The organism is Bacillus sp. m3-13, from assembly GCF_000175075.1.
Taxonomy (GTDB): Bacteria; Bacillota; Bacilli; order Bacillales; family Bacillaceae_I; genus Sutcliffiella_A; species Sutcliffiella_A horikoshii_C.
In genome coordinates, this window is record NZ_ACPC01000012.1 from 115,343 (window position 1) to 156,539 (window position 41,197).

Below are 41,197 nucleotides of genomic sequence, written 5' to 3' on the forward strand. Positions count from 1 at the left end.
TTAAAGATACGTTCCTATCTTTTAACGAAGATGAGGACATGATCAAAATCATGAACGAAGTTTACAGCTGGGATGAAATCAGTGAAGCTACTGATGAAGAATACAAAGTTGTAAAAGAAACTTATGAGAAATTCAAAGATTCCATTTCTTTCTAATAATTTTATATGATTTGCAATCTAGGGGGAGGTTGCTTCCCCTATTTTGTTTTGTATGTTAAGAATTGAGGGGGTTTGCAACATGATACAGTTCAAAGATGTTTCCTTGGTTTATCCAAATGGAACACAAGGGTTGAAGAATATTAATGTAACCATTAATGAGGGCGAATTTGTGGTAATTGTCGGCTTGTCCGGTGCAGGTAAATCAACATTTATTAGAAGTATTAATAGATTGGTTACTCCCACTGATGGAGAGCTAAATGTAGACAATGAAAATATACTAACCTACCGTAACAATGACTTACGAAAATTACGAACTAAAGTGGGAATGATTTTTCAGAACTATAATCTTGTAAAAAGATCGAATGTTTTGAAAAATGTACTTGCTGGTCGTTTAGGATATACAGGAACACTACGTTCAACCTTGAATTTATTTAAGAAAGAAGATCTCGCCCTTGCTTATGAAAGCTTGAAGCGTGTAAATATAGAAGAAAAACTATATAACCGTGCGGATGAATTGAGTGGAGGACAACAGCAACGTGTAAGCATTGCCCGTGTTCTGACGCAAAAGCCTAAATACATTCTAGCAGATGAGCCGGTTGCCTCACTTGACCCACCCACCTCTCATCAGGTAATGACGTACCTGAAAAAGATCAATAAAGAAGATAAAATTACAACCATTGTAAATCTTCATTTTATTGATATGGCAATGGAGTATGCAGACCGAATTATTGGCATGAGAGCAGGCGAGGTAGTATTCGACGGTCCGGTATCAGAAGTGTCCGAGAAAACGTTCGAACAAATTTATGGGCGTGCAATTCGTGAAGACGATTTGCGCGGAGGTGTAGAACAGTGAAGCTAGAGGAACAAAAATCCGCACCTTCACTCCTGCCTGCCAAAACGAAAGCCAGAATATCCGTCATATTTGCTGCAGTAATAGGTTTCTATATTCTTAGTACTGTCAAGACCGGAGCTACTATTGGAGATCTGCTGGATGGGATCCCAAATATGGGAAGAGTAATCGTAAAGTTCTTTCCGCCGAATTTCAACGTTTTTGTTCATATAATTGAACCCTTGGCTGTTACCATTCAAATGGCTATTATTGCAACCACTGTTGCAGCCTTTCTTTGTATCCCTTTAAGTTTATTGGCTGCACAAAACGTAATATCTAATAAATTTGTATATACATTTGTTCGTTCTCTATTGAATATTTTGCGTACTATCCCAGACTTAGTGCTTGCAGTTATTTTCGTTGGTTTATTTGGAATTGGGGTTCTCCCTGGTATTCTAGCACTCATTATCTTTTCATTAGGAATTTTAGCAAAGTTAATCAGTGAAACGATTGAGTCCGTTGATATGAATCCAATGGAAGCAATGAGCGCATCGGGAGCAAATACATTGCAAAAGATATCATTTGCTCTGATACCGCAAGTGTTGCCTCAATTTGTTTCATTTGTACTTTATGTATTTGAGATCAATATTCGTGCCTCTGTTGTCTTAGGTTTAGTAGGAGCGGGGGGGAATTGGTATTGTATTGAGTCAACAGCTTAAGTTTTACAATTACCCGAACGCGATGTTAATTATACTTGTAATATTTGTTCTGGTCGTAGTTATTGAATACATCTCAACTAAAATCAGGGAGGCGATCGTATAATGGAACTAGTATTACCTCCCAAAAAGAAGAGATCTGGATTAAAAACGCTGAGAAATTGGGGGATTTTCCTTTTTCTTATCGTGATGTATATTTGGACTTTTACAGGAATCGATATTGACTGGGGACGCGCTTTTGAAAGAATGATCAATAACTTCCAACGAGTTATTCCGAAATTGTTCAATCCTGAATGGGCATCTATTGGGAAAGTATGGACCGCAATGGTAGAAACATTATATATTGCGTTTGCAGGTTCCTTAATGGCAGCAATCATTGCTATTCCTTTAGGGTTTATGGCTGCTCAAAATATGACAAAGAGTAAGGTTCTTACTACATTTGGCAAATGGGTCCTTAGTGGAATTCGTGCATTTCCAGACTTGATTCTGGCTATTCTGTTTGTTGTAGCAGTAGGTCCGAATCCTTTTGCTGGTGTACTTGCCATTGCCATCGGATCTACAGGAATGCTTGGGAAATTATATTCGGAAGTATTGGAATCCATTGATATGAACATAGTGGAAGCAATGGAAGCGAGCGGAGCTAATAAAGTTCAGATCCTGTTTCATGGTGTGATACCGCAAATCATCCCTGAATTCTTATCCTATGCTATATATCGTTTTGAGATTGACGTACGTGCTTCAACTATCCTTGGTATCGTAGGTGCTGGGGGTATCGGTACACTTATTCAATTTGCGCAAATGAACCGCAATTGGGAAGAGATGGGACTGATCCTTTTGGTCATCGTAGTGGTCGTTACAATCATTGACTTCCTTTCTGCATCAATCCGTAAAAGAATTGTATAGTCTCAATTACTGTAGGGTTGATCATTATGATCGACCCTATCTTTCGTTCTAAAAATTATGAGGTAAAGGAGGCATCCGTTTTGAAGCTTAATTTGACTATATTAGAAACAAGCGATGTCCATGGCTCCATCATGTCTTTAAACTATGGGAATAATGAATATACACCACTAGGCCTTGCAAAGGTGTCCACCATCTTAAAAGAAGAGAGAGCAAATGGTGGGCATGTATTAGTTATAGACAATGGAGACCTTATCCAAGGAACGCCATTAACCTATCACTATGTAAAAAAACAAGATAATGAAGAAAATCCTATGATACGTGTGTTAAACCATCTTAAGTATGACGCGGCCGTAGTAGGGAACCATGAGTTTAATTATGGCATGGATGTGTTGAAACAAGCTGTCGAGTCTTCTGATTTTCCGTGGTTGTGTGCCAATATTTTAAATGAACAAAATGGAAAACCTTTTTTAGGAAAGCCATATATCATTAAACAATATGATCCTGTTAAAGTTGCCGTCTTGGGAGTGACAACCCATTATATTCCTAATTGGGAGGACCCATCTCATATAAAAGGCTTAACGTTTGAAGAAGCGTTAAAATCCACGGAAAAATGGGTCAATTTAATTCAGGAAAAAGAAAATCCAGATCTACTTATAGTCAGCTACCATGGTGGGTTCGAAAAAGATCCTTTTACTGGAGAAGTAACGGAAAACCTGACCGGAGAGAATCAAGGCTATGAGATCTGTGAAAAAATTGCAGGTATTGATATCCTCCTCACAGGTCACCAGCACCGTACAATTGCCACAACGATAAATAATGTTCTTGTCCTCCAACCCAGCGTTAATGGTCAAATGGTTGGAAAAGCAACCATTTCCTTTGAAAAGACAGATGGTAAGTGGGAGATTGCGGATAAGAAAGCGGAGTTAATACCAGTAGAACACGTGGAACCAGATAAAAAAGTAATAGAATTAATTCAAGATGATGAAACAGCCACACAAAAATGGCTTGATACACCGATGGGAAAAATAAAAGGCAATATGTTGGTCGAAGATGCACATCAAATTCGCTTAGGCGATAACCCACTAATCGAATTCATCAATAAGGTTCAAATGAAGGTGTCCGGTGCAGATATTTCTAATACTGCTCTATTTCATAATAACTCTCCAGGATTTCCACCCAATGTCACAATGAGAGATATTGTTTCTAATTATATTTATCCAAATACGTTGAAGGTGATTTTGATTACAGGTCAAGATATAAAAGATGCCCTAGAACGATCTGCCTCCTATTTTATGATTGGAACAAACGGCGAGTTAGAGGTGAACCCTACCTTTACCACCCCAAAACCCCAACATTATAATTACGACATGTGGGAAGGAATTGAGTATATATTGGACATTAGGAAGCCAATTGGAGAGAGGGTAGTGAAATTAGCAAGAGATGGGCGTGATATCGACAGGAATCAAGAATTCGAAGTGGTTATGAACAACTACCGTGCAGGCGGTGGCGGTGACTATACTATGTATCGTGACAAGAGGGTAGTAAAGGATATCCCTATGGACATGTCCGAATTAATTGCTAACTATATTCTTGAAGAAAAGATAATTGAAGCGACAGTAGATCGGAATTGGAAGGTAATATGGAAAGATGAAAACATTTAATAGAAATAGGATTTTACATTTTCTTGAATTTTAATTGACGAATCAAGCCAAGTACTATACCATTAGTCTTAATTCAAGATATTTTTTAAAAAAGGAATGACTATTATGGCAGAAAGACACGAGCTCGACACTTCACTAAAGTTATTTATTGTTCTTTCCAGAGCGTTTCGTGCATTGAATGACAAAGCAAACCAATCTATCCAAAGCTTTAAATTGAATCCAACTGAATTTGCAGTGCTAGAACTTCTCTATCACAAAGGCGAGCAACCATTACAGCAAATCGGCGGGAAAATATTATTGGCAAGCGGCAGCATCACATATGTGGTCGATAAGTTGGAAAACAAAGGACTCCTAGTCCGAAAAGCTTGTCCAAAAGACAGAAGGGTAACCTACGCCCAAATAACGGACGAAGGAAAGCAACTACTGAATGAAATATTCCCAAAACACGAACAGCACATCCACACCCTAGTGGACGGCCTTACCCAACAAGAAAAAGAACAAGCCATCCAACTCATCAAAAAACTCGGCCTAAACGCCCAACAAAAGACTGACCATTAATGGTTGGTTTTTTTTTGTGGTTTTTTGTTGTGAAAAAAATTCCTTGTGGGGTCAGACCCCACAAGGAATTTCTTCTTTCATGTCGAATACATATAAGGTTAAGTCTGTTTGTAAAGGGGATAAATACATATGAGATTTGAAGAGTTTGGGTATACGCGTCCTAATATGGATGAGGTGGAGAAGAGGTTTATGGCTGCTGTAGAGAGGTTTGAGGCGGCAGATTCTGTTGGATTGCAGGAGGAAGCGATTAGGGAGATAAATGATGTGCGGAATCAATTAAGTACAGATTTTAACTTAGTCTATATTCGTCACTCCATTGATACGAACGATGAATTTTATAAAGAAGAGCAAGATTTCCTCGATGAAATCGAACCTCTTACGAAATCTTTAGAAACAAAGTTTTATAAAGCGCTGGTCAAGTCACCGTTCAGAAACGAGCTTGAAAAAAAATGGGGGACACAGCTTTTTGCTTTGGCAGAATGTGAACTAAAGACATTCGATGATGCGATTATCGAAGACCTTCAACTTGAAAATAAACTTTCAACCAAATACTCAAAGCTGGTTGCTTCTGCAAAGATTAATTTTAATGGAGAAGAGCTGACACTGGCTCAATTAGATCCATACACGGAGTCCGAGGATCGTGCCATCCGCAAGCAAGCAAGTGAAGCGAAATTTGGTTTCTTTCAAGAGAACCAAGAAGAGTTCGACGAAATCTTTGACCAACTTGTTAAAGTCCGTACGAAAATGGCCAAGAAGCTTGGCTACGAAAGTTTTGTGGAGCTTGGATATGCCCGTATGACCCGTACGGATTATAATGCGGAAATGGTTGCTAAATTCCGAGATCAAGTAAAAGATTCCATCGTTCCTTTAGTAGAAAAGCTTGCTGAAAGGCAGCAGGAACGTATCGGTATAGATTCCATGAAGTATTATGATGAAGGCTTTAAATTCCAAACAGGTAATGCTAAGCCAAAAGGAACACCTGAATGGATCATAGAAAATGGTAAACAAATGTATGAAGAACTGTCTGAAGAGACAAAAGAGTTTTTCCAATTTATGATTGATAAAAACTTGATGGATCTTGTTGCGAAAAAAGGGAAGGAAGCAGGCGGGTACTGCACCTATATCCCAACCTATAAGGCACCGTATATCTTCTCGAATTTTAACGGAACGAGTGGAGACATTGATGTTCTCACACATGAAGCGGGACATGCATTCCAAGTCTATATGAGCCGTGATTTTGATGTGCCTGAGTATAACTGGCCAACTTATGAAGCATGTGAAATTCACTCTATGAGCATGGAATTCTTCACTTGGCCTTGGATGAACCTATTTTTCAAAGAGGATACAGACAAATATAAGTTCTCTCATCTAAGTGGAGCGATTTCCTTCTTGCCATATGGTGTCGCAGTTGATGAATTCCAACATTATGTATATCAAAACCCAGAAGCAACTCCTGCAGAAAGAAATCAAGCATGGAGAGAGATTGAAAAGAAATACCTGCCGGGCCGTGACTATGATGGAAATTCCTATCTAGAAGCAGGTGGTTTCTGGCAGCGTCAAGGCCATATATATCGTACACCTTTCTATTACATTGATTACACATTAGCCCAAATATGCGCCCTGCAATATTGGAAGCTTTCACAAGAAAATCCTGAATCTGCATGGACCTCCTATTTGGAACTTTGCAAACAAGGTGGTAGCAAATCATTTGTGGACTTAGTTAAATTTGCAGGTCTCCGATCTCCGTTTGAGGATGGTTGTGTAGAGTCGGTTGTCGGCGAGATTGAAAATTATTTAAATGAAGTGAATGATAAAGCATTATAATAGATGAAGCTGTCGTACTCTCCGGCAGCTTTTTCTTTCACTTTTATCGCAAATTTTGTAGAATAAAGGGTATACTTTAACCAAAATAGAATTAAATACTCTTAAAATTATTAGTAAAAATCGGTAAGCTACATAAAGATTTTTATGAAGATACTACTATTAACATTTTTAGTATCAGAAAAGGAAGTGACTGTTATGAAAACGAATGTATTATTTTCCAATGTTTCCACATTAAAAGTATACGGTGATTTCCCATTATCCGTTTCTAATATTTTTTCTGATTCTAGACAAGTAACGACAGATTCAGTATTTGTTTGTATAAAAGGCTACACAGTGGATGGTCACCGCTACATATCTTCAGCAATAGAAAAAGGTGCGAGTGTCATTGTAGTTCAGGATATGCCGGAACAATTGGTGGAAGGAATCTGTTATGTGCATGTTCGAGACACAGAGCGTGCATTAGGTCAGTTGGCAAATGCATTTTTTGATTTTCCATCCACAAAACTTCGCATTGTCGGGGTTACAGGGACAAATGGAAAAACGACGGTTTCAAGTGTCATCAATAATGTAATGAGAAAAGAAGGATATAAAACTGGGCTAAGCGGTACTATTGAGATTGATATTGATGGTGAAAAATTTGAAAGTAAAAATACAACAAGTGACGTTTTAACGATGCAGCGAATGCTTAAAGATATGGTAGAAGCCGGAGTGACCGATGTGGTAATGGAAGTATCATCGCATGGTCTTGTACTTGGACGTCTTGCAGGAGTGGAATTCCAAAACGGGGTATTCACTAACCTAACACAAGATCACCTCGACTTTCATGGAACGATGGAAAATTATAAAAATGCCAAAGGACTGCTTTTTGCACAATTAGGTCAAGACATGCGCAAAGACAAAGCAGCCATATTAAATGTAGACGACGCTGCAACCAAGGACTATGTTCAAATGACAGGTGCTAGAATCATCACCTACGGAATTAAAAATGAAGCCGATTTTAAAGCGAGAGAGATACAATTTTTTGAAAATAAGACAAGCTTCGTACTTGAAACAAATTTTGGTGAATTCGAGTTGGAGATCCCATTTGTTGGAGAGTTTAATGTGTATAACATTTTGTCTGTCATTTGCGTTCTATGGGACAAGGGCATGCCGTTTGAGCGAATCTTGAACCATTTAAGAGAGACTACACCACCAAGCGGAAGAATGCAGACACTTGAGACTGGTGACAAGCGAAATGTCATCATCGATTATGCCCATACGGAGGATGCAATTGGCAAAGCGTTGGACAGTATCCGCATGTTTTCTAAACACAAAATTATTTCCATTATCGGCACAGGTGGTGGAAGAGACAAAGATAAACGTCCTAAGATGGGCAGAATAGCAACAGAAAAGTCGGAATATGTCATCTTTACTACAGATAATCCGCTGGATGAACCTGGGGAAGAAATAGTCCAGGGAATGGCTGAAGGGGCCGTACATGAGAACTTTGAATGTATTCCTGATCGCGAACAAGCAATCATCCGAGCAGTTGAGATTGCAGGTGAAGGGGACGTCATCCTCATTGCCGGTAAAGGTCATGAAAATTATCAGCTGATTGGAAACGAATCCGTTCCATTTGATGAAAAAGAAATTACGCTTAAAGCAGTAAAAGCCTTTCCACTAACAGAAACCATTCCTACAACATAGAAAAAGGATATAGGCTGACTAGAAGATAGGCTCACTTAACTACAAAGTGAGTCTCTCATCTGGTCATCTTTTTTTGGGAGATTATCGTTATTTCTTTGGAAGTATAAAGTCGAAATATACAGGGGATGGAAGATATATGGGGAAAAAGTTAGTGGTTTTCATGTCTCTTCTTTTGGTTACAATGGGGTGTGCATCAAACGCAAATACAAGTGTAACTGAACAGAATAATCATGAGAGCAACGTGGTTCAAGAAGAACCACAAGAAGAAGTTTCAGCAGAAGAAATAACTGAAAATACAGATAGTGAAAGACTAGAAGTAGACAAACAAAAACAGGAGCTAGAGAATCTCGCATTAGAAGTAAATGGAAAAGTGTATGGTGAATCGTCGCAATTTTCCGAGTATGTAACAGGAGTTAAAACACGGCTTAATACAGAGGAAAAAGTCATAGCCCTCACTTTGGATGCATGCGGCGGTGAAAATGGAAGCGGATATGATGAAGAGTTAATAACCTTCCTAATCGAAAACGACATTAAAGCAGATCTTTTTGTCAATGCTAGGTGGATTGATGAACAGTATGAGGCCTTTGTGGAGCTTGCAGCAAACCCCCTTTTCACCATCCAAAATCATGGTACAGAACATAAACCGCTTTCTGTAACTCCCCGGAGTGCATGGGGAATTTCAAGTACTTCTTCTCAAGAAGAAATAGTGGAAGAAATAATGGAAAATCAAATGAAAATATTTGGGATTACAGGAGAAATCCCGCAATATTTTCGCTCGGGAACGGCATTTTATGATGACACAGCCGTCCAAATTGCAGAAGACTTAGGGGTTCAAGTGGTAAACTTTAATGTCATTGGGGATGGTGGCGCAACTTTTACAAATGAGGAAGTATCGCAGGAAATGCTAAAAGCACAACCAGGTTCCATCGTTATTTTACATATGAACCAACCACAAAGTGAGACTGCAGAAGGAGTTAAAGATGCAGTGCTGGCATTATTGGAACAGGGTTTTAGTTTTGTTCATTTTAAATGAATTTGATTTAGAGTAGATTACAGTTTTGTAACAAATGGGTTGGAAATCACATATTGAGAAGACAGAGGGTCACGATAAGGGTGGGAGGTTAGTATCGTGGCTTGTATGTTTCATGTGGTTATTTTCCATTGTGTTTCTTTTTAATGTTTCGGCGTGTCAATCGAAAAACCAAGGTGGAGAACGCCAATTCCATCATGAATGAAAAAAATTATCCAAAAGGAAATAGTGGATGGCATTATAGATCCGGATAATGAATGGAGGGAAACGTTTAGTTTGTTGACCCTTCAAGGCTTCGCAAGGTACAATTTGATATTTATCGGGAACGCAGGGCATTCAAAAATGAAGTTTTATATTCCTGAATTCAAAAGCAGGGGTTTTCGTTTTTACAGAAGAGGCCTGGGACTGGACCTGAACAGAGAGCTTGATATATAGGTATAGGTAAAACACAAAAAGAAATATTAGTTAGTAGCCGCTGTTCCTTTCCGCAAATGGCTGCGCTTTCCACGGGGCGACCTTGAGCCTCCTCACTTCGTTGCGGGGTCTCAACATTGCCGCTACTCCCCCGTAGGAGTCTCCGCCATTTGCTCCAATCCACAGCTAGAAATTACGTTAAAGAAACGTTATTGGTACATCAGTAACCGTCGGATAGGTTGCTTATTTGACTAAGGTGAATGAAGTAACCTTGTTGATTGGAGTGGAAGGCGCGCAGACGCCCGCAGGCAAGCGAAGCGCCTGGAACGGAAATCAACAGTATAATATACTTTCATATTATTAAAAAAGACTGCCCGGATTTGGACAGTCTTTTTTAGGTTATTTACCGTTTACGACAATTTGGTCATCTGTTACATCTACTTTGATATTCGTAAAAGTATCGCCATCCAATAGTAGGTCTGTGATTGGATCTTCGATATGCTCTTGGATAATTCTGCGTAATGGTCTTGCACCGAATGCAGGGTTATATCCAAGCTCTATCAATTTCTCTTTTGCTGCATCTGAAATAATTAGTTTGCAATCACGTTCTTGTCTCAGCATTTCAGCTAATTCGTCGATCATAATATCCACAATCGCCAATAAGTGATCTTTTTGTAACTGGGAGAACTCGATGATACTATCAAAACGGTTTAAAAATTCAGGTTTGAAGTAATTGGATAAGCTTTCGATAACGGATCCCGTTTGAGGCAAGTTCTGTTTTTCAAAGCCTACGGAGATTTTCTTATCCATCACACCTGCATTACTTGTCATGATGATAACCGTATCTTTGAAACTTACGGTTCTTCCTTGACTGTCCGTAAGCCTTCCATCTTCCATCACTTGCAAGAACAGATGGAGAACGTCCGGATGAGCTTTTTCCATCTCATCCAGCAAAATAATGCTGTAAGGGTTTCTTCTCACTTTTTCTGTTAGTTGTCCCGCTTCTTCGTGCCCGACATAGCCAGGAGGGGAACCGATTAGCTTGGAAACTGCGTGCTTCTCCATATATTCACTCATATCAAAGCGGATATAAGCATCTTTCGTTCCAAAGAGCTCTTCAGCCAGTGATTTGGTCAATTCGGTTTTTCCTACCCCTGTAGGACCAACGAATAAGAAAGCACCGATTGGACGCTCTTTTCTTTTCAAGCCAGCACGGCTTCTACGGATTGCTTTTGTAATTTTGTTAACAGCTTCTTCTTGACCAATGACTTTTTGGTTCAGGTTTGTTGCAAGGTTTTTAAGCTTTGCCTGTTCATCCGCCTGCAGTTTACCAACTGGTATTCCTGACATCTCTTCCATGATGAGTTGAATGTCTTCCAATGTCACCTGACCACGCACAGCATCCGTTTGATCGTTGGAATTTCTTTTTTCTTCAAGCTCTTCCTCTTCGTCTCTTAATTTGGCAGCAGTTTCGTAATCCTCCTTCGATAATGCGGCCTTTTTTTCTTCCTCAATTTGAGTCAGACGAGCATCAATCTGCTCCAAGTCAATCGTATTTAGCGTTAGATTTTTTCTAGAACCTGCTTCATCTAAAAGATCGATTGCTTTGTCTGGTAGGAAACGATCTTGAATGTAGCGGTGTGATAATTCTACGCATGCCTTAATGGCATCTTCAGAATAAGAAACTTGGTGATATTCCTCATATTTTGATTGAATACCTTTGATGATTTTTAATGCCTCATCCGTAGAAGGCTCTTTCACGGTTACCGGCTGAAAACGGCGTTCAAGTGCGGCATCCTTTTCAATTTGACGGTATTCTTTTAAAGTCGTTGCCCCGACCAATTGGAGTTCGCCACGTGCCAATGCAGGTTTTAAAATGTTACCAGCATCCATAGAACCTTCTGCAGATCCGGCACCAACTATAAGGTGAAGTTCATCTACGAATAATATGACGTTCTTTCTTTTTTGTAGTTCTGCAATTACTAGTTTAAGGCGTTCTTCAAATTGACCGCGAATACCTGTGTTTGCGACAAGGGAGGCTACATCAAGCAAATAAATTTCCTTGTTTTTTAATTTGGAAGGGACATCGCCTTCAACAATTTTCAAAGCTAGTCCTTCCACGATGGCAGTTTTACCTACACCTGGTTCCCCGATCAAAACAGGGTTGTTTTTATTTCTTCTATTTAGAATTTCAATTACACGTTTAATTTCTTTATCACGGCCAATAACAGGATCAATAAGCCCTGTTTTGGCAATGTTGGTTATATTTTTACCTAGCTCTTCAAGAATGCTTCCACCTTTTTTGCTTCCTATTGGTGGGTTTTGCGCTTTCCCGTTTATGTGGCCTTCCTCATTAGGGGAGCCATTTCCAAAAGGGAAGTCAGAGAAAAAACCGTTTGGAGTCGGTGATGTCATTTGTGCTCTTACTTCCTCAAAGCAGGAAGAGCATAAGACAAGTTGTGTCTGCTCGTTATTAGAGCGAAATTTAAATTGAATGGTTGCGTTATTTACTTCACATTTTTGACATTTCATCATTCTGCTACCTCCTCATATTGGTGTGAGATGCTCCATTGTTTTGAAAGGGAAACATGTCACCTTTGATAAAAGTTTGACTTATTTTGACCTTTGTAGGTTGTATGGATATTATACTTTGACCTTTTTTGACTTTCAAGTAGTTTGCTTTCAGGAATTTAGTGGAAGCAGAAAGTTATGTTGAAAAGTTCAGAATATTGTATTGACTTTTGTGCTTTCCAGTTGCTATAATTGCAAAAAGTTTTAGTAATAATTATTTCTCCTTAGAAATATCGTAGATTATATAACTATTATGTTTTAACGTATTAACCAACTAAATAACTCTTATCCAGAGTGACTGAGGGATCAGGCCCGATGAAGTCCGGCAACCTTCAAGAATTTAATTTCTTGAGTTGGTGCTAATTCCTGCAGGCGAAGTAGCCTGAGAGATAAGAGGAGGATTTTTAAACCTCTTCTTAGGAAGGGGTTTTTATTTTGTTGAAAATAGAAAATTGGAGGAATGTAGGATGACAAAACCAAATTATGATGTGGAAACAGTATTATTGCACGGAGGACAAACGCCAGACCCGACAACAGGTTCAAGGGCAGTCCCTATTTATCAAACAACCTCCTATGTTTTTGACAACACGGATCACGCTCAAAATCTTTTCGCGTTAAATGAATTTGGCAATATATATACAAGAATCATGAATCCGACTGTAGATGTGTTAGAAAAAAGACTGGCTCTTTTAGAAGGAGGGGCAGCTGCTGTTGCGACAAGCTCTGGAATGTCAGCAATAGCGTTTGCCATTTTAAATATTGCGCATGCTGGAGATGAAATTGTTGCAGCGGAAAATTTATATGGGGGCACCTATAATCTTTTTGCTGTAACACTGCCTAAGTATGGAATTAAGGTGAAATTCGTAGATGCAACAGACCCTGAGAATTTCCGCAATGCCATTACACCGAAAACGAAAGCGATATTCGGTGAGATTATTGGAAACCCGAGCTTACGCGTACTGGATGTAGAGGCAGTAGCAAAGGTCGCTCATGATAACTATATTCCGTTGATCATTGACAACACCTTTGCTTCCCCTTACCTTTGCAATCCTATCAAGTGGGGAGCAGACATCGTTGTTCACTCTGCCACTAAATGGATTGGCGGACATGGAACAACCATTGGCGGTGTAGTGGTGGATGGGGGGAACTTTAACTGGGACCATCCAAACTTCCCTGGATTCACAGAGCCGGATGAGAGCTACAACGGAATCAAGTATGCACAGACTTTTGGGAATCTTGCATTCGCTGTTAAGCTAAGAGTCCAACTATTAAGAGACTTTGGAGCGTGCTTAAGTCCTCAGAATGCATTCTTACTTTTACAGGGACTTGAAACCTTGCATTTACGAGTGGAAAAGCATAACGAGAATGCCTTGGAATTAGCAAAGTACCTAGAAGACCACCCTGCAGTAGAGTGGGTATCATATCCTGGACTACCAAATCACCCGGCACATACACTTGCCAGAAAATATTTGGGTAAAGGTAATGGATCCATTGTAAACTTCGGAATTGAAGGTGGGAGAGATGCAGGGAGAAAGGCGATTGACAGCATTAAACTTTGGTCCCATGTGGCAAATGTAGGGGATGCAAAATCTTTGATTATTCACCCGGCTTCCACCACACATCAGCAGCTATCTGGTGACGACTTAATCAAGTCCGGTGTAACGGAAGATCTGATTCGCTTATCTGTCGGAATTGAATCACTAAAGGATCTGAAACATGATTTAGATCAAGCACTTTTCGTTGCTACCGGAAAATCCAAACAAGCTGCAGTCAGTCAAAACATATAGAAATGAGTGGGCATTTGTGAGCTGTCAAACGGAACATACCAATAAGGTATCGATCGGAACGCTGCTTTTAGAAAACGGAAAAAAACTCCCTGATGTGGAGATAGCATATGAAAGAAAAGGAAATCCAACGGGTGAAGTGATTGTCATATGCCATGCTCTATCAGGAAATCAGGTTTCTGTCGGTTCAAAAGAAAACCCTGGTTGGTGGAATGAATTTATCGGACCTGATTTATATATCGACACGAACAGGTACCACGTTATTACGTTGAATGTTCTTGGCGGTTGTAGTGGCAGTACAGGGCCGATAAGCATAAACCCTGAGACAAATAGAAAGTACGGCGCAGCCTTTCCTGCCGTGACAATCAGAGATATAGTGCATTCTCAGTTTAAAGCTTTGCGAAAGTTAGGAATTGACCGTGTTAAGGCTATTATCGGGGGATCACTCGGTGGAATGCAGGTGCTTGAATGGGGACATTTGTATCCTAACTTCACAGAAATTCTCATTCCAATGGCGGTGACCCCTTACTTTACAGACTATGCCCTGGCATACAATTCAATTGGCCGGCATGCGATAAAATCAGATCCTCTGTGGGATAACGGAAACTATCCTGATGGGACTCTTATTAAAGGGATGGAGATAGCGAGAATGGTAGGGTTGGTCACATACCGGTCGGAAGGCTTATTTAATGACCGGTTTAACAGGGAAAGGAAAGAAGGAGTTGATATAGAATATCAGGTTGACTCCTATTTAAAATACCAAGGCCGGAAATTTTCTAAACGTTTTGATGCAAACAGCTATCTTATTCTTCTTCAGGCAATGGATCAATTTGATCTAGGGTTTGAAAGAGGAGGATGGGAAAAAGCGCTTGAGAAAGTGAAAGCAAAAGTTTGTATGCTCAGTTTTTCCGGGGATCTTCTTTACCCACCAACTTTAGCAGAGGCATTTTTTAAAGAACTAAAAAAACGCAATAAAAATGCGGCCTATGTACAAGTTGAGACTAGGTTCGGGCATGACGGGTTTCTTGTGGAATTTGAAAAATGGGGACATCATGTCAAAAACATATTAGAGAAAAAGGAAGTGACAGAATGTCTCATTTAAATATTGCCATCCTAGGGTTTGGTACAGTAGGCAAAGGCGTTCATTATTCCATTAAATCTCACCAAGCAAGGTTAGAACAGGTATTGGGGAAAAGTGTGAATGTGGTGGCAATCCTTGTGAAGAATCTAGAGAAACATGAACAATCTCGTGAGGATGGAGTTTTACTTACGACAAACTTCGAAGAAATTTTGAATATTGGGGAACTGGATGTAATAGTAGATGCTATTGTGGGCTGTGAGCCGGGACACACCTATTTAACACAGGCATTGGAAAAAGGAATTCACGTGGTGACTGCGAACAAGGAAATGTTTGCTCATCATGGAGAGGAACTTCTTGCCCTAGCCAAAAAGAATGATGTTACGGTAGGGTTTGAGGCAACAGTAGCTGGTGGTATACCTGTAATACAAACCTTGAGGCAACTTTTGCAGGTGAATCGCGTTCGAAAAGTTGAAGGGATCTTAAATGGAACGTCCAACTTTATCTTATCAAGCATGAGAAAAGATGGTCATACTTTTGAAAAAACCTTACGAGCAGCACAAGAAAACGGTTATGCAGAAGCTGATCCATCTAATGATATTGAGGGGTATGATGCCTATTACAAGGGTGTTGTATTGAGTCAGCTTATCTTTGGGGAAAAACCAGAAGAGCAGTCAACCATACGCAAGGGTATTACAGACATTACTGCAGACTATGTGGAAAGTGCGGATGAACTTGGATTACGCTTCAGGCATATTGTTACGTTATTTAAAGGACAAAAAGGGGTTCAGTGTAAGGTGGAGCCGGTGTTGATTTCTACTGAACACCCATTTTATCAGGTCGATGGAGTGCAAAATGCGGTTTCCATAGAGACTGATCTTGTTGGTAATGTTCAACTGCAAGGACCTGGAGCGGGTATGTACCCAACAGCTAGTGCTATTTTAGAAGACATTATCCAGATTAGTCGCCCTGTTAACTCAGAGCCAGCTTACGTAGTGTATCAGGAGGAAGCTGCAAACTCTTCTAAGTGGGTACTTTTTAATAAGAATAAAAAATTAGAAGTTCCTTATGATATCAAAGTTTTAGCTCGTCTATCTGATAGAGCGGCTGTCGTTGAAACAGAAGAAGTGGAAAGGATTCTTTTAGAAAACCCATTGCTGGCCTACTTTGAACTTAAAGGTAATTATCAACATAGGGTTGAAAAAGTTAACGTATAATCTAATAGCTCGTACAATTCTCTCTTCTTTCTTTCCAGCTTGTCTCATATATATGTGACAAGCTGGTTTTATTTTGGTGGAATGCTTAAGGGAGAAGAGGGTGTGGCAATCGTGAAACGCAGCTGGCTTAGTGCTTGTCAAATAGGGGCGGTGTATGTAGGCACCATTGTAGGTGCGGGTTTTGCTACAGGGAAAGAAATTGTTCAGTTTTTTACGCAATACGGGTGGATCGGATTAATTACGATACTTATGAGTGGGTTTTTATTTATTTGGCTTGGGACAAAAATGATGCTGATTTCCAAGAGGATCAAGGCAAATTCCTATAAAGAGTTTAATGAATATTTATTTGGTTTGTCTGCGGGAACGGTTGTCAATCTCTTTATGTTGGTCATTTTGATTTGTGTGGGAGCAGTCATGCTTTCGGGGGCTGGTGCAGTTTTTGAGGAACAACTCGGATGGTCATTTCAGCTCGGTTTGCTCCTAACGGTTGTACTTTCTGTCTGTGTGGTTCTTTTTGGTGTAAAAGGATTGGTTGGGGTTAATGTTATTGTGGTTCCGGTTATGATTATTTTCAGTTTTATCATTGCTGGAAACTCCATTGCAGAAAATGGGATATCTTTTTTGAGCCTGGAGCCTGTAAAGGACAGTTTAAAGGGTTGGTTGGCACCGTTTATGTATGTGTCATTCAATCTAGCAATGGCACAGCCGGTTCTTGTTCCGCTGGCAACGGAAGCAAAGGATGATTGGGTCATTAAACGTGGCGGGTTCATTGGGGGACTTGTCTTGTGTTTTATTTTATTGACGTGTCATATATCAATTGCTTCGCTTCCAGAGTTTCATACGTTTGAGATCCCGATGGCGGAAGTGGTGAAGTTGAGTATGCTTTCGTTTTTTGGCATTTATGTTTTTGTGATTTATGGGGAGATATTTACATCGGTTGTTAGTGATATTTTTGGGTTGCAGCGGCAGTTGGAGAGTATGTTGAATGTGTCGCGGTATGTGGTGACGGTTGTGTTGGTGAGTATTATTTATATGATTAGTCAGATTGGATATGGCAGTTTGATTGAGCATTTGTATCCGTTTTTTGGGTATGTGAGTATGGCGTTTTTGGTGTTGTTGGTGGTGAGGAAGTGAGGGGGATATGGATAAACTCCCTGTTGATTTCCGCAGTTGGCTTCGCTTTCCGCGGGGCGACCTTGAGCCTCCTCACTTCGTTGCGGGGTCTCAACAATGTCGCTTCTTCCCCCGCAGGAGTCTACGCCATTTGCTCCAATCAACAGGGTGGTTAGGTATCTTCAACGGATATTTTACTAACCCGCTCACTTCCTCAAAAAACTCTTATCGTACGAATGTAGCGACGATGGCAACGATTGGGATGGCGGTCATTAGGACGTTGCCGATTAGGAAGAATGTCATAAGTTTTTCTTGCAGTGCGGGTGCACCGCTGACAAGTTCATTCTTTTTTATTAAGTTTAGAATAAAGTTCACTAGTACACTCACTGCCACAATTGTAATTGGGATGAATAAGTTAACAGTGGAATCCATCAATGTCATAAAGCCGAAGACAATAAGGATAATTGGAAGTGCTTCAATGACAGCTACATAAATGAAGAATCTAGATTGGATTTGTCCAAAGGTTTCTGGCTCTAACACAAGTTTCTCCATACTGGAGCGTAAAACAATCGAGATCCCAAAGCTTGCAATTACAGCGGCTATAACAAATAAATACAAAGCATCCATGATATTTCCCCTCCTGAAATACATAATAAATATTTATTTTACCTTATAATTTCCAAAAGGGATATCAAAAGTTTAATGGGAAAATAACAAGTAACCATAAATCAAATACAAGGTGGGAAATGATGACAAGAGTAAGGGAGTTCTTCCATACATATAAGGCACCCCAAACAACACCTGCCGTTGCTGCTGCGGCGACCAACATGGGATTGCCTGTCCACGTGTGAGCCAATGCGTACAAACATGCCCCTGCTATAACCCCTACTAACATGCCGTATCTATTTACTAGTTTAGATTGAAGATATCTTCTCCAGAAAATTTCCTCTCCTGGAATAATAATTAGAACCAACATTAAGTAATGCCACCAACTACGTGGGCCTACAATCAAATATAATTCTTCCACAAAAGTAATGAGTGGAAAGGGAAGTACTTTCAGTATTAAGTAAGCAACTAAAAATACCCCATATAAGATCGTCCCTGTTAAGATTCCATACGAAATATCTTGTAAAGAAAAAAGTCTGTTATTAAGACGAGTAAATCTCTTATCTTTCATACTTACTAAAATAAGGATGAATAGCGAGACAGGAAACAGCATCCAAAAATAATCTGTTAGCAAAAAGCTAATAGCAAGTAAGAAGTTTGCTAAAACTAAAAACGAAAGAGTCTTTTTCATATTATTTACTCCTAATTATGTGCTTGACCTTATTTTAACAGGAAAGCTTCTTATGATAAACGAACATACTATCAAAGAAACACTTAAATTATGTAAGGAGATGGAAGCATGACACAATCAAAAAGCCAACAAGAAAGACAAAGAAAAGTGAGAAAGCAATCGCAAAATGAACACGGTAAAGTGAAGAGTTTTGAACAACTAGCAGATGAAGCGGGGAAAAATAAATAATTTATTGTTGCCGGTCATTCCTTCCTATAGGGATGACCTCTATTGTTATATGAGCTAGGGGTATATTGTAGGGGTTATAAAAGCATACTATTGGAAGATATTACAGAAATGAGGCTTAGAGTATGGGGATTCAGCATGAAAAAAAGAGATATGTTGCCATCTTAAGTCCTTATACTACAAGTATTTTGCATTATCGCAAGCCCTTTGTCGTGGCTTGGTGGGGTGCGGTATTTCCAGGCTTTGGACACTTTATGTTATCGAAATATTTAACAGCATTTATTTTAATTACATGGGAAGTCGTAATTAATTCATTGGCTCATTTAAATGAAGCTATATACCTCTCTATGACAGGGAGGTTTGAAGAAGGAATTGCTGTGTTAGACCAACATTGGATCATTTTATATGTGTGCATGTATGTATTTTCTATTTGGGACAGTTACCGCCTTACCATAGAAATGAATAAACATTATACGTTAGCTTATCATGAAGGTTTTCCGTTACTCATCAAGAATACATCTTCTATTGAGATTAACGTCCTTGATAAAAAGAACCCATTGCTTGCGATTATTTGGTCTTTATTGACTCCTGGGTTAGGAAATCTTTATGTAACAAGAGTCTTGTCTGTTATTTTTGTTTTAACATGGTGGTTGATTATTACATATCAAGCAAACGTATTTCCAGCCATTCACATGACACTGGTCGGAAATTTCCAAGGAGCTACCGATGTTTTAGTACCGCAATGGTTTTTATTCGTCCCGTCAATTTATTGTTTTGCCGGTTATGATTCCTATGTGAGTGCAATGGAGCTCAATAAATTTATTGATAAATATATATCAAGAGAATTAAAAGAAAAATACCAGGATATTCAGTTTAAAATGCCGATATAGAAAAGAGCTGGAAAGTAATGTACATTTTCGCGACATTTAAATACAACATGGAAATGGAACTTACATTACGTGAATTAGAAGAGCTGGGACTAACGAAAGAGCATATCTTAGTTGTTCCGCTCGATAAGATTAAATATCAAACGAAAGCGATTGACTCCATGCATCGTTCAGATGGGAGGAGTTTAATCGATCTAGCTGCTATCTTTGGAATCATCTTTATGCTTTTAGGGGTTATTTATGGGTATATATTTTATCTCGGTCCCATTCTCTGGGGACTTTTCGGACTAGTATTCGGTGGTGTGTTCGGTTTTTTAGTTGATTATTATTTTACTAAAAAAAGTGAAAAAGCACTTAGGAAGCGTGGATCAGATGCGGACATTATCGTTATGATTCAATGTCCAAAAGATCGTCAGGAAAGAATTGAGGATATATTGTGGAATAACATGGTGCTGGGTGTCGGAATTTTAGAAAGGTAAAACATTATATAGTTAAAAAGCCAATCCCAGGAGAGAGGGATTGGTTTTTCGCTTTTATTGCTTTAGAAACTTTATATCCAAACACGTTCAAACTCTTTTCCATGTCCGAGGGAAAAACAGAGTTCTTTCAAACATCTATTCAAGCGTTCTTTTTCCAGTTCAAAATATATTTCGTCTTTAATTGATTCTATTGTATGTTTTGTATATTTCCAAATGGACTCTTTTCGAAATTCAGGTGAATGATCTGAGATAATCTTTAGTACGTGAATAATAGAAGTAATAACATCTATATCTGTTTTCCCATAACGAATGATAGGGGAGAACGCAATATCAAGATAATCAAAAAATTCCGGTGTTTTGACAATCACTCGCAAGTTTCTATACTTATCGTTGAAATAGGGTTGTGGCCCTTGCATAGATGCCAGTTTTGAAAGTAGAGTCCCAAGTTGCTCGATACAGTGAACTGCTGTGCTCGGATCGTTGATGCCAGACGAAAGCGCCCTTACTCCGATTTCATTTACTTTTCTAATACCAAATTCCACATCTTCTAATGGTGCTCGGGCAATGGAGACAGTTATTAAAGCTCTGAGGGAATCTTTATCAATCTTCTTTCCTGACCAGACGGAAAGAAGCGGTGTGTGTTCATTGATATAATCCCCTTGTTGCCGTTCAACTCGGACAATGCAGTCTGAATCATAAGCTTCTTTAACCAACGCATCGACATCAATGTACTGAACATAACCAGGCTCTTTGCTCATGATAGTGACTGGTTCCTTTGTAGAAATCTCCTGACTTTCCCAGTCATCCCATGGCGCGTCGTGGATGGAGGCATCACTTTCTTCGAACAATTCTTCCATACAGTCCATCGTTTCCACGGTGATGTTATGGAGTAAATTGCTCACTTGGATCCACGTAGTGACATGCTGGATGAAGAAGACGAATACAATTAAGCAAAGAATAGCAATTGCAACTGCAAATGTAGGCACAAGGAAATAGCTGTTCTTCTGTCGTTTCTTTTAAAAAAAGGAGTAAAATAATGCAATAAAATAAATCCTGCCGTAAAAATCCCGAGTACCCTTTGGGTGGAGTGGTCCGTAATAAAGTTTTGCAATGCCCGTGGAGAAAATTCAGACAGGTAGGTGGTCAGCACCACTAAGATGGTAGAGAATGTAATGGTAGTCATCGTTAATAATGACGACGCAATGGAGCTGAGAATGGTTTGAGACAAATTGATGTCTGAAAGAAAAATGGCTGGTATTTGATTCTCTGCATCCATAGATGAAAGTAAGTAATTATCAAGTAATAATGTGCCGATTGCAAGGAAGAATGCAAATGCTCCATAAAAAGAGGGCAAATACCAAAAGCTTGTTCTCAAACGTAATAGACTAGCTGAACGTGCCATGCTTAACACTCCTTAAAATAAAAGTACTCTAGAAGAAAATGTAGATACTTTATTGAAAATATGTTATAGTAACAAAGTTAAATTGAATAAAGTCTTACGCCGATAATGGTGTCAGGAGAGGTTCTAGCAAATACCCTCTATAAAAAACTAAGGACAGATACCAAACTATATTCCTTAGGATATAGTTTTTTTATTTTTTCTGATGTTATGCGCTAGCCTCCATTATTTTTGGTTAGCGTTTTTTGTATGACTATAGATATAGATGATTAAAGGAGTGAAGACACGATGAAGCAAAAGGAAAAAGCGATGGTCGTGTTCAGTGGCGGGCAGGACAGCACTACTTGCCTAATTTGGGCAATGAAAGAATTTGATGAAGTGGAAGCTGTCACATTCCATTACGGACAGCGACATGAACTAGAGATTGATTGTGCAACAAGTATTGCAAAAGAACTTGGAGTAAAACACCGCATTCTTGATATGTCCCTTTTAGGACAATTAACACCAAATGCCCTTACTAGAGATAATATCGAAATAGAAGAAAAAGAAGGGGAATTGCCAAGCACGTTTGTAGACGGAAGAAATCTGCTATTCCTTTCCTTTGCAGCTGTAGCAGCAAAGCAGATTGGTGCGAGACATATTGTGACAGGCGTTTGCGAAACAGACTTCAGCGGGTACCCGGATTGTCGTGATGTTTTTATTAAATCCATGAATGTGACGTTAAACCTTTCTATGGATTACCCATTTGTCATTCATACTCCTTTGATGTGGTTGAACAAGGAAGAAACATGGGAATTGGCAGATGACCTTGACGCATTAGACTTTGTAAGAACAAAAACATTGACTTGCTATAATGGTGTTATCGCGGACGGATGTGGCGAGTGCCCTGCGTGTAAACTGAGAAAACGTGGATTGGATGACTACCTTGTTAAAAAAAATAAAGGGGTTGTGTCCTCATGATGCAACAAATTTACCCACAAGTACAACATGATTTCTGCTATGAGCTAAACAAGGATATGCAAATAGCAGCAGCACACTTTGTTCCAACAGATGCAGCAGGGAAATGCAGACAGCTACATGGACATACTTACTTTGTCAATGTGACAGTGGCAGGAGACGCCTTGGACGAGGCAGGCTTTCTTGTTAACTTTCAAATATTAAAAAAACTTTTGCACGATAAATTTGATCACACAGTCTTAAATGATCATAAAGACGTCTTCAATGACGAGGATCCGAATTTTTTCCCTACAACAGAAGTGGTGGCAAGAGTCATGTGGGAAACGATAGAAAAGCATTTAGAGACTCTTCCTTCCAAACCTACCTGTCTTCAAGTATATGTAAGGGAAACACCGACAAGTTATTGTATTTACCGTCCTAAGAAGGGGAAAAAGTAATGAGCAGTCTAATTCCAGTTCTAGAAATATTCGGCCCTACCATCCAAGGAGAAGGGATGGTCATTGGCCAGAAAACGATGTTCGTCCGAACGGCTGGTTGTGATTACCGATGTTCATGGTGCGATTCTGCTTTCACATGGGATGGCAGCGCAAAGGATGACATAGTGATGATGTCACATGAAGAGATATATGAGCAGTTGGTTGAAATAGGTGGGAAAGCCTTTAATCACGTTACTATCTCTGGAGGAAACCCAGCTCTTTTAAAGAATATCGGGAAACTTGTACAACTCCTTCATGAGAACGATATAAAGGTGGCGCTTGAAACGCAAGGAAGCAAATGGCAGGATTGGCTAATGGAAATAGATGATCTAACCATTTCTCCAAAACCGCCAAGCTCCGGGATGGATACCAACTTTTCCATACTTAGAGATCTGCTAGAAAGAGTTAAAAACAGTAGTGTTTCTCTAAAAGTAGTGGTATTTGATGAGGACGATTTGGCTTACTCGAAAAAGGTCCATAAGCTATATCCGGATATAGCTTTTTATGTACAAGTAGGAAATGATGATACAACCACAGAAGATGATCAAAAGTTAATCAGTAATTTGTTGGCTAAGTATGAGTGGCTGATTGATCAGGTAATGAATGATGATGAAATGAATAATGTTCGCGTGTTGCCACAATTGCACACACTAGTATGGGGCAATAAGCGCGGAGTTTAATAAAGGAGAGAGTGAGTATGTCAGGAAGAAAAGATTCAGAATTGGAAGGTGTAACATTACTAGGGAATCAAGGAACAAGTTATTTGTTCAACTATTCCCCGGATGTGTTGGAAACCTTTGAAAATAAACATCCAAACAGAGATTATTTTGTAAAATTCAATTGTCCGGAGTTTACAAGTTTATGTCCCAAAACGAATCAGCCGGATTTTGCCACTATTTACATCAGCTATATCCCGGGTGAACTAATGGTGGAGAGCAAATCATTGAAGCTGTACCTATTCAGCTTCCGTAACCATGGAGATTTCCACGAGGATTGCATGAATATCATCATGAACGATTTAATTGAACTAATGGACCCGCGTTATATCGAAGTATGGGGTAAATTCACTCCACGCGGCGGAATTTCCATCGACCCTTACACCAACTATGGAAAACCTGGCACGAAATACGAAGAAATGGCTGAGTACCGTCTTATGAACCACGACCTATACCCAGAAAAAATCGATAACAGATAATCCATCCAAGAAAACACAGCTCCCATTGTGTTTTCTTTTTTTAGAGATAAGTTTATAAGACCGTTGATTTCCGTTCCATGCGCTTCGCTTGCCTGCGGGCGGTCCGTGAGCCTCCTCGGCTTACAGCCTGTGGGGTCTCACCTGTCCCTTCCTCCCGCGGGCGTCTGCGCGCCTTCCACTCCAATCAACTAGGTGACTTCATTTAACTTATGGCTAAAAAAAGATACCTAACGAGTTAATGATACCCAACAACAATACTTTTACTAAATCTCTAGCTGTGGATTGGAGCAAATGGTGAAGACTCCAGCGGGGGAGTAACGGTAGCTTGAGACCCCACAGCGCAGCGAGGAGGCTCAAGCACCGTCCCGCGGAAAGCGAAGCCATTTGCGGAAAGGAACAGCGGTATCAACCGAACAACTATATTTTTTAGATTAAAAAGGACCAGAAACTTTATACTAAAATCCCTCCCAATTGAAAATAATAGCAATAAACAGGAGGGGACAAAAATGACAAACCATACAACAGAATGGTCCTGCGCAGAAACTAGCACACTTTGGACACTTTACCTAAACAACTCCATGTCAGCATGTGTCTTAAGATACTTCCTCGAAACTGTAGAGGATAAGCAAATTCGAACAATCATTGCAAAAGCTTATGATGTAGCATCTTCCAATGAGAATGAACTGAAGGCCGTTTTTTGGAAGGAAAAATACCCACTTCCGTTAGCTTTTTCTGAAAATGACATAAATCTTAAAGCTCCAAGACTCTTTTCGGATACATTCCAACTAGCTTACGTTTTACAAATGGCCAAAATCGGAATGGTTACATATGGGGCAAGTCTTAGTGCCATATCAAGGAAAGATATCAGAACGCTTTATACGACATTCATGCAGCGAACAATCGAGATATTTGATATTACAACGGATCTGCTATTAGAAAGAGGATTATATATTAAGAAACCTAGTACGGTTATTCCTGATAGAGCGTATTTAGTGGAAGATAAAAAATATTTTAGCGGTTTAAACCCTTTAGTGAACAAGCGTACATTAAATACAATTGAAGTGACCCACCTTAGTATGAATATTGAAACTAATCAAATTGGGATGCTTCTTTGTACGGCATTTTCCCAGACAGCTGTAAGCAAGGAAGTACGTGAATTCATGGTAAAGGCAAAGCAAATGGCCACTACTCACATAAAAACTTTTGTTGATATATTGTTAAAGGATGATATTCAAGCACCGATGGCAGCAGATTATTCTGTAACCGCATCTCACATCCCTCCTTTTTCTGATAAGTTGATGATGTTTCATAATAGCTTAATGGTGGCAGCTGGCATTGGAAATTATGCGACCGCATCCTCTGCCAGTCAGCGGACGGATATTGCGCTGAAATATGAAAAGCTATCTTCGGAGTCGGCATTACTTGCAAAATCTGGTGCAGACATCATGGTTACTAATCGTTGGATGGAAAAACCCCCTTCCACTGCTGATAGGGAAGAACTGTCTAAAGAGCGTGAATAGTTGTAGGAAAGCACTAATTCTGTTATAAAGTAAGTAACAAAGGCAGAGGAGAACCATTCATGAACTCAAAAAGAAGCGCCATTTTAATTGGAGCAACAGGTTTGGTAGGAGCGTACGTAAAGGAAGAGATTTTGCAAAATTCTTACTACACCCACCTTACGACATTTGTAAGGAACCATACGAATAAGGTTCACCCTAAGCTAACGGAAGTGAAGATCGACTTCGAGAATATGTCTGACTATAAGGAACATTTCAAAGTGGATGATCTATTTATTTGCTTAGGGACAACGAAGAAAAAAGCAGGTACAAAAGAGAGATTTCGTAAAGTGGACTATGATTATGTAGTGGAAGCAGCACGTCTCGCAAAAGAAAACGGTGTAACCAAAATTGCCGTAGTTTCAGCAATTGGGGCAGATGAAAATTCTAGATTTTTTTACAACCAGGTAAAAGGGGAGATGGAACAGGCAGTATCAGCTGTAGGGATTACGTCTACGTATTTCTTTAGGCCTTCCTTACTTCTTGGAGATCGAAATGAATTTAGATTAGGAGAAAGAGTAGGAGAAGTGTTAGGTACTGCCATTCAACCCTTATTGCGCGGAAAGTTACAAAAATATCGTTCTGTTCATGGACAAACAGTTGCAAAAGCAATGGTTAGGTTTTTAAATGACGGCAGAGATGGTGTTCATATTGTGGAATCAGACCTAATCGCTAAAATCGGTGACCTTTGACCCTAATTCTACCTTTTTAGGAAAAGTTCGTTTTCACTTCAGCGTAGTAGGGAATAAGAAATAAAAAATAGGAGTGTCCACTATGAGCCAAACGAAAGAGCTAAGAAGAATTCGTAAATCTGGCCATTTAACCATTCCCAAGTCAATTAGAGAACAACTTGAAATTTCCGATGGCGATGTACTGATGATAATGGAACAACCTTTAGGATTAGTAATGAAACCGATAAATGAAGAACACATTTATAATGAATCCATTGTTTCCAATAACGGGAAGGTAAACATTCCTATTGAAATTAGGCGTAATCTGAATATTAATGAAGAGACACATTTTTCTGTTCGACTTGATAAAGAAAGAACTGCCGTTATACTGGAAATTTTAGAAGAGGAAATAGGCTAGCAACAAAAAAGACTTCCCCTGTGTGAATTGGAGAAGTCTTTTTTTAGGTTTCGTTCTATAATGACTTTACAATTTTATAGTTTTTTATGATTAACCACGGTTCGTTGTTCCAATTCTAAATCACGATAATTGTTCATATAAGTAAGGTCCACTATGACAGAGTTTTCATTTACTTTCTCTACCCACCCCTTGAAGACCTTCACGAAATTCTATGATGTTTCCCACTTCTGCTTTTTTCAACGATATCTCCCCCTAAATAGAGTTCACCGACAGATGATCTCTCTCTGTCTGGCTTTTTTATTTTTGTGAAATAGTGGATTTAAAAAGTGTTACATACAGTTTGCATTATTTTTGCAGAAACGTAAATAGTTTCATGCTATTTTTTCTAAATTTTCTTTTAATTTATTTTATTTTTACTTTGTGACCGTTACCCGGTAGGGTGCATATATAATAATAGGGCTACCTAATTGCCCCATTCATTTTATTCCTTATCCCCCATGGAATCCCTTCATTAGAAGGGGTTTTTTTATGCTTTAGGAAATTATAAAATAATTGAATTGTGGAAAATCTGCAAAGTAATTCTTGATCGTCGGGATGAAGACCTCGGTGGTGACAAAAAATTGGAAAGGGAGAGGTCCTCATCGCCGTATGAAGACCTGGGTGACGAGAAAACAGGAGGAGAGAAGTCCTCATCGCCCGTATGAAGACCCCAGTGACGAAAAATCAGGAGGAGAGAAGTCCTCATCGCCCGTATGAAGACCTCAGTGACGAAAAATCAGGAGGAGAGAAGTCCTCATCGCCCGTATGAAGACCTCAGTGACGAAAAATCAGGAGGAGAGAAGTCCTCATCGCTCGTCTGAAGACCTCAGTGACGAGAAATCGGGAAGAGAGAGGTCCTCATCGCCAATATAAAGCCCTTGGTGACAAGGGATTTTATTGAAATAGTCAAAGGTGAACGCAAAGGAAAGATCCGGCCAAGGTCAATATTTCAAAGCTGTGCGAAAACCGAGAAAACGTTCCAAGAGATTATGATCTTGGGACGTGGTTTTAGCTCGCGTTAGCGATTTTTTTCTGTTTATTTTCACATTAGGCTGTTAGTGATAAAATAAGAGTAGTATTTCGAAAGATGGAGTGATAATTGTGAATGAAAATTTAGCAGCAGAAATATTAGACAAGCTTAAAAATGGAGAGCTTCATGAATATAGAATTACAAAAGAGGATTTTATGATTTTTCGTAAAGTGCTGGTTGCCCGTGAAGACTTCAAACACTACAGAGGCATTGCCAAACACAAAGGCGAAGTAGTATACCAATACATGCAAGAAGCAAGAAGCTAGGTGGATACAAAAACCAAGTTGATCGCAGTGGAAGGCACGAAGACTCCTTGAAAATGCTAGCGCATTTTCTTCGTGCGATGAATCGCTGCCGGAGCCTTCCTTGTCCTATGGGAGGAAGGGACAGGGGAGACCCCTGAAGCGTTGTGAGGAGGCTCCCGGACCGCCCATGGAAAGCGAAGTGCCTGAAACGAAGATCAACTGTTAAGTGTTACCTTATTAATTTCCCTCCTAAGTTTCTTAAGCGCCTCTGCCCGCCAAGACTTAACAGCACTTACCGTAACCTCCTCCTGCCTAGCGACTTCATCCAACTTCTTTCCTTTAATAATGCACTCTTCCACCCATTTCCGCTGCTTATCCGTTAAATGGCGAGTATACTCCTCCAATCCCACATCTACAGAGTCCCCAGTAAAATCAATCCCCTCTTCCGGCATCGCCTCCATAAACATGTGTGTATCTTCCCATCTCACCTCTTTTTTTAAGTGATTAAGCAATTTTCCGCGTATTGATGAATAAGCATAAGAAGTAAATGAACCTTTTCTGCAGTTCTGTGAACAGAAGGCTTCCCATAAAGCAATGGTTGCCTCATGAACGTAACGATCTTTCTCTTTGTATATATTCAAAGTCTTAATGATATGGTGTATCATGGGAGTGTACTGATTTAATACCTCTTCAAAAGTTGGTTTCATTAGGAGTTCCTAACGAAAAGCTAGCTTTTCTCTATTACCGGTATCTTTACTATAGTGGCCGTTTATTTAGTTGACATGTCAAGATATGAGGAATAAACTGTGAAGTAGCAGTGGCATATGGCTTGTACAGTTATATGTTATGAAGAGTATGGAGGTTACCTGTAAGAGAGTATCAACGATAATGTTAAAAAAGGGGTAATTGCCATGGAACATAAAAAAGAGGATAAACTAGCGAATCAATCAATGTATCTTTGGAAAAATGACGCCGACCGGACAGTACAAGGATTTTTACTATACCCGGAAAACATTCCGGATATTCAATATATAAAAAAGTTATTACGTCATATGTATATGGCAAAGGAAATCTTCAAGATGTCGATCTGGTTTGAAGGAGACGTCATCCAAGTTACTGGTCGTATACAATCTTTCCGCTATAAAGCGAATAAACTTACCATTAAAGATGTGGATAAGAACATCTATCATATTCGTATATTCGATGTGGTTGAGATTATTAGAAAACCACAAAAATAGCAGTACTCAAGAGTCCAAATAGGGCTCTTTTTTTATGCCCTTCATTATAGCCTCCATTTAACTACTGGTATATTACATAACTTTATAGGAAAAATAAAAGGAGAATTGTGACGTCCATTGTTTCCATAGAAAGGGGGGAGTTCAATGAAAAACCTACTGAAAAAACTGTTTACACCTAAAAGCAGCCAAACATCGAACAAGGTAGAGGATATGTCTGTTACACAATTATTATTACAAATGGAGAAATCTGTTGATTTTTTGAGGTTTACTAATCAGACCAATGATGGAAGCAGGAAGGTTTGGATTAACTATTACTATACATTAGTGGATACTGATTTCCTGCATCGTGACATATTACATAGGATTTCTACTAGCCCATGGAGCAATTTACAAGAATTAAAAAATATTTTACCAATAGAAGTAGTGACCATTAGCTCCGATCCGAAGGAAATAAGAGAAAAGTTATTAACAGGCTTTATTTTTGTACAGATTGGTGAGAAGGACAAAAAAGGCTTGTTAGTCCGATCGGAATTTGTCCAAACCCGTGCAGTTTCTTTGCCAGAGGTTGAGTTCAGCGTTATAGGACCGAAAGAATCGTTTGTTGAAAATATAGATTCTAACATAAACCTTATTAGAAGGCGTTTAAGCAGTCCGATGTTAACGGTTGAACAGAAAATGTTAGGCACCATTTCCAGGACGAGAGTGGGTGTCATGTATTTAGATGGAATTGTAGATAATGAAAATGTGCAAACAGTCATCCAAAGACTTGATGAGGTGGAATTCGATCATATAAATGACAGTTCCTATATAACACAATTAATATCTGATAACGGTAACACAATATTTCCGCTGCTTCTGGATACAGAGAGGCCTGACCGGATTGTGTCGGCTTTGACGGAGGGGAAAGTAGTGATCATGGTGGATGGATCTCCTCATGGACTCATTGGACCTACAACGCTTGTGGAATTTTTCTCTTCATTCGAAGATTATTATTTAAGTTATTGGCTTTCTTCCTTTTTTCGGCTTATCAGGCTGTTCGGTGTTGCCTTTTCCATCTTGGTAACCCCAGTCTATGTTGCAGTTTTGACCTATCATTATGAATTGATTCCCAAAGATCTACTGAGCACGTTGATTTCTTCTAGACGTGAGGTTCCATTGCCACCTATATTAGAAGCGATTTTTCTCGAACTGACTATTGAATTACTTAGGGAAGCTGGAGCAAGACTTCCTACAAAAGTTGGCCAGACAATCGGTATCGTGGGTGGGATAGTTATTGGGACCGCATCTGTTGAAGCTGGTTTGACGAGTAACGTCCTGTTAATTATCGTAGCACTTGCTGCACTAGCATCCTTTACTACCCCTGTTTATAAAATGGGTAATACAATCCGACTGTTGAGGTTCCCCTTCCTATTGTTTGCAGAATTATGGGGATTGCTAGGGATTGTGTTTTGCTTCTGTATTTTGGCAGCGCATTTGTTAAGGCTGACATCTCTCGGAAGGCCTTACTTGGAACCGATTTACCCTCCTAGAGTGAAAGATATGAAGGATGCTTTGTTAAGGCTACCATTTTCGATGCAAACAGAAAGGCCTGGCCAATTAAGAACCAATAAACCTCAAAGAATGGCGAAAATACGAAAAAAACCCAAAAAGGATATTGATGAATATTGAAATAAGAAGGGAGGCATGACATTGCAAAAAATTCCAAAGCAGTTCCAAGTTTCATCCTTTTTAGTGTTTTACTTAATTCATAGCACACAGTTTGGAGTAGGAGCACTTGGCTATCAACGGGTTATTGCAATGTCTGCCGGCTACGATGCTTGGATGGGTATTATCCTCTTTGGTGGTTTTACACACATCATTGTTTACATGATTTACAAAATTTGTGAAAAAAGTAACGGAGATTTGGCGAGTGCTCATCGAATGGCTTTTGGTAAATGGATAGGTAACCTATTTAACCTCTTTTTTGTTTTCTACTATATCATGACGGCTGTAACCGTGCTACGAACATATATTGAGGTGGTACAAGTTTGGCTATTTCCAGATTTAAGCACGTGGTTTTTTTCATTATTATTTCTTCTCCTAGTGTTTTACATAATAACAGGCGGATTTCGAGTCATCACGGGGATAGCCTTTTTGGGTGTTATGCTACCCGCTTATCTGTTAATAACTATTGTCCTCCCGCTTGAATATGCAGATTTTCGAAATTTGCTACCAATATTCGATCATTCACTTAAAGACATCTTTCTGTCAGGCAGGGATATGACTTTAAGTATGCTTGGATTTGAGACACTATTGATGTTCTATCCATTTATAAGCAAACCGCAACAATCCAAAAAGTGGGCTCATTTAGGAGTTTTTGTCACTTCATCCATCTATCTAATATTTGCACTAATCACGTTTGCCTATTTCAGTGAAGGGAAGCTGCAAAAAAATATATGGGCAACGCTCTCTATTTGGAAAATCATTGAGCTTCCTTTTGTAGAACGTGTAGAATATATCGGAATTGCCAATTGGTGTCTTATTATCCTTCCAAATGTGTGTCTGTTTTTATGGTGTGCTAGCAGGCTTGCCAAAAGAATGACCAAACTGAAACATAGGACCAGCTTAATTATAATAACAACTATCGTTTTTATAATCATGAATCAATTTGAAGATAGGAAATTGATTAATGATTTAAACTCCTATATGGGACAAGTCGGATTTTATATGGGCTATGTGTATATTCCGTTGTTATTTCTAGTTATTACTTTTGTGCATTGGAGAAGGGGGAAAAAAGAAGTTGAGAAAACATAATATTAACTGGGTTATTTCAATCTCAATGTGTCTCTTTCTTACAGGATGCCTGGAAAAAGAAATCGTAGATGACATTAATATTGAATCAGTAGAAGGCTTTGATTTGATTGGAGAGAAAGAAGTGTTGGGTACTTTCGTAGTACCAGTATATCAAGCTGATAAAAAGATCGAAACTGAAACATTTACTGCGGTTTCCCAATTAAATAAGGATATATTAAGGAGTGCACAGAAAGAATCGTCTGCACCGATTGTCAACGGTAGCTTAGAACTAGTTTTGTTCAACAAAGCGATGGCAGAAAAGGGGATCATCCAACTTGTCGATGGCTTACAAAGAGATGCAAGTATCGGAACAGGTTTATACTTGGCAATTGTGGATGGCGAGACAAAGGAATTATTAGAGCAAAACCTTGGTACAAGAGGAACAGGTGATCATCTGTTTAATCTTGTTAAACACAATATTGACAGAAGGGACGTTCCGAAAACGAACATGCACATTTTCCTGTCAGATTATTTTCAAAAAGGGAAAGACCCTAACTTACCTATTTTAAAGAAAACAGAAGATAGTGCAAAAATTGTTGGAGTGGCAGTAATGAAAGAAGATAAATATGAAATGACCATTCCAAATGAAAGATTATTTTATTTTAAAACACTTGTGGACAAACATTCCGATGGTACCGTTTCCTTGGGAGTGGACGGAAAAGAAGAATTCGTTTCTATACGAAGTATTAAGACAGATAGAAAAATTAAAGTGAAATGGGAAGGTGACACTCCTTCTATTAAAATAATAGTAAGAATGGATGGAGCGGTTAGAGAATATACCGGTAATAAAGTCACTCCTAAGGAACTAAAGGAGTTCCAAAAGTTGTTGGAAGATAAAATCATCAAAGAAACAGAATCCATGATAAAAGAGTTTCAGGAAAAAGGTGTAGACCCGATTGGCTTAGGATATGAAGCGAAATCTCGAAAAAGGGGATTTGACTATAAAAAATGGAAAGAAGAGACCTATCCAACTTTAACGGTACAAGTGGATGCAGATGTGAGACTTATCAGCACAGGTACTACCGAATAGGTCAGATATCCAAGTGTGTTGAATATACTATGGTAACATCTAATAAGGGGGGCTATATATGCCTCAGAAGATTCTTTTGTATTGTGACCCTGGTATTGATGATTCATTGGCAATTATTTATGCATTGTTGAACCCTGAACTTGAATTGGTTGGTATTGTAACTAGCTATGGCAATGTCGATCAAGAACAAGCAACTCAAAATGTCGCCTATCTCCTGGAACTTGGAGGCAAGAAGGATATTGTATTGATTGGCGGGGCGAAAACACCACTATCTGGTGAGTTTACTCCCTATTATCCAGAGATACATGGGGAAGAGGGATTAGGGCCAATTAATCCACCTGATACGATAAAAGGAGAATTATTAAATTTTGATGCAATCTTTAAATTAATTGAGGAATATGGAGAGGAATTGATAATTGTAGATGTCGGGAGGTCCACTTCGCTTGCCATTTCTTTTAATCTAGCTGGTGCAGAAACAATGAATGCAATTAAGGGCTTTTATTTAATGGGAGGTGCCTTTCTCACTCCAGGAAATGTAACCGCAGGAGCGGAAGCAAATTTCTATGGTGATCCGATTGCTGCAGGAATTGTGATGGAAAAAGTGAAAAATGGTGTACTCTACCCATTGAATGTCACAAAAGAAGCGATCATCACACCGGAAATGATAGATGAGATCATTAAGGAAGAAAACAACCCCTATCAAAGCCTTATCAAAGAGATATTTGATTATTATTTTGAAGCATACCAAAAGCTTATACCAGGAATAGAAGGAAGTCCTTTGCATGATGTCATGACATTATTTGCCGTGACAACGCCACAAGCATTCAAGTATGTGGAGAAGGAAGTTAATGTGGGGTTAGATGAAGGGAATTTAAGGGGAGTAAGCATTGCTGACTTTCGACCAAGACCAGATGAAAAGGGAAATAAAGTGACTATTGCACTAGAGGTGAATGCAGAGGAATTCGCTAAAAACTTCGTCAAGGTCATGTCCTCCCCTATTGCAAATGAAGAATGAGTATTGTAATATTTGGTATTTTCCAGTTCTATAGACTCATCACAATACGTAATATAGTAGTGTATGAAGTTATAGAACTGGAGGGGTGATTATGGGAGTTAGGTTGATAAAAATTTCCGTTATCTATTTTTTGATAGGGGTCGGTATCGGTTATTATATGTCGACGGCACATGCATACAATTTGACGCCTGTACATGCTCATGTTAATTTGCTTGGATGGACCGCTTTGACTCTTGCTGGTATCATTTATATTTTATTTCCTGCAGCCGGAAAAACGAAACTTGCTACATGGCATTTTTGGTTACACAATATAGGCTTGCCTTTGATGATGGTTGGCTTGGCATTTGTAGTATACGGTAATGAGTCCTTATTGATATTGACCATTATCGGGGCGAATTTAACCACTCTAGGTGTGGTATTGTTTGTGATAAATGTCTTAAAGAACGTTAAGCAGCCTGAAAGCGAATAACCTCTAAGGTGTCCAGTACCCTAAATGGTGTGCTGGATCTTTTTTGTTTTTCAACTATTCCTTTAGCATTGCTTTTGATATGATGAAATGAAAGAGGAATTACTTTAAAGGGGTCGATAACATGTCATTTCACCAATGTCCAAACTGTCAAGAAGAAGTAAAATATAAAACCAAATTAACCTCTGTCTTTTTTGGGTATCGTCCTATTAAATGTGAGGGTTGCGAAACCGTTTATGAAGTAGATGAAAAATTCCGTTTTATCTTATCTCTTTATACCGTGCTAATACCGATTCTTATTGCTTATATGCTAAGTGCGATGATGGGGGTTTTACATACAAGATGGAGCCAAGTGCTTATTGTGTTAATTTTTGGTTCAGCCGGTGTGTTTTATGCAGCAACCAAAGTGCGTTACAAGAAATCAAAACTACAGCCGGTAGAGGAAAAGAAAAAACAAAAAGCAAAATAAAAAAGCTCTTTTCTCAAAAATTGTTGCTATTCACCGGTAAAAAGTCGGCAATTGGACTTTTTTCTGATTACATACTCTAGAAATCACAAGTAGTATGCTTCGTAAAACAGAGAAAAGAGCACGACAGTAAATAATATATCGGCTAATTTGAGTTTGCGAAACAGCAACAAAAATTTACGAAAACAGACCAATAAAAAACGAGAAGGATTTCGATTCCTTCTCGTTTTTTATGTTTCTACACCTGATCTAGTACCCAGATCAGGAAGGCAGCCACTATGACCAGTGAAATAGCATGAAGTACAAAAGACCCGATAAAATCTTTTAAGACAATTAAATAATGGAATTGACTTTTCTTATTATTACGTACAATTCTTCTCGCTCTCGTATCCATCACTTCACTCCTACACACATGAAGAAATTTGTAAGTATATTATACAAAATATTCTCACAAATAATAAGTAATAAAGTAGAAATTTGTAAAAAAAACTAAATATATGTACACCAGTGTCATTTTACCACATAAAAGAATAATGGGTATTAATTTTATCGGAATAATGAAAAGGAAGTTTAGGATAAAACGGAAATCCATCCATTGTAAAATAATTGAAAAAAAAGATTGACGTTCTAATTTGTTTTAGTGTACTATCTAACTAGAACACTAAAACAGAAAGGGGAGTTCTAATGGAAACACATGCTTTTAAAGGGTTGATGAGAAAAGAATGGCTGCTATCTAAAAATACTTTTATACTTCTTATTTGTTTCAAGCTCTTTATTTGGGCTGTTGTATTGAGTGGGAGTGTGCTCACCAATAACCATGAACTATTATATATTGCGACATCCATGATTATCGGTATCCATGTTATTTATATCACGATGATTGTTGGGGCAGGACTGAGCTTGGAAGAAAAGTCGCAAATGTGGCTGCATAGCCCTCGTTCTATGTCCATGATCTTAGGCAGTAAACTTTTGACAGGGATTTTACTCCAAATCACTAGTTTATGTATGGCGTTTCTGTTGTTAGGAATAACAGTAGTTTTCTTTGATCCGGGGGAAACTACGGTAAACCTCATAACGGCAGAATCTATCTTTCAAATGAGTGTCCTAATAACAGTTAGTGGATTAGAACTCGCCATGTTCTATACGTTTTATTGGGCAATCTACCATTCAATGGGGAGGTTCAATTACATAGCAAAGTTTAAAGTAGTCTTTTTCACGCTATTTATCATTTTTAGCTTCCTTTTGATTCTATTTATAGAAAAACAGTTGTTGGGAGGATTGCAATCGGTTTTACCTGTTCCAATTGAAATGACAAAATTCATGAACGTTCATATAGGAGAAGATGGCCTTTGGATCAGTTCTGGCAGAGAAAAGATTTCATGGGTAGGTTTGCTTTTCTCTATATTAAAAATAACTGGGATCTTTTTCTTAACAAGTTGGCTTTTAAATAAGGCGGTGGAAGTAAAATGACAGCAAAATACGATGCTGATAAACCGATATATCTGCAGATCATTGATCGTATAAGTAAAGAAATCGTTCGAGGTGTGTTAAAGCCTGGAGATAAACTTCCTTCCGTTAGGGAAATGGCCATTCAGTCAGGTGTAAATCCAAATACCATTCAACGAACATACAGTGAAATGGAGAGGATGGAAATCGTGGAAACCAAAAGAGGGCAAGGGACATTTGTTACAGAAAATGAGGAAATGCTTTTGCATTTGAAAAAAGCCATGGAAACGAAAGTTGTTGAAAGCTTTGTCCAGAGTATGAGGGAGATCGGTGCATCAGAAAGAGAAATTGTTGAAAGTGTGGAAAGATTTTTGGAGGAGGGGGAGAATCAGAAATGATCAAATTCGAACAGGTTAGTAAAAAATATGGCAAAGATATTGCGGTGAAGGATGGGGATCTGTCTTTTGAAAAAGGAAAAATCATTGGTTTGCTTGGTCCAAACGGCAGCGGAAAGTCTACCAGCCTGAAGATGATTGCCGGTTTGGTAAGACCTGATAAAGGTAAGGTGACGGTGGATGGGGAAATAGCCAGCCGCAAGATTGCAAGAAAGGTAGCCTATATGACGGAACTTGACGTATTTTATGATGCTTTCTCAGTAGAAGACATGGTCAAATTCTATGCCTCCCAATTCAGTGATTTCGACAAAGAGAAGGCGGAAGAGCTTTTGGTGTTCATGAAACTTGAGCCATCCAAAAAGATAAAAGCGTTGTCCAAAGGTAACAGAGGCAGATTGAAGCTTGTTCTTGCATTGTCCAGGCAAGCGGATTACATTCTGTTGGATGAACCGTTTTCAGGATTGGATCCCATGGTGAGAGATTCGATTGTAAAAGGGCTCCTAACCTTCCTCGATTTCGGTAATCAGACGATTATTATTGCCACCCATGAAATTGATGAAATTGAATCACTGCTCGATGAAGTGGTGTTAATAAAAAATGGAAACTTTATGGCCCATCAAAACGTAGAACATATTAGGGAATCGGATGGACTGTCGGTTAAAGACTGGATGATTGCAAATTTTCAGGAGTAAGGGGGGAGAAAGAATGGGTTATTACACGGGGCTGTTATTAAAAGATTGGAAGCTTTCGATGAAGGCGCAACTGCAGAATTATCTTTTTATTCTAGCGCTCTGGATGTTAGGTGTAGGGTTATCGTTAAGTATGGATGAGCCGGAAGTTTCTATAGCTATTGGGCTGACTTTAATAAGCATCCATATTTTCTACATGGGAACCGATATGGTTATGAATCTTGTAAAAGAGCAAAAATTAAAGATGTGGTTATATAATCCAAATCCCGCTCGATCTCTACTTTCTAGTAAATTGCTAATCTCAATGTTCAACTGTTTGCTGTCCATTACTTTTGCCATCCTTCTGTATGCCATTTCCTGTTTCATCAGTGGCCAGCCCTTTCTTCAAGGCAAGGAAATTATTGAGGGCTTTGCATTAATAGGTACGATTATAGGTGTAGGTATGTATCTTGCGATTTGGGCCATTTTTTTCTGGTCTCAAATTGCTGTTGCAAAAGGGAAGCGCTTTGAATATGTGCGCATTGCTTTTAGCGGGATAATTGCGTATTTTATTTTTGTGATACATGAGGGGTTCATGCTTAGTACCTTATATGATCGACTCAAGGATGTTGGCAGTTTTCCGTCCGTATCATTAGGTACTCTAGTCACAAATGAAACGGAGAATGGGTATCAGGAAATTTCGTTGGGGGTAAGTTTGTCAGAGTTTTCCTTTGGACTGTTTACGGTTTTTCTAGCGGTAAGTGTTTTGGTTTTTTTCCTCTCAGTAAAAAATGTGAAGAAAATAGAAGTATAAAAGGAGCTATGTAACATGAGTGATGTGGCAGTAAAGCTTACAAATGTTTGTAAAGACATAGGTACCAAGGAAATCATTAAAGATGTATCTTTTGAAGTGTATAAAGGAGAAGTGTTTGGCTTTCTTGGACCAAATGGAGCCGGAAAAACGACAACCATTCGAATGATGGTTGGATTGATGAGTATCACTTCAGGTGATATACACATCGACGGAGCAAGCATCAAGACCGATTATGAAAAGGCGGTCCGCCAAGTGGGGGCAATCGTTGAGAATCCAGAAATGTATAAATTTCTAACGGGATATCAGAATTTGAAACAATATGCCAGAATGATGCCCGGGATCACAGCAGAACGACTGGATGAAGTAATAGAATTGGTTGGATTGACTGGCCGGATCAAGGAAAAAGTGAAGACATATTCTTTGGGGATGAGGCAGCGTTTGGGAATAGCACAGGCCTTACTACATAAACCAAAAGTATTAATACTTGACGAACCAACAAACGGACTGGATCCTGCAGGTATCCGGGAAATAAGAGACTATTTACGAAGTCTTGCCAGAGAAGAAGGAATGGCGATTGTTGTTTCAAGCCATCTATTATCCGAAATGGAATTGATGTGTGATAGAGTCGGTATCATCCAAAAGGGTGAGTTAATCGATATTCAAAGTATCAGGGACTTCATTAACGATGGCGGAAAAACCTTGTATCAGCTGGAATGTGAACCGGTGGAAGAGGCGATGGCATTGATGCGTGAGATGGATATGACTCATAATCTTGCAGAGGGTAAATTGCAGGCGGAGATAGATCGTGCAGCTGTTCCATTGTTTATCAAAAGTTTAGTAGAAAAAGAGATTGCTGTATTTGAAGTGAAGGAAGTAACGAAAACCCTTGAAGACAAATTCTTAGAAAAAACGTCACAGGAGCGAGGTGTCTAATGATGAAAAATTTAATTCAAAATGAACTAATTAAATGGTTTAGAAGGCCAAGCTTTTATGTGATGAGTGCGATATTGGTATTATTGTCAGCCGTTGGAGTCATTTTTACCATCATGATGGGCTCGATGCTTGACGATGCAAGAAGTGAAAGTGGTGCCAATGGCCAAGAGCTTAGCTGGGAGGAATCCTTAGAGCAGGAAAATGAATACCTGGAAATGACGATTGAAGAGTCAGAGGAAGGGGATAGAAGCAACCTAGAGCGACAGTTGGCAATAAATGAGCATCGCTTGGAAAATGATATGGAACCTACAACTGGCAACTCTGTGTGGACATATATGGATGAAAATTTTGGATTGACAAGCCTGGTTACACTATTCGTTGTCATCATAGCTGCAGGTATGATAGCAAGTGAATTTACTTGGGGGACTATCAAACTCTTAATGATCAGACCGATAAGCAGAAGTAAGATCTTGCTGGCTAAATACATCAGTGTCCTTGTGTTCATAGTCATTTTTTATACGATTCTATTTGTAAGTACTTTTGTAACCGGTGCTATTGCTTTTGGTTTTGATAGTACGCCTTACCTTTTGTATGCTGGTGGTGAAGTGCAAGAGGTTCATCCATTTTTATACTTGATCTTGAAAATGGCATTGAGCAGCTTAGGAGTAATCATGTTCGCTACCATTGCTTTCATTATATCGAGTGTGTTCCGTAATAACTCGCTTGCAATCGGGATTTCACTATTTCTTTTTATTTACAGGAACGCAGATTACAACGCTTGTTGCCATGAAGTTTGAATGGGCAAAGTATTCTCCGTTTGCCAACATTCATTTTGAATCATTGCTTGAAGGAATGCAAATTGTCCCAGGAGTTAGTTTTGGCTTCTCTACTGTCATGTTTTTAATCTACTTTGTGTTGCTGCATGTAGTAAGTTTCTGGACATTTGTGAAACGAGATATTGCTGCTTAACTTTTTTAGCGGAATGAACTGTTAGATATAGTGTAAGGTAGAGTTTTAATGGTGTATTTAAGCTGTGTATGTGGTATTACAATGATAAGCCCGTTTGCCTTGCCTGTAATTTCGACTAATATTTAACCAAGTAGGTGATGTTGATGGAACTGGTGAATATTTCGTATATGAAAAAAGGGCAGATACAAGGGTTTTTTGATAAGTTTCCGCATTCCAAGGTACTCTTTTCCCCCATCCGTAAGTATTATTTTGTTTCTTATGTGTATTGGGATGAACGGGACCCGATAGTGTTGCAGGAAGATTTGGAGAAAATGGAGCTTCTTTTTAACAGCTATATGGGGAGAGAAGCGTTTTATCGGAGAAGGAAAAGAGCGGATACTGGAGTGGGAGGTGCCTGAGGTTTAGGGCGCCTTCTTTTTTTGAATGTATAAAGTACGGTTGATTTCCGTTCCAGGCGCTTCGCTTGCCTGCGGGCGGTCCGTGAGCCTCCTCGGCTGCGCCTGTGGGTC

Annotated in this window: 45 protein-coding genes, 2 pseudogenes and 2 riboswitches (1 of these 49 only partly in view); of the genes and pseudogenes, 39 read left to right on the forward strand and 8 right to left on the reverse strand. The window is 39.1% G+C overall.

Annotation, left to right across the window (positions count from 1 at the left end; all coding sequences use genetic code 11):
• The 9 genes and pseudogenes from M313_RS0105405 to M313_RS0105445 all read left to right on the forward strand — a co-directional run.
• Positions 1-155, forward strand: the 3' end of a protein-coding gene (locus M313_RS0105405) for a phosphate/phosphite/phosphonate ABC transporter substrate-binding protein (protein WP_010193180.1). It extends 796 nt beyond the left edge of the window; the window shows 155 of its 951 coding nt (coding positions 797-951); its start codon lies beyond the left edge, outside the window; it ends in the stop codon at positions 153-155.
• Positions 156-237: 82 nt separating this feature from the next.
• On the forward strand, positions 238-1,011 hold the full coding sequence (gene phnC / locus M313_RS0105410; protein ID WP_010193183.1) for a phosphonate ABC transporter ATP-binding protein: 774 nt from the start codon (positions 238-240) through the stop codon (positions 1,009-1,011).
• Positions 1,008-1,809 (forward strand): annotated as a pseudogene (phnE, locus tag M313_RS22780) (phosphonate ABC transporter, permease protein PhnE). The gene phnC and the pseudogene phnE (M313_RS22780) overlap by 4 nt, the downstream one beginning before the upstream one ends.
• Positions 1,809-2,606, forward strand: a complete 798-nt coding sequence (gene phnE, locus M313_RS0105420; RefSeq protein ID WP_010193189.1) for a phosphonate ABC transporter, permease protein PhnE — start codon at positions 1,809-1,811, stop codon at positions 2,604-2,606. The pseudogene phnE (M313_RS22780) and the gene phnE (M313_RS0105420) overlap by 1 nt, the downstream one beginning before the upstream one ends.
• A 26-nt stretch (positions 2,607-2,632) precedes the next feature.
• A complete protein-coding gene (locus tag M313_RS0105425; RefSeq protein ID WP_050780643.1) occupies positions 2,633-4,267 on the forward strand; it encodes a bifunctional metallophosphatase/5'-nucleotidase in 1,635 nt (544 codons plus the stop codon).
• 105 nt (positions 4,268-4,372) lie between these two features.
• Positions 4,373-4,825: a MarR family winged helix-turn-helix transcriptional regulator gene (locus M313_RS0105430; protein ID WP_010193191.1), complete on the forward strand. Its 453-nt coding sequence runs from the start codon at positions 4,373-4,375 to the stop codon at positions 4,823-4,825.
• Between the two features lie 129 nt (positions 4,826-4,954).
• Entirely contained in the window at positions 4,955-6,649 is a 1,695-nt protein-coding gene (locus M313_RS0105435; protein WP_010193192.1) for a M3 family oligoendopeptidase, read from the forward strand.
• A 195-nt stretch (positions 6,650-6,844) separates the two neighbouring features.
• Positions 6,845-8,335, forward strand: coding sequence for a UDP-N-acetylmuramoyl-L-alanyl-D-glutamate--2,6-diaminopimelate ligase (locus M313_RS0105440; protein WP_010193193.1), 1,491 nt, complete (start codon positions 6,845-6,847; stop codon positions 8,333-8,335).
• 136 nt (positions 8,336-8,471) lie between these two features.
• On the forward strand, positions 8,472-9,368 hold the full coding sequence (locus M313_RS0105445; protein ID WP_010193194.1) for a polysaccharide deacetylase family protein: 897 nt from the start codon (positions 8,472-8,474) through the stop codon (positions 9,366-9,368).
• An 810-nt stretch (positions 9,369-10,178) separates the two neighbouring features.
• Here M313_RS0105445 and M313_RS0105455 read toward each other — a convergent pair.
• The gene (locus M313_RS0105455) at positions 10,179-12,311 is read right to left on the reverse strand and encodes an ATP-dependent Clp protease ATP-binding subunit (protein WP_010193198.1); all 2,133 of its coding nucleotides are present in this window, start codon (positions 12,309-12,311) and stop codon (positions 10,179-10,181) included.
• 321 nt (positions 12,312-12,632) lie between these two features.
• Positions 12,633-12,746: riboswitch (SAM riboswitch) on the forward strand.
• Positions 12,747-12,817: 71 nt separating this feature from the next.
• Between M313_RS0105455 and M313_RS0105460 the strand changes: the two genes are divergently transcribed.
• The 4 genes from M313_RS0105460 to M313_RS0105475 all read left to right on the forward strand — a co-directional run bounded on the left by M313_RS0105460 (position 12,818) and on the right by M313_RS0105475 (position 17,563).
• Positions 12,818-14,137 (forward strand): O-acetylhomoserine aminocarboxypropyltransferase/cysteine synthase family protein, encoded by a 1,320-nt coding sequence (locus tag M313_RS0105460; protein ID WP_010193201.1) that lies wholly within the window; start codon positions 12,818-12,820, stop codon positions 14,135-14,137.
• A 16-nt stretch (positions 14,138-14,153) separates the two neighbouring features.
• Complete coding sequence (gene metX, locus M313_RS0105465; protein ID WP_010193204.1) at positions 14,154-15,236, forward strand: homoserine O-acetyltransferase MetX; 1,083 nt, start codon at positions 14,154-14,156, stop codon at positions 15,234-15,236.
• Positions 15,224-16,429 (forward strand): homoserine dehydrogenase, encoded by a 1,206-nt coding sequence (locus M313_RS22785; protein WP_010193211.1) that lies wholly within the window; start codon positions 15,224-15,226, stop codon positions 16,427-16,429. Before metX ends, M313_RS22785 begins: the two co-directional genes overlap by 13 nt.
• 81 nt (positions 16,430-16,510) lie before the next feature.
• Positions 16,511-17,563, forward strand: coding sequence for a YkvI family membrane protein (locus tag M313_RS0105475; RefSeq protein ID WP_010193214.1), 1,053 nt, complete (start codon positions 16,511-16,513; stop codon positions 17,561-17,563).
• A 204-nt stretch (positions 17,564-17,767) separates the two neighbouring features.
• Here M313_RS0105475 and M313_RS0105480 read toward each other — a convergent pair whose 3' ends face one another.
• Complete coding sequence (locus M313_RS0105480; RefSeq protein ID WP_010193216.1) at positions 17,768-18,169, reverse strand: ATP synthase subunit C-like protein; 402 nt, start codon at positions 18,167-18,169, stop codon at positions 17,768-17,770.
• A gap of 64 nt (positions 18,170-18,233) precedes the next feature.
• Positions 18,234-18,839 carry a CPBP family intramembrane glutamic endopeptidase gene (locus M313_RS0105485; protein ID WP_010193218.1) on the reverse strand — a complete coding sequence of 202 codons (606 nt, stop codon included), beginning with the start codon at positions 18,837-18,839 and terminating at the stop codon, positions 18,234-18,236.
• A gap of 108 nt (positions 18,840-18,947) precedes the next feature.
• Here M313_RS0105485 and M313_RS26280 point away from each other — a divergent pair, with 108 nt between their 5' ends.
• The 3 genes from M313_RS26280 to M313_RS22790 all read left to right on the forward strand — a co-directional run bounded on the left by M313_RS26280 (position 18,948) and on the right by M313_RS22790 (position 20,430).
• The gene (locus tag M313_RS26280; RefSeq protein WP_010193219.1) at positions 18,948-19,067 is read left to right on the forward strand and encodes a DUF6254 family protein; all 120 of its coding nucleotides are present in this window, start codon (positions 18,948-18,950) and stop codon (positions 19,065-19,067) included.
• A 122-nt stretch (positions 19,068-19,189) separates the two neighbouring features.
• Positions 19,190-19,954 (forward strand): hypothetical protein, encoded by a 765-nt coding sequence (locus M313_RS0105495; RefSeq protein ID WP_029326351.1) that lies wholly within the window; start codon positions 19,190-19,192, stop codon positions 19,952-19,954.
• 17 nt (positions 19,955-19,971) lie between these two features.
• The gene (locus M313_RS22790) at positions 19,972-20,430 is read left to right on the forward strand and encodes a hypothetical protein (protein ID WP_034774361.1); all 459 of its coding nucleotides are present in this window, start codon (positions 19,972-19,974) and stop codon (positions 20,428-20,430) included.
• A gap of 71 nt (positions 20,431-20,501) precedes the next feature.
• Here M313_RS22790 and M313_RS0105505 read toward each other — a convergent pair whose 3' ends face one another.
• Positions 20,502-21,416 carry a DUF2254 domain-containing protein gene (locus M313_RS0105505; RefSeq protein ID WP_034774364.1) on the reverse strand — a complete coding sequence of 305 codons (915 nt, stop codon included), beginning with the start codon at positions 21,414-21,416 and terminating at the stop codon, positions 20,502-20,504.
• The gene (locus tag M313_RS26580; RefSeq protein WP_029326353.1) at positions 21,377-21,832 is read right to left on the reverse strand and encodes a DUF2254 family protein; all 456 of its coding nucleotides are present in this window, start codon (positions 21,830-21,832) and stop codon (positions 21,377-21,379) included. Before M313_RS26580 ends, M313_RS0105505 begins: the two co-directional genes overlap by 40 nt.
• A 111-nt stretch (positions 21,833-21,943) precedes the next feature.
• Positions 21,944-21,989, forward strand: a riboswitch (PreQ1 riboswitch).
• 128 nt (positions 21,990-22,117) lie between these two features.
• Between M313_RS26580 and queC the strand changes: the two genes are divergently transcribed.
• The 7 genes from queC to M313_RS0105545 all read left to right on the forward strand — a co-directional run bounded on the left by queC (position 22,118) and on the right by M313_RS0105545 (position 27,102).
• A complete protein-coding gene (gene queC, locus M313_RS0105515; protein ID WP_010193220.1) occupies positions 22,118-22,789 on the forward strand; it encodes a 7-cyano-7-deazaguanine synthase QueC in 672 nt (223 codons plus the stop codon).
• On the forward strand, positions 22,786-23,223 hold the full coding sequence (queD, locus tag M313_RS0105520) for a 6-carboxytetrahydropterin synthase QueD (RefSeq protein ID WP_010193222.1): 438 nt from the start codon (positions 22,786-22,788) through the stop codon (positions 23,221-23,223). The genes queC and queD overlap by 4 nt, the downstream gene beginning before the upstream one ends.
• Complete coding sequence (gene queE, locus M313_RS0105525; protein WP_010193223.1) at positions 23,223-23,942, forward strand: 7-carboxy-7-deazaguanine synthase QueE; 720 nt, start codon at positions 23,223-23,225, stop codon at positions 23,940-23,942. The genes queD and queE overlap by 1 nt, the downstream gene beginning before the upstream one ends.
• Positions 23,943-23,959: 17 nt before the next feature.
• The gene (gene queF, locus M313_RS0105530) at positions 23,960-24,457 is read left to right on the forward strand and encodes a preQ(1) synthase (protein ID WP_010193224.1); all 498 of its coding nucleotides are present in this window, start codon (positions 23,960-23,962) and stop codon (positions 24,455-24,457) included.
• 506 nt (positions 24,458-24,963) lie between these two features.
• Complete coding sequence (locus M313_RS0105535) at positions 24,964-25,977, forward strand: DUF3231 family protein (protein ID WP_010193225.1); 1,014 nt, start codon at positions 24,964-24,966, stop codon at positions 25,975-25,977.
• Positions 25,978-26,036: 59 nt separating this feature from the next.
• Positions 26,037-26,705: an oxidoreductase gene (locus M313_RS0105540; RefSeq protein ID WP_010193226.1), complete on the forward strand. Its 669-nt coding sequence runs from the start codon at positions 26,037-26,039 to the stop codon at positions 26,703-26,705.
• Between the two features lie 82 nt (positions 26,706-26,787).
• Positions 26,788-27,102: an AbrB/MazE/SpoVT family DNA-binding domain-containing protein gene (locus M313_RS0105545; protein WP_010193227.1), complete on the forward strand. Its 315-nt coding sequence runs from the start codon at positions 26,788-26,790 to the stop codon at positions 27,100-27,102.
• A gap of 55 nt (positions 27,103-27,157) precedes the next feature.
• On the opposite strand, the pseudogene M313_RS25025 reads toward M313_RS0105545, so the two are convergent.
• Positions 27,158-27,342 (reverse strand): annotated as a pseudogene (locus tag M313_RS25025) (YkvS family protein).
• A gap of 900 nt (positions 27,343-28,242) precedes the next feature.
• On the opposite strand from M313_RS25025, the gene ykzS reads away from it, so the two are divergent.
• The gene (gene ykzS, locus M313_RS0105550; RefSeq protein ID WP_010193229.1) at positions 28,243-28,437 is read left to right on the forward strand and encodes a protein YkzS; all 195 of its coding nucleotides are present in this window, start codon (positions 28,243-28,245) and stop codon (positions 28,435-28,437) included.
• 194 nt (positions 28,438-28,631) lie between these two features.
• Here the strand turns inward: ykzS and M313_RS0105555 are convergent, their stop codons facing one another.
• Entirely contained in the window at positions 28,632-29,123 is a 492-nt protein-coding gene (locus tag M313_RS0105555; RefSeq protein WP_029326354.1) for a sigma-70 family RNA polymerase sigma factor, read from the reverse strand.
• Positions 29,124-29,327: 204 nt separating this feature from the next.
• Here M313_RS0105555 and M313_RS0105560 point away from each other — a divergent pair, with 204 nt between their 5' ends.
• From M313_RS0105560 to M313_RS0105590, 7 genes are all read left to right on the forward strand, one after another.
• The gene (locus M313_RS0105560; RefSeq protein ID WP_010193231.1) at positions 29,328-29,654 is read left to right on the forward strand and encodes a hypothetical protein; all 327 of its coding nucleotides are present in this window, start codon (positions 29,328-29,330) and stop codon (positions 29,652-29,654) included.
• A gap of 144 nt (positions 29,655-29,798) precedes the next feature.
• Entirely contained in the window at positions 29,799-31,322 is a 1,524-nt protein-coding gene (locus M313_RS0105565) for a spore germination protein (protein ID WP_010193232.1), read from the forward strand.
• 15 nt (positions 31,323-31,337) lie between these two features.
• Positions 31,338-32,447, forward strand: a complete 1,110-nt coding sequence (locus tag M313_RS0105570; protein ID WP_029326355.1) for a GerAB/ArcD/ProY family transporter — start codon at positions 31,338-31,340, stop codon at positions 32,445-32,447.
• Positions 32,434-33,516, forward strand: coding sequence for a Ger(x)C family spore germination protein (locus M313_RS0105575; RefSeq protein ID WP_010193236.1), 1,083 nt, complete (start codon positions 32,434-32,436; stop codon positions 33,514-33,516). The genes M313_RS0105570 and M313_RS0105575 overlap by 14 nt, the downstream gene beginning before the upstream one ends.
• Before the next feature lie 58 nt (positions 33,517-33,574).
• Positions 33,575-34,531 carry a nucleoside hydrolase gene (locus M313_RS0105580; protein WP_010193237.1) on the forward strand — a complete coding sequence of 319 codons (957 nt, stop codon included), beginning with the start codon at positions 33,575-33,577 and terminating at the stop codon, positions 34,529-34,531.
• Between the two features lie 91 nt (positions 34,532-34,622).
• Complete coding sequence (locus M313_RS0105585; protein ID WP_010193238.1) at positions 34,623-35,000, forward strand: hypothetical protein; 378 nt, start codon at positions 34,623-34,625, stop codon at positions 34,998-35,000.
• A gap of 121 nt (positions 35,001-35,121) precedes the next feature.
• Positions 35,122-35,466 carry a TIGR04104 family putative zinc finger protein gene (locus M313_RS0105590; RefSeq protein WP_010193239.1) on the forward strand — a complete coding sequence of 115 codons (345 nt, stop codon included), beginning with the start codon at positions 35,122-35,124 and terminating at the stop codon, positions 35,464-35,466.
• 235 nt (positions 35,467-35,701) lie between these two features.
• Here M313_RS0105590 and M313_RS25735 read toward each other — a convergent pair whose 3' ends face one another.
• A complete protein-coding gene (locus M313_RS25735) occupies positions 35,702-35,857 on the reverse strand; it encodes a hypothetical protein (RefSeq protein ID WP_010193242.1) in 156 nt (51 codons plus the stop codon).
• 290 nt (positions 35,858-36,147) lie between these two features.
• Between M313_RS25735 and M313_RS0105600 the strand changes: the two genes are divergently transcribed.
• The 8 genes from M313_RS0105600 to M313_RS0105630 all read left to right on the forward strand — a co-directional run bounded on the left by M313_RS0105600 (position 36,148) and on the right by M313_RS0105630 (position 41,086).
• Positions 36,148-36,933, forward strand: coding sequence for a hypothetical protein (locus tag M313_RS0105600; protein ID WP_010193244.1), 786 nt, complete (start codon positions 36,148-36,150; stop codon positions 36,931-36,933).
• A complete protein-coding gene (locus tag M313_RS0105605; RefSeq protein ID WP_010193246.1) occupies positions 36,930-37,307 on the forward strand; it encodes a GntR family transcriptional regulator in 378 nt (125 codons plus the stop codon). The genes M313_RS0105600 and M313_RS0105605 overlap by 4 nt, the downstream gene beginning before the upstream one ends.
• On the forward strand, positions 37,304-37,996 hold the full coding sequence (locus M313_RS0105610; RefSeq protein WP_010193247.1) for an ABC transporter ATP-binding protein: 693 nt from the start codon (positions 37,304-37,306) through the stop codon (positions 37,994-37,996). The genes M313_RS0105605 and M313_RS0105610 overlap by 4 nt, the downstream gene beginning before the upstream one ends.
• Before the next feature lie 13 nt (positions 37,997-38,009).
• Entirely contained in the window at positions 38,010-38,786 is a 777-nt protein-coding gene (locus tag M313_RS0105615; protein WP_010193248.1) for a hypothetical protein, read from the forward strand.
• 15 nt (positions 38,787-38,801) lie between these two features.
• On the forward strand, positions 38,802-39,719 hold the full coding sequence (locus M313_RS0105620; RefSeq protein ID WP_010193250.1) for an ABC transporter ATP-binding protein: 918 nt from the start codon (positions 38,802-38,804) through the stop codon (positions 39,717-39,719).
• Entirely contained in the window at positions 39,719-40,516 is a 798-nt protein-coding gene (locus M313_RS22795) for an ABC transporter permease (protein ID WP_050780645.1), read from the forward strand. Before M313_RS0105620 ends, M313_RS22795 begins: the two co-directional genes overlap by 1 nt.
• Entirely contained in the window at positions 40,506-40,688 is a 183-nt protein-coding gene (locus tag M313_RS24515) for a DUF2705 family protein (RefSeq protein WP_050780647.1), read from the forward strand. The genes M313_RS22795 and M313_RS24515 overlap by 11 nt, the downstream gene beginning before the upstream one ends.
• Positions 40,689-40,831: 143 nt before the next feature.
• Entirely contained in the window at positions 40,832-41,086 is a 255-nt protein-coding gene (locus M313_RS0105630; protein ID WP_010193252.1) for a protein YuzH, read from the forward strand.
• The last annotated feature ends 111 nt before the right edge of the window (positions 41,087-41,197 follow it).

Excerpts from the sequence above, each read along its gene's own strand:
- phnC (WP_010193183.1), top strand. The coding sequence starts at position 238 with ATGATACAGTTCAAAGATGTTTCCTTGGTTTATCCAAATGGAACACAA.
- phnE (WP_010193189.1), top strand. The coding sequence starts at position 1,809 with ATGGAACTAGTATTACCTCCCAAAAAGAAGAGATCTGGATTAAAAACG.
- M313_RS0105425 (WP_050780643.1), top strand. The coding sequence starts at position 2,633 with ATGATCGACCCTATCTTTCGTTCTAAAAATTATGAGGTAAAGGAGGCA.
- M313_RS0105430 (WP_010193191.1), top strand. The coding sequence starts at position 4,373 with ATGGCAGAAAGACACGAGCTCGACACTTCACTAAAGTTATTTATTGTT.
- M313_RS0105435 (WP_010193192.1), top strand. The coding sequence starts at position 4,955 with ATGAGATTTGAAGAGTTTGGGTATACGCGTCCTAATATGGATGAGGTG.
- M313_RS0105440 (WP_010193193.1), top strand. The coding sequence starts at position 6,845 with ATGAAAACGAATGTATTATTTTCCAATGTTTCCACATTAAAAGTATAC.
- M313_RS0105445 (WP_010193194.1), top strand. The coding sequence starts at position 8,472 with ATGGGGAAAAAGTTAGTGGTTTTCATGTCTCTTCTTTTGGTTACAATG.
- M313_RS0105455 (WP_010193198.1), bottom strand. The coding sequence starts at position 12,311 with ATGAAATGTCAAAAATGTGAAGTAAATAACGCAACCATTCAATTTAAA.
- M313_RS0105460 (WP_010193201.1), top strand. The coding sequence starts at position 12,818 with ATGACAAAACCAAATTATGATGTGGAAACAGTATTATTGCACGGAGGA.
- M313_RS22785 (WP_010193211.1), top strand. The coding sequence starts at position 15,224 with ATGTCTCATTTAAATATTGCCATCCTAGGGTTTGGTACAGTAGGCAAA.
- M313_RS0105475 (WP_010193214.1), top strand. The coding sequence starts at position 16,511 with ATGCTTAAGGGAGAAGAGGGTGTGGCAATCGTGAAACGCAGCTGGCTT.
- M313_RS0105480 (WP_010193216.1), bottom strand. The coding sequence starts at position 18,169 with ATGGATGCTTTGTATTTATTTGTTATAGCCGCTGTAATTGCAAGCTTT.
- M313_RS0105485 (WP_010193218.1), bottom strand. The coding sequence starts at position 18,839 with ATGAAAAAGACTCTTTCGTTTTTAGTTTTAGCAAACTTCTTACTTGCT.
- M313_RS26280 (WP_010193219.1), top strand. The coding sequence starts at position 18,948 with ATGACACAATCAAAAAGCCAACAAGAAAGACAAAGAAAAGTGAGAAAG.
- M313_RS0105495 (WP_029326351.1), top strand. The coding sequence starts at position 19,190 with ATGGGGATTCAGCATGAAAAAAAGAGATATGTTGCCATCTTAAGTCCT.
- M313_RS22790 (WP_034774361.1), top strand. The coding sequence starts at position 19,972 with ATGTACATTTTCGCGACATTTAAATACAACATGGAAATGGAACTTACA.
- M313_RS26580 (WP_029326353.1), bottom strand. The coding sequence starts at position 21,832 with ATGGCACGTTCAGCTAGTCTATTACGTTTGAGAACAAGCTTTTGGTAT.
- queC (WP_010193220.1), top strand. The coding sequence starts at position 22,118 with ATGAAGCAAAAGGAAAAAGCGATGGTCGTGTTCAGTGGCGGGCAGGAC.
- queD (WP_010193222.1), top strand. The coding sequence starts at position 22,786 with ATGATGCAACAAATTTACCCACAAGTACAACATGATTTCTGCTATGAG.
- queE (WP_010193223.1), top strand. The coding sequence starts at position 23,223 with ATGAGCAGTCTAATTCCAGTTCTAGAAATATTCGGCCCTACCATCCAA.
- queF (WP_010193224.1), top strand. The coding sequence starts at position 23,960 with ATGTCAGGAAGAAAAGATTCAGAATTGGAAGGTGTAACATTACTAGGG.
- M313_RS0105535 (WP_010193225.1), top strand. The coding sequence starts at position 24,964 with ATGACAAACCATACAACAGAATGGTCCTGCGCAGAAACTAGCACACTT.
- M313_RS0105540 (WP_010193226.1), top strand. The coding sequence starts at position 26,037 with ATGAACTCAAAAAGAAGCGCCATTTTAATTGGAGCAACAGGTTTGGTA.
- M313_RS0105545 (WP_010193227.1), top strand. The coding sequence starts at position 26,788 with ATGAGCCAAACGAAAGAGCTAAGAAGAATTCGTAAATCTGGCCATTTA.
- M313_RS0105555 (WP_029326354.1), bottom strand. The coding sequence starts at position 29,123 with ATGAAACCAACTTTTGAAGAGGTATTAAATCAGTACACTCCCATGATA.
- M313_RS0105560 (WP_010193231.1), top strand. The coding sequence starts at position 29,328 with ATGGAACATAAAAAAGAGGATAAACTAGCGAATCAATCAATGTATCTT.
- M313_RS0105565 (WP_010193232.1), top strand. The coding sequence starts at position 29,799 with ATGAAAAACCTACTGAAAAAACTGTTTACACCTAAAAGCAGCCAAACA.
- M313_RS0105570 (WP_029326355.1), top strand. The coding sequence starts at position 31,338 with ATGACATTGCAAAAAATTCCAAAGCAGTTCCAAGTTTCATCCTTTTTA.
- M313_RS0105580 (WP_010193237.1), top strand. The coding sequence starts at position 33,575 with ATGCCTCAGAAGATTCTTTTGTATTGTGACCCTGGTATTGATGATTCA.
- M313_RS0105585 (WP_010193238.1), top strand. The coding sequence starts at position 34,623 with ATGGGAGTTAGGTTGATAAAAATTTCCGTTATCTATTTTTTGATAGGG.
- M313_RS0105590 (WP_010193239.1), top strand. The coding sequence starts at position 35,122 with ATGTCATTTCACCAATGTCCAAACTGTCAAGAAGAAGTAAAATATAAA.
- M313_RS25735 (WP_010193242.1), bottom strand. The coding sequence starts at position 35,857 with ATGGATACGAGAGCGAGAAGAATTGTACGTAATAATAAGAAAAGTCAA.
- M313_RS0105600 (WP_010193244.1), top strand. The coding sequence starts at position 36,148 with ATGGAAACACATGCTTTTAAAGGGTTGATGAGAAAAGAATGGCTGCTA.
- M313_RS0105605 (WP_010193246.1), top strand. The coding sequence starts at position 36,930 with ATGACAGCAAAATACGATGCTGATAAACCGATATATCTGCAGATCATT.
- M313_RS0105610 (WP_010193247.1), top strand. The coding sequence starts at position 37,304 with ATGATCAAATTCGAACAGGTTAGTAAAAAATATGGCAAAGATATTGCG.
- M313_RS0105615 (WP_010193248.1), top strand. The coding sequence starts at position 38,010 with ATGGGTTATTACACGGGGCTGTTATTAAAAGATTGGAAGCTTTCGATG.
- M313_RS0105620 (WP_010193250.1), top strand. The coding sequence starts at position 38,802 with ATGAGTGATGTGGCAGTAAAGCTTACAAATGTTTGTAAAGACATAGGT.
- M313_RS22795 (WP_050780645.1), top strand. The coding sequence starts at position 39,719 with ATGATGAAAAATTTAATTCAAAATGAACTAATTAAATGGTTTAGAAGG.
- M313_RS24515 (WP_050780647.1), top strand. The coding sequence starts at position 40,506 with ATGAAGTTTGAATGGGCAAAGTATTCTCCGTTTGCCAACATTCATTTT.
- M313_RS0105630 (WP_010193252.1), top strand. The coding sequence starts at position 40,832 with ATGGAACTGGTGAATATTTCGTATATGAAAAAAGGGCAGATACAAGGG.